Here is a 57,348-nt window from a genome sequence, read left to right as displayed (position 1 = left end):
ATCTCCTCGCCGTCGTCCGTGATCGCCCGGTAGACGACGTTGGGCGCGGTGGAGATCAGGTCGAGGTTGTACTCGCGTTCCAGCCGCTCCCGGATGATCTCCAGGTGGAGCAGGCCGAGGAAGCCGCAGCGGAAGCCGAAGCCGAGCGCGCCGGAGGTCTCCGGCTCGTAGTCCAGCGCGGCGTCGTTGAGCTTGAGTTTGTCCAACGCCTCGCGCAGGTTGGGGTAGTCGGACCCGTCGATCGGGTAGAGGCCGGAGTAGACCATCGGCTTCGGGTCCTTGTAGCCACCCAACGCCTCGGCCGCCGGTCGGCTGTTGATGGTCACCGTGTCACCGACCCGGGACTGCCGGACGTCCTTCACACCGGTGATCAGGTAGCCGACCTCGCCGACGCCGAGCGCCTCGGCCTTGACCATCTCGGGTGAGATGACACCGATTTCCAGCAACTCGTGCACCGCGCCGGTGGACATCATCTTGATCCGGTCGCGGGCGCTGATCCGGCCGTCGATGACCCGGACGTACGTGACGACGCCGCGGTAGACGTCGTACACCGAGTCGAAGATCATCGCCCGGGCGGGCGCCTCGGCGTCACCGACCGGTGGGATGAACTGCCGGACGATCTCGTCGAGCAGGTACGGAACGCCCTCGCCGGTCTTGCCGGAGACCCGGATGCAGTCGGCGGGGTCACCGCCGATCAGGTGGGCCAGCTCCTCGGCGTACTTCTCCGGCTGCGCGGCCGGCAGGTCGATCTTGTTGAGCACCGGGATGATGCGCAGGTCGTTCTCGAGAGCCAGGTAGAGGTTAGCCAGGGTCTGCGCCTCGATGCCCTGCGCGGCGTCGACCAGCAGCACGGCACCCTCGCAGGCGGCCAACGACCGGGACACCTCGTAGGTGAAGTCCACGTGCCCCGGGGTGTCGATCATGTTGAGCACCGCTTGCTCACCAGCCCGCTCACCCTCGCGGATGGTCCACGGCATGCGGACGGCCTGGCTCTTGATGGTGATGCCGCGTTCGCGCTCGATGTCCATCCGGTCCAGGTACTGCGCGCGCATCTGCCGCGGGTCGACCACGCCGGTGAGCTGCAACATCCGGTCGGCCAGGGTCGACTTCCCGTGGTCGATGTGGGCGATGATGCCGAAGTTCCGGATGCGACCGGGGTCGGTGGCACCAGGGGCGTTCGCGCCGGGATCGAGCTTCGGTGGCACAGCGGTCCGTTCTGGTCGGCTGACGTGAACAGGCCGGCGCGCCGCCGACCCCCTCTATGTTCCCACGCCGCCGGGGTGCGCCCACTGCGCGGGCGATGGAACGGCCCGAGGACCCCTCACTCCATCGGCGGCTCGACGAAGAGGGCGGCCAGCCGGGGCAGCCGGCGACGCGCCTCGTCCTCGTCGTCGAAGTCCCAGAAGTCGTTGAGATCCGGCGTCCGCACCGGGTCACGGTCGGCCGGCAGTTCGGTCGCGGTGGCCTTGCGGTACGCGTCCCACGGCACCGAGAGCATCTGCTCGGCGGAGAACTCCTCGCCGCTGAGCGAGGCCGCCCGCACCTGGGGCAGTTCGGCCAGCGAGTCCGGTTCGGCGACCGCGCGGGCGAAGACGGCCCGGCCCTGGGCCATCAGCCAGCCCCGGAAGTGTTCGAAGCCGTCGGCCGAGGCACCACCGTTGATCAGGTACGCCGCGCCCCACAGATCCGCCTTGTGCGAGGCGGCCAGCACCCGCGTCTGGTGTCGCGCGTACCCGATGATGTCCTCCGGGTCGCGCTCGGCGAGCAACGCCACGGCCCGCGCGGCGACCGGGCCGGGCTCACCACCGCCGCCGGCCCGCGCCTCGTCGATCAGCTGCCAGAAGTCCTCGGTCCTCATGGCTTGGCAGTCTGGCAGTGTCGCCGTGCGTCGCGCACGTACCCCGGGGCAGCATGGTGGGATGTCCCCTCCCCCGCTGCCGCCGGTGCCGTACCACGCGAGCGCCCTGCGTCCGTCGTGGCCGGCGTTGCCGGCGGCGCTGCGGGCCGCGGTCGCCGAACGGCTCGGCGCGCCGGTGGTCACCGCCCGGGTCGCCGGCGCGGGCTTCACCCGCGGGTTCGCCGCCGTGCTCGACACCGCCGACGGTGGTCGGGCCTTCGTCAAGGCCGCACCCGCCGCCGAGCAACCGCATCTGGTCGACTGGTACGCCCGAGAGGCCGCGATCCTCGACCGGCTGCCGGCCGACCTGCCGGCGCCCCGCCCCCGGTGGACCCTCTCCGCGGCCGACTGGTTCGTGTTGTGCACCGACGCGGTTGACGGGCACACCCCGCACCTGCCCTGGGTGCCCGCCGAGTTGGACGCCACGCTCGCCGGGTACGCGCAGGTCGCCGCCGCCCTGGCCGACCCGCCGGCCGAGTTGACAGCGCTCGGCCTGCCGCGCCTGGCCGACCTGGCCCGGTCGGACATCCTCTGGTGGGAGGAGGTCGCCGCCGGTCGGGAGCCGACCCCGCCACTGCCCGCGCCGCTGCTCGACCGGCTGCCCGAGCTGGTGGAGTTGGAATCCCTCCTCCCCCGGTACGCAGCCGGCGCGACCGGTCTGATCCACGGCGACCTGCGGGTCGACAACGTGCTGATCGGCCCGGACGGCCGAGCCTGGTTCTGCGACTGGACCTGGGTCTGCTCCGGGCCGGCCTGGTTCGACCTGGCCGGCCTGCTGCTCACCGCGTACGCCAGCGGGCTGGACGCGGACCGGCTCTTCGCCGCGCACCCGGCCACCGCCGACGCGCCCCCGGACGCGCTGGACGCGACCCTGGCCGCGTTGGCCGGCTACTACCTCACCGGAGCTGCGGCGGCACCGCCGACGGCCTCGCCGCACCTGCCCGCCCACCAGCGGTGGAGCGGCGAGCAGTCGCTCGACTGGCTGGCCCGCCGCCAGGGCTGGCGGTGACGCGGGCCGGCCTGGGGTGAGCTGACAGTGACGCGGGCTGGCCTGGGGTGAGCTGACGGTGACGCGGGCTGGGCTGGCGGTGCGGCGAACCGGCCTGCCGCCGGGCTGGCGGTGAGCCGCCGCCGTGTTCGAGGGCGTAACCTGGTCCCCGACGGGCCGGGTCCGTCCGCGCGAAGGCCGAGCCGTTTTGGCTCGTCCCCGGCGACCTGGTAACCTGGCTCTTCGCGCAGCGATGACGCACGTTCGTCATCACGCGCAATAAGCTGACCAACCCGAGCTATCAAGACGAGGCTGTCGCGTGGCGAACATCAAGTCCCAGATCAAGCGCAACCGGCAGAACGAGAAGGCCCGGCTGCGCAACAAGTCGGTCAAGTCGTCGCTGAAGACCGCCGTCCGGAAGTTCCACGAGGCTGCCGAGGCCGGTGACGTCGAGAAGGCGACCGCGCTCATGCTGGACGCCTCGCGCAAGCTGGACAAGGCCGTCAGCAAGGGCGTGATCCACTCCAACCAGGCCGCGAACCGCAAGTCCGCGATCGCGAAGCGCGTGGTGTCGCTCTCCGCCTGACGACTTCACCGTCAGACTGATTCGGAAAACCCCGGGCCCCAGGCCCGGGGTTTCCGTGTGTCCAGAGGCCGGCAGTGTTTGTCCGGGCCGGCCGTTCTGTGCGTTGTGCCGGCCGCGTTTCTCCGGCCGGCCAACCCTGTGCGATGGCCCCGAAGGGGTCGGCGCTCAGTCTGACGGGTTGGCCCGCCGGGGCGGTGGCACCGGGTCGGCGGTGATCACCACGCCGGGAACACTGTGCGAGACCCACTCCACCCGGGCTCGGCCGACCACCGGTTCCATCTCCCGGCGAAACCGATCCCGTTCCTGCTCGGGCACGAGCGCGGCGGAGCGGACCACGATCGCGGCCACCATGTCGTTGAGCTTCACCATGGCGGCCACCACGACCGGCAGCACCAGCACCGCCCACCAGCTGACCAACTCGGCGAGAGCGAGCAGCACCGCCAGGGCGATGGCACCCTCGAAGAAAAGGAAGCACAGCACGCCGCCGGGGTTGACGAACCGCAGGCCGAGGAGCCGGGCGTAGAGCGGTCGGTAACGCGCCTCGTCCACGGCAATGGTGGCCCACGCTGGGCGGTTCGCCCCCGTCACCTGGTGCTGCCCTGCCGGGCCGCCGCGACCGAGAAGACCGCACGCTCCAGGGCGTACGCCCTGTCGTCGGAGCCGCCCTTGACGGCCGCGTTGCACGCGGCGGCGACCTGCATGGCCCGGACCAGGCCCTCCGGCGTCCAGCCCCGACCCTGCCGCTGTGCCCGCTCGATCTTCCAGGCGGGCATTCCGAGGCTGCTGGCGAGCTGGTACGGGCTACCCCGCCCGGCCGACGCCACCCGGGCCACCGTGCGCACCCCGTCGGCCAGAGCGTCGGCGATGGGCACCGGATCGACCCCGACGTGCAGGGCCCAGCGCAGCGCCTCGAGCGCCGCCGGCACGTCGCCAACCATCGTGGCGTCCGCCACCGTGAAACCGGTCACCTCGACCCGGCCCCGGTAGTAACGGGAGACCGTCTCGGCGCTGATCCGCCCATCGGTGTCGGCGACCAGTTGAGAGCAGGCGGCGGCCAGCTCACGCAGGTCGTTGCCGACCGCCGCGATGAGCGCCTCGGCGGCGTCGTCGGTGCACTTTCCGCCGGCCCGGCGGATCTCGTCGCGGACGAAGGCCACCCGGTCGCGGTGCCCCTTGAGCTTGGCGGCCGGGACCACAGTCGCGCCGGCCGCCCGCAGACCGTCGGCGAACGCCTTGCCCTTGGCGCCGCCCAGGTGCAGCACCAGCAGTTGCACCTCCGGGTCGGGATTCTTCGCGTACGCCAACAGCGCGGCGACCAGGTCCTTGCGGGCGTCCTGGCCGGAACGCAGGATCAGCAGCCGCCGCCCGCCGAACAGCGAGGGGCTGAGCATCTCGGCGATCTCACCGACGGTCAGCGCACTGGCCTGGTACTCACGGACGTCCACCTCGGGGTCCACGCTGCGAACCTTCGCGACAGCTTCGGTGACCGCGCGCGTGGCGAGCAGTTCCTCGTCACCGAGGACGAGCAGAATGGGGGCGAGGCTGGCGGGGGTCACGCCGCCCATATTCGCACGGCCTGCGGCGGGATCGTGCCTGCTCATTCGCTGCTTGATCGGCGCAGCCCGCACACAGCGCAAATCCAGACATCCAACTCAATTCCTCGCTTAATCCGCAATTCGCCCGATTAATCAGAGGCCCGTTCTTGATCCACACGGGATCACGGAAACTGCGGTCTTGGACCGCCGCTGACACCCCGATGTCAGCGATCCCGAGTCGATCAGCGGCCGGACGGTCAGCGCGGGTCCGGCCGCCGGCCCGCGACGCAAGGCTGCCGGCCCGGGGTCAGGGCTGCCGGCCTGCGGGCACACCTCGCCCGGCTACCGCCAGACCGCCGCTCGTTCGGACCGCCGCCACGTCGCCGTCCGTGTCGGTACGCAGCACCCGCACGCCGCCCCGGCCCAGGTGGGCGAGCAGCCCCGGACTCGGGTGCCCGTAGGTGTTGCCGGTGCCCACCGGCACGAGCGCCACCGTCGGCCGCACCGCGTCGAGGAAGCCCTGGTCCTGGTACGCCGACCCGTGGTGCGCGACCTTCAACACGTCAGCCCGTAACTGGCCGGGGGCCACCCGCGCCACCATCGCGTGCTGCTCCTCGGTCTCCGCGTCGCCCGCCAGCAGGATCCGCACTCCGGCCACCGTGGCGCGCAGCACCAGCGAGTTGTTGTTCGGGTCGGACCTGGTCCCGGCCAGTGGGTACGGCGGGCCGAGCACCAGCAGGTCGACCCCGCCCACGGGGTGCCGAGCGCCGGCAACTGTGGTCAGCAGCGCGGCCCGCCCGCCGGTGGCCGCCGCCCGAACCAGGTCCCGTCCGCTCTCCGGGTCGGCGGACGACGGCGTCAGCACGGCACCCACCCGCCGCCCCCGGAACACCCCGGCCACTCCGCCCACGTGGTCCGCGTGGAAGTGGCTGATCACCAGCAGAGGCACCTCCCGTACGCCGAGCCGACGCAGGCAGCCGTCCACCGCACCCGGCTCCGGCCCGGCGTCCACCACCACGGCCCGGCCGGGGTCGACCGGGAGCACCAGGGCGTCGCCCTGCCCCACCGCGCAGGCCACCACCACCCACCCCGTGGGCGGCCAGCCGGCGGCCAGCAGTCGAACCGGCAGGGCACCCAGCACGGCGGCAACCCCAACCACCGCCACCAGCCGTCGTACGAGTGGCCGGCGCACCGCGATCAGCAGCGCGACGGTCAGCCCGGTCAGCAGCAGGGCACCGGGCACCCCGCCCGGCCACGGAAGGGTGCCACCTGGCAGTCGAGCACCCTGACGGGCGATGACCACCAGCCACCAGGCCGGCCAACTCGCCAGCCACGCGACGAACTCGGCGCCGGCCGGCCAGATCGGCGACACCATGGCCGCCAGCACGCCCAGCACTGTCGCCGGGGCGATGGCCGGCACCGCCAGCAGGTTCGCCGGCACCGCCACCAGGCTCACCGTGCCGGAGATCCCGGCGACGACCGGGCCGCAGGCAAGTTGGGCAGCCGCCGGCACGGCCAGCGCTTCGGCCAGCCCAGGCGGGACGCCTCGCCGGCGCAACCCGTCCCGCCAATGCGGCGCGAGCAGCAGCAGGCCACCGGTGGCTAGCACGGAGAGGGCGAACCCGGGGTCCCCGGCCAACTCGGGGTCGACGAGCACCAGCACGGTCACGGCGGCGGCCAGCGCGGGCAGCGCCGCCCGAGGTCGACCGGCGGCGAGCGCGGCGAGCCCGATCGCTCCCATCGTGGCTGCCCGTACGACGCTCGGCGACGGGCGGACCAGGATGACGAACCCCACCAGCGCCACCCCACACAGCGCGGCGGCGAGCCACGGGCCAGCTCGCGACCATCGGGCCAGCAACAACACCGCACCCACCACGATCGCGACGTTGGAGCCGGAGACCGCATTGAGGTGGGTCATCCCGGTGGCCTGGAAGTCCGCCTCGACGGCGGGTGGCAGCCGGCTGGTGTCGCCCACCACCAGCCCGGGCAGCAGCCCGCCGGGGTCGTCGGGCAGCGGCGCGCAGGCCCGTTGCAGGCCGGTACGCAGTGTCCCGGCGGCGCGCTGCGCCCAGGACGCCGCGCCGTGCCGTTCCGGTGGGTCGTTGGTGCTGAGCACCGCCGCGGTGAGATCGCCGCCGCGCGGAACGCCGAGTCGGCCGTCGACGGTGAGGCGCTGCCCGGGAAGCAGGCCCCGCCACGCCGGGTCGGTTGCCAGGACGAGCAGCCGCACCGACGCGTGGATCCGTCGACCATCCGGGCCGGTGAGCCGGACCAGCTCGGACGACACCAGCAGCATCCCCGGCCGCCCGGCGCCCCGGATCGGGCGCGGATCGTCCCGGACGACCAGGTCGGCGGTGACCGGAGCGCGTTGCTCGGCGAGGGCACGGATCAGCGGCGCGTCGCGAACGGCGAGCCGGGCGGCGGTGGCCGCACCGCCGCAGACCACTCCGAGGCCGACCGCCACGACCATCCACCCGTAACGCCGCGTGATGGCTCGAGGGCGGCCGGCACGGCCCAGCAGGTGCAGCGCGCCCATGGCCGTCAGGCCTGCCGCCGAACCAGCCACCAGCAGAGCGGTGCGACTGGCGAGGTGCAGGCCGGCGAGCGCGGTGAGCCAGGCCGCCACGGCGAGCCCAGCCAGTCGCAGATCCGGCGGCTCGGATCGGGCCCGACCAGCGAGCGGCTCCGACCGGGCCCGACCAGCCGAGGGCTTGGGCTGGGCCTGCTCGGCCGGGGGCCTGGGGTGGGCGACGCCGAGCGGCGGTGGACCAGCGGCGAACCTGCTCACACCGTCACCAGATCCTTGAGCTGCTCGTAGCGGGCATCGCCGATCCCGTCGACCTGGCGTAGGTCGCCAACGGACTTGAACCCGCCGTGCTGATCCCGGTGGGTGAGGATCCGTTGGGCGAGCACCGGCCCGACCCCGGGCAGCGCGTCGAGCTGCGCCAGCGTCGCGGTGTTGAGATTCAACGGCCCGGCGGCGGGTGCCGCACCGCCCGCCGCGGGCCCGGCCTCACCGCCCGGAGGTGGCGTCACGCCCACCACGATCAGCTCGCCGTCGGTGACCTTCCGGGCGGGGTTGAGCAGCGCCACGTCGACCCCGGGCAGCGCGCCGCCGGCCGCCTGCACCGCGTCGGCGAGACGGGACCCGGCCGGCAGGCGTACCAGACCAGGTTTTCGGACCTTGCCCGCCACCGCCACTACCAGCTCGCCGGAGCCGGACGCGCTGGGGTCGCCCGTCGGCGCGGCCGACACGGCCTCGGCGACCAGCGGGGCGACCGGTTCCGACTGCGGCCGAGATCGCCAAGCCCAACCGGCCGCGCCCAACACCACCACCACGGCGACCACCGCCAACGCCCGCGCACCCCGCCGCCCGGGGTCGAACGCCCCCGGCCCGGGCAGCCGCGACCCGGGTGCAAGCGCAGTTTTGCCCGGCGTCGGCTCCGAGACCGGCGCGGCGGGTCGAGCGGACAACACCTCCGCGCCGGCGGGAGACGACGGCACACCAAATAGGGGTACGCCTCCGAGCGGCCCCTCGGGCCGGGGCGGCGGTGCGACAGCAGTCTCCGTCAGCCGACGCAGGCGCTGGCGTACCTCTGTCTCCTCGTCGTGCGACACAGCGCGACGCTATGGCGGCGGCCGAGACGGTGGGGTGCGGTGGCACCGCCCTGTGGATAGCCAACCTCACTGTGGACAACTACCTGATCAAGCTTCGATTTGCTAAGGGGCCAGCATATTGATCCTGGTCGGTCTGGTCTGGTCTCGTCTGGTCAGGGCCGGCCCCGGCGCCGGCGCCGGAGGAACCAGGCCGTGGTTCAGGATTGGTGGCGGGCCTGGGCCGAGCCAGTCTTGGCAGCAGCGCGTCTAGCAGGTCGTCGCCAACTCAAGCCTGTCGTTCCGTCATCGTTGAGCAATGGCCGCCCGGCCAGCATGCAGAGCACGGCGAGAATGACGAGGACGCCCGGCACAAGGATCAGGATGCCCTCGCCGGTTTCCATCTCCTCGGGCAGGCGCGGGTCGACCAGACCCTGGGGATCCCGCACCACGGTGACGCGTTGTCCCACCGCGCCTTCCGGGTTGTTCGAGGCCCCGATGCTGCTCCCCGGCCATGTTCCCAGTTCACCGGGGATGCGTCGGTCGTGCTGGTCGGCGAGAGCGTAATAGAGGTGGCGGCCCTTCTCGTTGCCGTCTCGGACTTCGACGACAGTTGCCACGACCCGTTCACCGCGCTGGTCGAGCACTGTCGACCACAGTCCCCCGGCGGCCACGAACATGAGGATGGGACTGATCAGCCAAGCCATGGACAGCGTGAACATCCGGGGCGGCGGCGAGGCCACCAGCACCGCCACGATCAGGGCAGCGCCCCACACCAGGGTGCCCGCCACCGCCACGCTGTCGGCTCGGATCCAGGTCGTCCCCGCCAGGGCACCGATCGCCCCCGCGACGGCGAACACCGCCAGATACACCGCGCCGAGTGGATTGAGGAAACGACGACGACCGCGAGGCCTCATGGACAGCAGAGTAGGTCCGGCAGGCAAAGAGCTGCCGAGGATGTGGTGTCGGCCCCGCTGGAAGCGGAGCCGACACTCGTCGCCGACCGCTACAGGTACGGCCGGGTGATGATCTCGATGGCGTGGCCCGCCGGGTCAAAGAAGTAGAAGCCCCGCCCACCGTGCTCGGTGTTGGTCTCCCCCTCCCGCTTCAACTGCGGGTCGGCCCAGTACGTGATGCCTCGCCCCTCGACGAACGCCAGGCACCGCACGAACAGCTCGTCGTCGACGAGGAACGCGTAGTGCTGCATCTGGATGTCCACCGGCGGCTCGGCGAACTGGAGCAGCACACCCTCGTCCAGTTGGACGTTGGCGAACGGTCCCCACGAAGGCGCCTCCGGCAGCTCGAACAGCTCCCGGTAGAACGCGGCCGAGGCGCTCTTGTCCTTGCTGGCGATGATGGTGTGGTTGAACGTGACTGTCATCCGTACCGTCTTCTTCCCGGTCGATCCGAAGACCCGACCGGAGGCCCACAGCCTTCACCCAGCCACGCAGATGACAAAACCCCGAGGGCACCGACGCCCCGGATCCCGCACGAGAGACGCGTACATCGCATCGATCTCGGCGTGGTGGCTGAAGTAGCCAGAACCTCCGGGGGGTAGGCCCATCTGGGGCGCGCACGGAGGCTAACACAGCGGCGCGGAGCAGCAGCGCGACGAGAAGGGTCAGCGGGCCTCTGGGTCGAGGCCGAGTACGGCCCGTCCGCCGTCCACCGGCAGCGTCACGCCGTTGACGAAGCTCGCCGCGGGTGACAGCAGGTAGGCGACCGCCTCGGCCACCTCCTCGGCCCGCCCGATGCGACCCACCGGGTGCAGCCGGGTCAGCTCGGCGTCGATCCACTGGGCCTGGGTGGGCTCCTGCGTGGCGAGGAATTCGGCGTGCCGTTCGGTGGCGATCGAGCCGAGCGCTACCGCGTTGGCCCGGATGCCGTGCCGCCCGTACTCGACGGCCAATGCCCGGGTCAGCCCTTCCACGGCGGCCTTCGCGGTCGCGTACGGCAGGGCACCGGACACCGGCCGACGGGCCTGGTGCGACGAGACGTTGACGATCGCGCCGCCGGCGGCGCGGGCCAGGAAGCGGCGGACGGCGACCGCGGCACCGACCACGGCTGGGCGCAGGTTCAAGCCGATCAGGTCCAGCACCGTGTCAGCCGACGCGGAGTGCAGTGTGGCGTCGCGGAACACCGCCGCGTTGTTCACCCAGCCGGTCATCGGCGCGGCGCGGTCCGCCAGTTCGGCGGCGCGCTCGGCCACCTGTTCGTCGGCCGCGTCGCCGACCACCGCGACGAGCCGATCGGCGGCCGGATGGTCGGTCAACCAGTCGACCGCGTCGGCGTCGCGTTCCAGTACGACGATGGTGGCGCCGGTCGCCACCAGCCGTTCCACCACGGCCCGGCCGACACCGCGGCCGCCTCCGGTCACCACGCACGACGTGTGCACGGGTCAGCCTTCCGGTCGGCGGTGGACGACGACGCAGGCGAGGCCCGGTCCGGCGTGCGCGGCGACGACGGCACCCGCCTCGGAGACGTACGTGTCGTGCAGCCGGTCACCGAACCGCTCGGTCAGCGCGGCGCGCAGCGCCTCGGCTCGTTGCGGCGCGGCAAGGTGGTGCACCCCGAGATCCACGTCGTCGCCGTCGGCCGACTCGACGGCCAGGTCCACGAGACGGGCCACGCCCCGGCTGGCGGTGCGGACCTTCTCTCGCAGCACTATCGCCCCGTCCGGCATGTGCATGATCGGCTTGACGGACAGCGCGGTGCCGACCAACGCCTCGGCCGCGTTGATCCGGCCGCCCCGGCGAAGGAACTCCAGGGTGTCGACGTAGAACCAGACTGTGGTGCGGGCGATGGCGGCGAGCGCCGCGTCGCGTACCGCGGCAAGGTCGGCGCCACCCTCGGCGGCGGCGGTGGCGGCGGCGATGGCCGGAAAGCCCAGCCCCATGCCCGCCGAGCGGCTGTCCACGACCTCGACCCGGCCATCCAGGCCGGCGGCGGCGAGCCGGGCGGCCTCCACGGTGCCGGACAGCGCGGCGGAGATGTGCACCGAGACGATCCCGTCGGCGCCGGCGTCGAGCAGTCGACGGTACGTCCGGGCGAACTGCTCGGGTGCCGGGCGGGAGGTGGTCGCGGTGACCCGGCGGGCGCTCAGCGCCACTGTCGCGTCGGCCGGCTGGGTCTCCACCCCCTCCAGCCCTTCCGCGCCGTTGAGCACGACGGTCAACGGCACGACGGTCAGCCGGTGCGCCTGCACCAGCTCGGGCGGAAGGTAGGCGGTGGAGTCGATGACAACCGCGACGGGCATGCCCGGCACGCTAGCCGATCGAGGGCGCGAACGCCGAGGCGCGAGTGCTCAGACCGCGTCGACGGCGACCGGGGCGGTGATCAGGCCGACGTTGTGTGCCCGCAACTGCCAGCCGCTGACGTCCTGCGGACGCCCGATGTCCGGTGCACGGTCGTCGTGCCGTAGCTCACTCCAGTGGCAGTTGGCCAACGAGCCGATGGAGCGCAGGACACCGGCGTCCCAACCGAGCAGGTGACCGATGCCCTGCCGGGAGCCGCCGCCGTGCGTGGCGATCACCACGGTGCCGCCGGCTGCCGCCTCGGCCGCCTCCAGCAGCGCCGCGCCGACGCGCACGCCGAGGTCGTGCAGGGGCTCCAGATCCGCGCCCGGGTCCGGGTCGCCGGCCCGCCAGCGCGCGTACTCGTCGGGAAATCGCTCGGCGACCTCGGTGAGGTGCAGACCCTGCCACTTGCCGAAGTGTCGCTCGCGCAGCCGGGCGTCGGTGCGGACCGGCAGGCCCGTCAGCGCGGCGAGCGCGGCAGCGGTCTCCGCGGCGCGGCTCAGGTCGCTGGCCACGATGGCGTCGGGCCGCAGCGCCGCGAGCAGCGGCGCGGCGGCGCGGGCCTGGTCGCGCCCCAGCTCATTGAGGGGTACGTCGGTCTGCCCCTGGACACGGTTGGCGGCGTTCCAGTCGGTGTTGCCGTGCCGCCAGACGATCAGTCGGGTCATTCGGCGGCGGCGGACCCGCTGGCGTCGGCCTCGACCAGGTCGCGATCGACGAACGGGATGGTGGGGCAGTCCTTCCAGAGGCGGTCGAGCCCGTAGAACTCGCGCTCCTCGGTGTGCTGGACGTGCACCACGACGTCGACGTAGTCGAGCAGCACCCAACGGCCACCACGCTCGCCCTCGCGCCGCACCGGCTTCGCCTTCTCCGGCAGCTCCAGCAGGCTCTCCTCGATGGCGTCGACGATGGCCAGCACCTGACGCTCGTTGGGGGCGGCGGCGAGCACGAACGCGTCGGTGATGGCGAGCTGGTCGCCGACGTCGATGATCGTGATGTCCTGCGCCTTCTTGTCGGCGGCGGCCTGGGCGGCCGCGATAGCCAGCTCGTGAGCGCGTTCGGAAACTGTCACCGTTCTCCTTCGATCAGGCGTGCGATCCTCCAAGCGTCTCATACCCGCCGGCACTCCGATCGTCCAGTTCTGGTCGGTTAACGCCACGAACCTGGGCATAACGGGTGCACTCAGCGCTGATAGAGGCTCCGCTTGGCGATGTACTGCACCACACCGTCCGGCACCAGGTACCAGACCGGCTCGCCTCGGGCGACCCGAGCGCGACAATCGGTCGACGAGATGGACATCGCGGGCACCTGAATCAGGCTGACGGTGTCCGCCGGGAGGTGCTTGTCGCTCAGCGGGAAACCGGGCCGGGTCACGCCGATGAAATGGGCCAACTCGAAGATCTCGTCCAGGTCCTTCCAGGACAGGATGCGCTGCAGGGCGTCCGCGCCGGTGATGAAGAACAACTGCACCTTCGGGCCGTACTCGGCCTGAAGGTCACGCAGCGTGTCGACGGTGTAGGTCGGCCCACTACGGTCGATGTCGACCCGGCTGACCTGGAAGCGAGGGTTGGAGGCGGTGGCGATCACGGTCATCAGGTACCGGTCCTCGGCCGGGCTGACCGGCTCGTCAGCCTTCTGCCACGGCTGACCGGTGGGGACGAAGACCACCTCGTCCAGGCCGAACCGGTCCGCCACCTCGCTGGCCGCGACGAGGTGCCCGTGGTGGATCGGGTCGAAGGTGCCACCCATGATCCCGATCCGCCGGATATCTTCCTCCACCCAGTGATCGTAGGCCGAGCGTCGTGGCCGACCGTCCCGGCCCGGCACCGCCGTCCGTCACCCCACTCCGGCCCGACTGTCCAGCGAGCCGCGACCACCCCAACGCCCCACCGTGGTCGGCTCGCAGCGGCACGGCGATCAACTCGACTGCCAGGCCGCGATCAACTCGACTTCCTGAAAGTCGGCCCATCCGGGACACCCGGACACCGCGAGTTCATGAAACCCGAGTCGATCAAGCGAGGGGCACCGCACGCAGGGCACCGCACGCAGGGCACCGCACGCAGGGCACCCCACGCGGGGGTCGCCACATTCCGCACGTCGGCGTATATTCGTCGACGAGTAACCGTTGACGAGCGAGGGGGGTCATCGTGCCGAAGCGGCGCAAGGTCGGCAACCTGCTGGCGCTGGCCGTGCTGTCCGCCCTGGTCCAGCGGCCGATGCACCCGTACGAGATCGCCACCGCACTGCGCGCCTGGGGCAAGGACCAGGACATGGAGTTCAAGTGGGGGTCCTTCTACACGGTGATCGGCAACCTGGACAAACACCACCTCATCGAGGCAGTGGAGAACGTGCGCGAGGGCCGACGCCCGGAACGCACCGTCTACCGGATCACCGACGCGGGGCGGGCGGAGCTGGTCGACTGGGCCCGCGAGCTGGTCTCCACCCCGATGGCGGAGCATCCCCGTTTCCGGGCCGGGTTGTCGGTGCTCGCCGCGCTGCACCCCGACGAGGCCACCGGCCTGCTGCGGCAACGACTCCACCTGCTGGAGACAGCGATCCGCCAGGACCGCGAGACGCTCGACGCGCACCTGCGGGAGATCCCCCGGCTGTTCCTGGTGGAGTCGGAGTACGACCTCGCCATCCGGGACGCGGAGGCCGCCTGGCTGCGGGCACTGCTCGCGGAGCTGACCTCGGGGAGCTACCCCGGGCTGGACACCTGGCGGGCCTTCCACGAGACCGGCGAGATGCCTGCCGAACTGACCGAGTTGGCCGCGAGAGGCAGCACCCCGAAGGCCAGCTCCGACACCCCGACCACCGACAGCCCGGAGGCCCACCCCGACAGCGCCGAACGCCCCGACAGCTTCAGCCGGAGAGCCGACACCACCGGCTGACGAGCGGCCCCGGCGAGGTGCGCCAACACCTCACCGGGGCCCTGACCCCGAACTGACGCCTGGGAAGGCACCCGGCCCGAAGCGGCAACCACGAGGATAACCGGGCTCCCTCCCAGGTCCGCGCGCCCGCGCACGGACGACCACACCAGGGAGAGAGCATGACCACGGTACGAACGGCCATCGTCATCGGCGGTGGCATCGCCGGGCCGGTGACAGCGCTCGCGCTGCGCCGCGCCGGCATCACCGCAACCGTCTACGAGGCGTACCCGACCACGGCCAGCGGCATCGGCGGAACCCTCGCCCTCGCGCCCAACGGCATGGCGGCTCTGCGTACGGTCGGCGCGCACGAGGCGGTGACGGCGATCGCCACACCGATCGGCAGCAGCGCTCTGGCCGTCGGCCGGCGCCGCATCGCCATGCCCACGCTGACCGGGGTGCCGCCGCTGCACGTGGTGCACCGGGCCGAGCTGTACCAGGTGCTGCACGACCAGGCATTCGCCGAGGGCGTGCCGTTCGCGTACGGCAAGCGGCTGGTCGACGCCGAGCAGACCGGCGACGGCGTGATCGCACGCTTCGAGGACGGCAGCACCGCGACCGCCGACATCCTCGTCGGCGCGGACGGGATCCGCTCCACGGTCCGGGGTCTCATCGACCCGGCCGCGCCCGGTCCCCGGTTCACCGGGCTGCTCGGCTTCGAGGCGGTCGCCCGGCACGAGGTGGACGCCGAACCGGGCACCATGACGTTCGCGTTCGGCCGACGCGGCTACTACCTGTACTGGCCGGAGCCCGGCGGCGGCACCCGATGGGGGGCCAACCTGCCGCAGCAGCGGCCGATGAGCCTCGTCGAGGCCCGGGCGGTGCCGTCGGAGCAGTGGCTGGACACGCTGCGCGCCACCTACGGCGACGACGATCCGGGCCGGGAGTTGGTGGCGACCAGCAACGCCGACGACCTCCAGGTGGTCGGGTCGTTGCAGATCATGCCGCCGGTGCCGCACTGGCATCGGGGCCGGATGGTGCTGGTCGGCGACGCGGCACACGCGCCGTCGAACAGTTCGGGGCAGGGCGCGTCGTTGGCCATCGAGAGCGGCGTGCAACTCGCCCGCTGCCTGCGCGACCTGCCGGACGTCGAGGGGGCGTTCGCCGCGTACGTGCGGCTGCGTCGTAGCCGGGTGGAGAAGGTCGCCGCCCGCGCGGCCCGGATCAACCACGCGAAGGCCCCCGGTGCTGTCGCGCGGACGCTGATGCCGTTGCTGATGCCGCTGATGGTGCGCACGGTGCTGGACCCGGAGAAGACCGTTGCCGACGAGCAGCGCTACGTCATCGACTGGGACGCGCCGGTCACGGCGGAGCCCGCCCTGCGCTGAGCGGTGGCTGCGGGGTGGCCGGCCGGCCACCCCGCAGCGGCCAGCCACCCCGCGTCGGCAGGCCGCGCCGCTCAGAGCTCAGGCCGAGGCGGCGGCCACCGCCGTCCGGGCGACCAACGCGCGACGCAGGTCGTCGTCGGCGTCGGTCACCACCCGACGTAGGCCGGGGGTCAGGTCGTCGCGGGCCAGCAACGCCGCGGCCGCCTCCCGGGTGGGCTGCGCCACGGCGTAGCGGGGGAACGCCAGGGCGGCCACCCGCTCGGCCGTCCAGGGGGTACGCCGGTGCGCGGCGGCCGGCATCTCCGCGAAGTACCGATCGACGTACGCGGCGGTCAGGTCGGCCTGCTCGGGTTGCCAGAACCCCTCGGTGATCGCCTCCAGCAGCCGACCGGACAGCTCGGTGCCCCGCACGATGATCTCCCAGGTCGCCTGCTTCGTCGCCGGGTCGGGCACTGCCGCCCGGCAGTAGGCGGCCTGTTCAGCGCCCGTGGAGCTGTTGTCGGCGTCGGCCTCGATGGCGATCTCCGCCTCGCCGGCGGCGCCCAGTACCACCAGGCGACGCAGCACCGCCCAGCGCAGCTCCGCGTCGACAGTCAGACCGGCCGGCACGTCCCGGCCGGCGAGCCAACCGACGAGCAGATCCGCGTCGGTGGTCGCGGCGATCCAACCCCGTGCGGCGGCGAGCTGCAACGACTCCCCGGCCGGTGCGCCGTCGAGCAGCCGCTGGCACGTCCCCGCGACCCTGGCCAGCGCCGTGGAGCGGGTCAGGGGGTCGAGGTAGCGGTCGACCAGGGACCGGCTGAGCGTCAGCACATCCTCCGCGATGATCACCTCGGTCTCGGCGGGCAGCGCGGCGGCCATCAGGTCGACAAGGCCGGTGACTGGCCGCTCGCCGTCGGTCGTCGCGTCCAGTGCCTCGCGCCAGAGCACCGCCCGGGCCAGCGGGTCGGTCAGAGCAGGCAGCACCTGCGGGACGGCGTCCGCCGACGCCGGGTCGAGGCGCACCTTCGCGAAGGTGAGGTCACCGTCGTTGAGCAGCAACAACCGGGCCGCCGGCTCGCCGGTCAACGCACCGAGAACGGTGCGACCTCCGTCGGCGTTCGGATCGATGTCCGCCTCGTCGCGCCGCCCGGTGCCGTCCAGCGAGTAGCGGCCCACGCCGATCCGGTGTGGGCGCAGCACCGGGTGCGACTCGGGCGCGGTCTGCACCACTGCGACCTCGCTGTAGCGACCGTCCGCGTCCACTGCGACCTCGGCACGCAGCGTGTTGACCTGCGGGCGGCGCAACCACAGCTCGGCCCAGTCGGACAGGTCCCTCCCGCTGCTGGCGGAGAGGCTGCCCAGCAGGTCGGCGAGGGTGGCGTTGCCGAAGCGGTGTGCGGCGAAGTGCGCGTTCAGGCCGGCGAGGAATGCCTCGTCGCCGAGCCACGCGACAAGCTGCCGCAGCACACTGGCGCCCTTGGCGTACGAGATGCCGTCGAAGTTGAGCAGGCCCGCCTCGGCGTCGACGACCTCCTGCGGGGCGATCGGGTGGGTGGAGGGCCGCTGATCGGCGGCGTAGCCCCAGGCCTTGCGCCGCATGGCGAAGGTGGTCCAGGCCTGATCGAAGCGGGTCGCCTCGGCGGTGACCCGGGTGCCGAGGTACTCGGCGAAGGACTCGTTCAACCACAGGTCGTCCCACCAGCGCATGGTGACCAGGTCACCGAACCACATGTGGGCCATCTCGTGGGCGATGGTGCCGGCCCGCTGCCCGCGCTGGGTGTCGGTGACCGCCGAACGGAACACGTAGTCGTCGCGGAAGGTGACAAGGCCCGGGTTCTCCATCGCGCCGCTGTTGAACTCGGGCACGAACGCCTGGTCGTACTTGCCGAACGGGTAGCGTTCGGTGAAGAGCTGGTGGAACCGGTCCAGGCACTGCCGGGTGATGGTGAAGATCTCGTCGGCGTCGGCGTCCAGGTGCTCGGCGAGCGACCGGCGGCAGTAGATGCCCAGCGGTATGCCGTCGTGCTCGGCCCGCCGGACGTGGTACGGCCCGGCGATCAGCGAGAAGAAGTACGTGGCCAGGGGCTCGCTCGGGGCGAACTCCCAGCGCCCGGGGGCCGGGTTGGCGGCCAGCTCGGCGTTGCCGGCGACGATCCACTGCGGCGGCGCGGTGACCGAGAGGGTGATCGGGGCCTTGAGGTCGGGCTGGTCGAAGGCGGCGAAGATGCGCGGCGCGTTGTCGAGGAAGGACTCGGCGTAGAGGTACGTCTCGCCGTCGGCCGGGTCGACGAAGCGGTGCATCCCCTCCCCCGTCTTGGAGTAGGCCATCTCGGCCTCGACGATGAGCGTGTTCTCCTCGGCCAGGTCGTCGAGCGGCAGCCGGTTGTCGATGAGCAGACCGGGGTCCAGGTCGCTGTCGTTGAGGCGTACACCGCGCAGTTTGGCGGGCTTGACCTCGGCGAAGGTGGCGGCGCCGGCGGTGGCCCGGAATCGGATCTCGACGCGGGAGCGGAACACGTCGCCGTCACCGGTCAGGTCGAGGTCCACCTGATAGGACTCGACAGTAATCGCCGCGCCACGCGCGGTCGCCTCTACACGGGTCAGGCTCGGCATCCGCTTATCCTGCCCGATGGGGATCGGCACCCGGTCACCACACGACCCTCGGCACTGGAGGAAAGAACCATGGCGCAGCACCCCAAGGGCGACTTCGACCTCTCTCGGGCGGTCTGGCAGCGGGCCGAGGGGGACACCTCCGACAGCGCCGTCGAGGTCGCCTTCGTCGACGACCTGATCGGGATGCGCAACTCGGCCGAGCCGAACGGGCCGGTGCTGGTCTTCACCCAGGCCGAGTGGGACGCCTTCGTGGCCGGCGCGCAGGACGGCGAATTCGACCTGGACTGACAGTGCCCGCCGACCCGTCGGTGGTGGATCGCCGTGCCGGTGCCCGAGGTCGGGACACCGGCACCGCCACGCCGACGGGTTGGCCTGCGCACTCCCGGATCGGCCAACCGGGGCCGGTCGTCAACCATCGCCGTCGCCCCAGCCGAGGCCACCCGGGCCCGGGGCGTGGTGGAAACCCGGATGGTCGGCCACGTCGACGCAGCGTTCGCCGTCCGGGCCGACCGCGCCGCAGAACAGTCGCTCGGCCCGCTGCCAGGCGTCCGCCGGTGACAGGGCCGCCGCACCGAGTGCCACCTCCGAGCGGAGCAGGCTCAGCGCCTCCGCGTACGCCACGGCCAGCTCGCGCGCCTCGGCCGGGCCGGGCGCGGTAAAGCCCAGGTGCACTGTGAAGAACCGGTGCGGACGAGTGGGCCGCCGCGGCGGCCCGATCAGTGACCGCCCGTCGCGGCCTGCGCCCAGTGCCCCGGCCGCTCGCCGCTGCCGCCAGTGCGGCGATCTGTTGTCGCGCATTCGCCCTCCCCGTGCTCGTCCCACTCGGGCGTGTTTCGGAAGTGTCGGTCGAGCCGAGCCGGAGTCCAGGCCGACCAGCACTTCCGAAACACGCCCTAGCAGCAAACCAGGTTCCGCCGCCCCTGGGAGGGGCCAGCCGGGCGGGGTTCAGCGGCGAGGACGGGGGTAAGCGCAGCGGCAAACAGCCACCAGCCGCACCTGCGCGTGAGGAGACCCGATGGCGACAATGCCGGCGGACCGCAGCCCGGACAGCACCTTCGCGCTGCTCCGCGCGGGTTACCGGTTCATCGGCGAGCGCTGCGAGCGGTACGGCAGCGACGTCTTCAAGACCCGGATCCTGCTCGCCCCGACCATCTGCCTGCGCGGCCGGCCGGCGGCGGAGCTGTTCTACGACAACGACCGCTTCCAACGCGCCACAGCGATGCCGCTGCGTGTGCAGCGAACCCTGACCGGGCGGGGCGGGGTGCAGGGGCTGGACGGGCCCGAGCACTCCGACCGCAAGGCCATGTTCATGTCGATCATGACACCGTCGGCGATCCAGCGACTGGGTCAGCTCTTCGACGACGAGTGGCGGACCCGGGTTGCCGCCTGGGAGAGCGCCGGCCCGGTGTCGCTCTACGACGAGCTGGGCCGAATGCTGACCCGGGTGGTCTTCGCCTGGGCCGGGGTGCCGCTGCCCGCGTCGCAGGTAGAGCGCCGCGCCGTCGAGCTGCACGCCATGATCGAGGCGCCGGCCGTGCTGGGCCCCCGGCACTGGCGGGGACGGCTGGCCCGGTACCGCGCCGAACGCTGGCTCGCCGACCTCATCGAACGGACCCGGGTCGGTTTCGCCCCGGCGCCGACCGGTAGCGCCCTGGCGGTGATCGCCGAACACCGGGACGGGCGCGGCAACCTTCTCCCCCGGCGGATCGCGGCGGTGGAACTGCTCAACGTGCTACGCCCGGTGGTCGCCGTCGACCAGTACATGACCTTCGCCGCGGTCGCCCTGCACGACCATCCGGCCTGGCGGGACCGGGTCCGTGACGACGACCAGGCCACCGAGCAGTTCGTCCAGGAAGTACGCCGCTACTATCCGTTCTTTCCGATCGCGGCAGCCCGGGTCCGGCGGTCCTTCGACTGGCAGGGCCACCACTTTCCGCGCGGCCGGCGGGTGCTGCTCGACCTCTACGGCACCAACCACCACCCGAGGCTATGGCCGCAACCGGAGCTGTTTCGCCCGGAGCGGTTCGCCGGCCGCCAAGTCGACTCGTTCGCGCTGATCCCGCAGGGCGGCGGCGACCACTGGGCCGGGCACCGCTGCGCCGGTGAGTGGATCACCATCGACCTGGTGAAGCGGGCGGTCACCAACCTCGTCACCACCATGCGCTACGACGTTCCCGTCCAGAACCTGGCCCTGGATCTGCACCGGATGCCCGCGCTGCCGCCTCTCGGGCTGACCCTCACCAACGTCCGCCACACCGCCTGAGCGGCGATGATCGTGCGTGGTCGAGGTGACGAAGCGACACGGTCGGTCGAAGCCCCGCCGACGCGCCTACCGATGACGTACGTGCTGCCGCTGCGCTGGCACACCGACACCGGCCTGGCCGAGCTGACCGACTACCTGCGCTGGCTCGGTCACCGGGTAGAGGTGCTCGTGGTCGACGGCTCCCCTCTGCCCCTGTTCGCCCGGCACGCCGAGGCGTGGCGAGGGCTGGTCCGGCACCTTTCACCGAATCCGGGCGAGCGTGGGCTCAACGGCAAGGTGTTGGGCGTACACACCGGCGTCCGCGCGGCCGGCCACGAGGACGTGGTGATCGCCGACGACGACGTCCGGTACGACGAGTCCGCCCTGCGCGCGGTACACCGGCTGCTGGACCGGGCCGACCTGGTAAGGCCGCAGAACTACTTCGACCCGCTGCCCTGGCACGCCTGGTGGGACACCGGCCGCACGCTGCTCAACCGGGCGCTCGGGGCGGACTACCCGGGCACCCTCGCCGTGCGGCGCAGCACCTTCCTCGCGATGGGCGGGTACGACCCGGACGTGCTCTTCGAGAACCTGGAGCTGATCCGCACGGTGCGCGGGTACGGCGGCACCGAGGCCGCCCCGCCCTGGCTGTACGTCCGCCGGCTGCCTCCGGACGCCGCGCACTTCCGCGGTCAACGGGTCCGTCAGGCGTACGACGATCTGGCTCAACCGGCCCGCCTGCTGGCCGTGCTCGCGGTGTTGCCGGCACTGGCGGCGGCCGTCGCGTCGCGCCGGCCCAGGCTGGTGCTCGGCGCGGTGGCCGGGGTCGTCGCCCTGGCCGAGGCGGGTCGCCGCCGCGCCGGTGGCACCCGGGTGTTCCCGCCGGCCACGGCGCTGGCGGCCCCACTCTGGCTGCTGGAACGCGGTGTGTGCGGCTGGCTGGCGATCAGCCAGCGTCTCCTGCTGGGCGGTGTCCGCTACGGCGACACCCGAATCCGCCGAGCCGCCAACCCCGCCCCGCGCAACCCACGGCTCCCCGCGATCTTGCACTTCCGGTTGGGACAAAACCGTCGGTAGACCCACGAAACTCCGGCCGAAACCGCAAGATCGGCGCTGACCTCAACGCGACAGCTCGCGGACACCCCGGAGGGTGACCGCGAGCTGTCGTGCTGTTGGGGTGGGTCAGGGGGTTGCGTGGTCCTTGACGTGGTGGGCGGCGGACTTCGTGTCGTCCTTGACCGCGTGCACGGCGTCCTGAGCGGTGGACTTCACCGACTCGGCGGCCTGCTGGGCCGGCTCGCGCAGCTCGCTGGCCACCTCGCCCAGCTTCTCCTTCACGGCCCCGCTGTGCTCGCTGACCTTGGCCTTCACCTGGCTGGCGGCCTGCTGCTCGCGGCGGGAGGCCGGGATCAGCGACGAGGCCAGCCAGCCGACCCCGAACGCGATCAGGCCGGCGGCGAGAGGGTTGCCCTGGGACTTCTGCCGGATCACCCGCGGCGCGCTGTGCGCGGCGTCGCTGACAGTGGCCGCCGCCGAGTGCGCGGCGTCGCTGACGCTGGAGGCCGCCGACGAGGCGCGGTCACCCACCGAGTGGGCGGCCTGGCCGGTGCCGTGGCCGAGGTCAGACGCGGTTCCCATGACCTTGTCCCTCACATTCTGCAGAGCGGAGCGGGCCCGCTGCTTGCGGTCGTCGACGATGCGGCTGGGGCTGACCTTGTACGCCAGCGCATCCACATCGGAGCTGAGGCTGTTACGGGTGGCTTCGATCTCGCGGCGGATCTGATCGGGATCGGTGCTCATCGGGTGACTCCCTCCGGGTGCGGCTTGAGCGCGTCGGGGATCCGCTGCACGCTGTCGTTGGTCTGCTTGAGCCCGCGTACGTGCTGGGCGTTCTTCTTGGCCATCGAGTAGAGGACCGCGGCGACCACGGCCCAGATCACGGCCACGATCAGCGCGGCCAGGCCGGAGTCCATGACGTTGTCCAGGAACTGCCAGACGGCGATGGACACGAAGAGGGCCACCATGTAGCCGCCGAAGCCGGCACCGCCGAAGAGGCCCGCGGCCTTGCCGGCCTTCTTGCCCTCCTGCCGGATCTCGGCCTTGGCCAGCTCGACCTCCTGACGCATCAGCGTCGACAGGTCGGTGGTGACCTGACGCATCAGGTCACCCAGCGAGCTGCTCCTCACCTCCGACGCGGTGTGCGGGGCACCCGCGTCGGGGTGGTAACCGGAGTCCAGTCCGGACCCCTGCGTCGGCATGCTCATGCCGTCGCCTCCCTTCGGATGACTCGGCGGCTCACGGGCGAGGGCTGCCGCTGGACGGCACGCCCGGCAGCGGGTCGGTCTGGGTCACCGGCGGCAGCGGCTGGCCGGTGCCGGAGTGCTCCGGGTAGTCGCCCCGGCCGGGCTCGACGGAGCCGCCGGGCGCCGGGTCGGCGTAGGTACCGGGCGCCGGGTCGGCGTAGGTACCGGGCGCCGGGTCGGCGTAGCCACCGGACGTCGGCGGGGTGTGCGTGCCGGGGGTCGGGTCGAGGTAGCCGCCCGGCGGGACGGCGTCCGGCACCGCGCGGGGCGCCGGCGGCGGCGTCGGGATCACGGCGGTCTGCTCCGGGTCGTACGCCCCCGCGCCCCGGAAGGTCGAGGAACCGTTGCCGGAGTCGTCGCCAGCGGCCGAGATGCCACGGGTCAGCCGGCCGGCCAGCACACCGAGCACCGCAGCGCCGACCAGGAAGGTGCCCGGGTTACGCCGCGCATAGTCGCGTACCTCGGTGACCAGGTCGCCGGGCTCACGCTGCTCAAGCCAGCCGGCGACACCCTGCACCCGGTCGGCTGCCTGGCGGGCCAGCTCGGTCACCGGGCCGGCCTGGCCACCCTGCTCGGCCATCGAGCGCATCTCGTCGGCCAGCGAACGCAGCCCACCGGCGGCTCGGCGCTGCTGCTCACCGGTCTGGCTGGCGAGCTGGCTGCGGGCCTCGCCGTACAGGTTGCGGGCCTGCCGGGCCGCCTCACGGCCGACCTCGGTGCCCTGCTCCTTGGCGGTCTGGGCGACCGCGCCACCGGCCTGCGCGGCCTCCGACCCGACCTGGCGCGCCTGGTCGCGGACGCCACCGCCGTTGGTCGACTGCTGCCCGTACGTGGAAGACGTAGGTGAAAGATCGTAAGTCATGATTTCCCTTCCGCTCAGAAAGTCGTAGCGGTTGTGCTGGGGGGATGCGGCGCGTTGCCGCGGCCGCTGACCATTCACCTACCCTGCGTTCTGGCTTCCATACCTCTTCGTGCATTTATCTGCGCGGCCCACCGGTTGGTCTTCAAAATGGAGGATCGTCGGGCTGCGTCACGTCGCCGCTGCGGACAGTGAGGTTCGCGAGGCCGGCAGATCCACGGAGGGGGCAGCGATGGCACGAGGCGCACGAGGCGCACGAGGCGGCCGAGCGGCCGGTCCCCGACCCCGGGTCCAGCTGGCCGCGCTGGTCGTGGCCGGGGTCTTCCTGCTGATCGGCGTCCTCGGCTTCATCCCCGGCATCACCACCGACTACGGCGAGCTGCGCTTCGCCGGGCACCACTCGGATGCCCGCCTGCTCGGGCTGTTCCAGGTGTCGATCCTGCACAACGCGGTGCACCTGCTCTTCGGGCTGGCCGGCCTGGTGCTGGCCCGCAGCGTCGCCGGCGCCCGCGTCTTCCTGGCCGCCGGTGGCGCGGTCTACCTCGCTCTGTGGCTGTACGGCCTGGGGATCGAGGCGGTCAACCCGGAGGGCGGGGCGAACATCCTGCCGGTCAACGACGCCGACAACTGGCTGCACCTCGCGCTCGGCTTCGGGATGCTCGCGCTCGGGCTGCTGCTGTCGAACCAGGCCGGCACCGGCGGACGCCTGGACGACCCCGCCAACCGGCACTGACCTGGGTTTCGTGGTCGCGCCCGCAGGGGTAATCGATCCGCGAAGGAGGTGTGATCATGCCTCGTTGGCTGCGTGACAACGCCCTGGCCATCGCCATGCTGGGGGCGTTCCTGGTCTTCCTGGTGTTGCAGAGCGTCTTCGGTTGGCAGGCCCACAATGAGGAGCTGACCGAGTTCGGGGCCGCGCCGCTGAGCTGGCCGGCGTACCTGACCACTGGTCACTTCGCCGAGGCGGTCTTCGAGAACTGGGAGTCGGAGTTCCTCCAGATGGGCGGGTACGTGCTGCTCACCGCGTACCTGGTGCAGCGGGGCTCGGCCGAGTCGAAGCCGGTGGACCAGACCGACCGGCCGGAGGACGACGAGCGCCGGGCGACCGCGCAGTCACCCTTGCCGGTGCGCGTCGGGGGCCTGCCGCTGGTGATCTACCGCAACAGCCTCTCCCTCGCGCTGCTGCTGATCTTCGCCGGTTCGTTCGTCGGTCACCTGCTCGGCGGCACCGCCGCGTACAACCAGGAGCAGGCGCTGCAGAGCGGCGCGCCGCCGATCGGGGCGTGGGAGTTCCTCCGCACCAGCGACTTCTGGTTCCAGTCGATGCAGAACTGGCAGAGCGAGTTCCTCGCGGTCGGCGCGCTGATCCTGCTGAGCATCGTGCTGCGCCAGCACGCCTCGCCGGAGTCGAAGCCGGTGACCGTCGCGCACGCCAGCACCGGCGCCTGAGACGGGGGCGCGACGCCGCCGACCGTCAGGCCGCGACCGGCAACCGCTTGGCGAAACAGACGCTGTACGGGTTGCCCACGTACTCGCCGTAGACCGGGACCTGCTGGTAGCCGCACGAGGTGTACAGCGCGATCGCGGCCGGCAGGTAGGTGCCCGTCTCCAGACACACCACCGAGTGCCCCTGCCGGAACGCGCACTCCTCCAGCGCGGCGAGCAACTGACGAGCGATCCCCCGCCCCCGGTACGCGGGCCGGACGTACATCCGCTTGACCTCGCCGGTCTCGGTATCGATCGCCTGGAGCCCACCACACGCGACCGCCCGGCCGTTCACCACCACCGCCAGGTAGCGGACGTCGTCATGGGGAACGAAGACCTGCCCGTCCAACCCACCATCGGCCTCGCGCAGCTCACGCTGCTGCGCGATGACCATGGCGGCGATCTCCGGGTCGGTGCCGGGCCGGGACTCGATCAGCATCACCCCACGCTAGGACGCGTGGATTTCGGGAAGGTTTCCGGAAATCAACCCCACCACGGAGCGCAACGGACTACTCGGCGTCGTCCTCGTCGTCGATGTCGTCGTCGGACGCGTCCGCGCCCAGATCGTCGGCCGAACGCACCCGGCGAGCCTTCCGGGCGGCGAGCCGATCCGCGGCGGAGGCCCGGTTCGACTTCTCCTCCAGGCGGACATCGGTGCCCCGGTTGCCGGGTACGAAGTCCACACCGGCGAAGAGGGTCGGCTGCCAGTCGAACTCGCGCACGCCGATCCGGACCAGGTCACCGGGCTGCGCGCCGGCCTTGGCCAGCTTGTCCTCCACCCCGAGCCGGGCCAGCCGGTCAGCCAGGTAGCCGACCGCCTCGTCGTTGTCGAAGTTGGTCTGCTTGACCCAGCGCTCCGGCCGCACACCGCGCACCGTGAACGAGCCGTCCGCCTCGGCAGTGATGGTGAAACCGTCGTCGTCCACGGCGATCGGGCGGATGACGATCCGGGTCGGCTCGGCGGGCGGGGCGGCCTTACGCTCCGCGTCGACAAGCTCGGCCATCGCGTAGGTCAGCTCCTTGAGCCCTTCCCGGGTGGCCGCGGAGACCTCGAACACCTGGTAACCGCGCTCCTCCAGGTCGGGGCGCACGATCTCGGCGAGGTCCCGGCCGTCCGGCACGTCTACCTTGTTGACGGCGACCAGCCGTGGGCGGTCGGCCAGACCGCCGTACTGGCTCAGCTCGGCCTCGATGGCGTCGATGTCGGCCACCGGGTCACGGCCGGGCTCCAGGGTCGCCGAGTCGATGACGTGCACCAGCACCGCGCAGCGCTCGATGTGCCGCAGGAACTCCAGGCCCAGACCCTTGCCGGTGGCCGCGCCGGGGATCAGGCCCGGCACGTCCGCCACGGTGAAGGTGTGGTTGTCCATCCGGACCACGCCGAGGTTGGGCACCAGGGTGGTGAACGGGTAGTCGGCGATCTTCGGCTTCGCGGCGGAGATCACCGAGATCAGCGACGACTTGCCGGCGGACGGGAAGCCCACCAGGCCCACATCGGCGACGCTCTTCAGCTCCAGCACGATGTCCAGTTGGTCGCCGGGCTCCCCCAGCTCGGCAAAGCCGGGCGCCTTGCGCTTGGCGTTGGCCAGCGAGGCGTTGCCCCGCCCGCCGCGCCCACCGCGGGCGACCTCGAAGGTGGTGCCGGCGCCGACCATGTCGGCCAGCACTGTGCCATCGGAGGTCTGCACCACCGTGCCGTTGGGCACCTTGAGCACCAGGTTGCGGCCGTTGGCCCCGTCCCGGTTCGAGCCAGCGCCGCCCTTGCCGTTGTCGGCCTTGACGTGCGGGTGGAAGTGGAAGTCGAGCAGCGTGGTCACCTGCGGGTCGACCACCAGGGACACGCTGCCCCCGTGCCCACCGTTGCCGCCGTCCGGTCCACCGAAGGGCTTGAACTTCTCGCGGTGGATCGAGACACAACCGTGCCCGCCATCGCCGGCCTGCAGATGCAGAACGACCCGGTCAACGAACGTTGCCACGGCGTCAATCCTTCCAGCGAGGTCCAACCTCGCACTTCGCGAAAAAGGCTAAGCGGGCCGGGACCCGGAGGTCCACGGCCCGCTTAGCCCGAGAACTACTGCTGCGGAACGATGCTGACGGTCTTGCGACCGCGCTTGGTGCCGAACAGGACCGCACCGGCGGACAGCGCGAACAGCGTGTCGTCGCCGCCACGGCCGACCAGGTCACCGGGGTGGAACTTGGTGCCACGCTGCCGGATGATGATCTCACCGGCGCTGACGACCTGACCACCGAAGCGCTTCACGCCGAGTCGCTGGGCCGCGGAGTCACGACCGTTACGCGAGCTGGACGCACCCTTTTTGTGAGCCATTGGAGGACGACCTACTTCCCGCTGGAGATGCCGGTCACCTTGACCTGGGTCAACGGCTGGCGGTGACCCTGGCGCTTGTGGTAGCCAGTCTTGTTCTTGAACTTGTGGATCCGGATCTTCGGGCCCTTGGTGTGCGCGGCGATTTCGCCGGACACCGCGACCTCGGCAAGCTTCGCCGCGTCGGTCACCAGGTCGTCACCGTCGACGAGGAGCACCGCGGTGAGCTTCACCGCGTCACCGGGAGCACCGGTGAGCTTCTCGACCTCGATCACGTCGCCCTCGGCGACCTTGTACTGCTTGCCGCCGGTCTTGACGATCGCGTACATCGGAGGCGGACTCCCTGTCGTTGAGGCTGCTGGCGGTCGTTCCCGCAGCGGCTCGCCGGGTAGCAGTGCACGGCGGCGCGGGCACACGGGAACTCGGCACACCAAAGGTGGGCCGCAGGCAAGAGTACGCCATCGCCGGCCCGGACCCCAAACCGGCCCGCCCTGGTCAGCGCGCGCAGAGCTGGTCGAGGCGCTGCTGGAGCCGGTCGAGTTCGGTCTCGTCGATCGACTCGACGTCGGCACCGAGCGCGGAAACCTCGGTGCCGAGGTCGGTGAGCAGCGTCTTGAGCTGCGGATCGCCGGTCCGCTCCGACTGCTCCCGCAGTACGGCCCGCCAGCCCGCCAGCGCCGCCTCGGCCCGTCCCCGGGCGGCCTCGGCCGTGCGGCTGTCCCCGGCGCCCACCGCCGCGAGCATCTGACCCAGCTCAGCCACGTACGTCCGAACGGCAGTGGTGCTGGCCTCCTGCGCGGCGGCGCAGACCTGGGTGGCGTCGCCGCCCGCCACACCGCCGCTGGCCGGCATGCCGGTCGGGCCAGCAGGGGTGCCGGCGGCCGCCGAGCCAGCGCCCTCGCCGGTCCCACCGGTGGAGCAGCCCGCCGCGACGGAGAGCATGGCGAGCAGCGCGGTGACCGCGAGCAGACGGCGCATCTTCTTCTCCTGACCTGGGACAGCCGATCGAGGACCGGGTGGCCACAACGGCGAGGTCCCTCCCCCGTCACTTTGCCGGGAGAGGGACCTCGTCAAACACGTGGCCGGTCAGGCGCTCAGGGGCGGGTCCGCCGACGGGTGCCACCACGACGCGACCGGCGACGACCGCCACCGCCCTCGGTGGTTTCCTCGTCGCCCTCACCGTCAGCGAGCGCGTCCGGGTCGTCCGCCGCGGCCAGCCGAGCCGACTCACCCTGCTGAGCATCGGAGATCGCCGGCGCGGCGGCGGTGTCCGACTCGTAGCGGGACAGGTCGTAGCCCATGGTGTCCTGGTAGTCGGCGCCCGGCTCGGCAGTGGTGTCGGTGTCGACGACCTCGACCGCGGTCCGCTCGGCCGCGGCCGGAGCGTTCTTGCGCGCCCGGCGGCGGGACGAGGTGGCGCCCTGCTCGGCCGCCGGAGCGGGAGTCACCGCTGAGGCGACCGCCTTGACCTTCTCCCCCGCACCGGCGGGACGCGGCTTCTCCGGCACCGGCTCGGTGTGGATGATGACGCCCCGGCCCTTGCAGCACTCGCAGGTCTCGCTGAACGCCTCCAGCAGGCCCGCGCCGATCCGCTTACGGGTCATCTGCACCAGGCCGAGCGACGTGATCTCGGTGACCTGGTGCTTGGTGCGGTCCCGGCCCAGGCACTCAGTGAGTCGGCGCAGCACCAGCTCACGGTTCGACTCCAGCACCATGTCGATGAAGTCGATCACCACGATGCCGCCGATGTCCCGCAGCCGGAGCTGACGGACGATCTCCTCCGCCGCCTCCAGGTTGTTGCGGGTGACGGTCTCCTCCAGGTTGCCCCCGGAGCCGGTGTACTTGCCGGTGTTGACGTCGACGACAGTCATCGCCTCGGTGCGGTCGATCACCAGCGAGCCGCCGGAGGGCAGGAAGACCTTCCGGTCCAGGCCCTTGATGATCTGCTCGTCGATCCGGTACTCGGCGAAGACGTCGCTCGTGCCGACGTGCCGGCGCACCCGGTCGACCAGGTCCGGGGAGACGTGCGACAGGTACGACTCGACCATGTCGTACGACTGCTCGCCCTCGATCACCAGCTCGCGGAAGTCCTCGTTGAACAGGTCCCGGACCACCCGGATGACCAGGTCGGGCTCCCCGTAGAGCAGCACCGGAGCGCCACCCTCGGCGGCCTTGGCCTGGATGTCCTCCCACTGCGCCTGGAGCCGCTTGACGTCGCGGGCCAACTCGTCCTCGGTGGCGCCCTCGGCGGCCGTCCGGACGATCACGCCCGCGCCGTCCGGGACCAGCTTCTTGAGCACGTCGCGCAGCCGCTTGCGCTCGTTGTCCGGCAGCTTGCGGCTGATCCCGGAGGCGTTGCCGTTGGGCACGTAGACCAGGTGCCGACCCGAGAGCGCGATGTGGCTGGTCAGCCGTGCGCCCTTGTGCCCGATCGGGTCCTTGGTGACCTGGACCAGCACCGAGTCGCCGGAGCGCAGCGCCTGCTCGATCGAGCGGGCCCGCCCCTCCAGCCCGGAGGTGTCCCAGTTGACCTCACCGGCGTACAGCACGGCATTACGGCCCCGACCGACGTCGACGAACGCGGCCTCCATGCTCGGCAGCACGTTCTGCACCTTGCCGAGGTACACGTTGCCGGCCATCGTCCCGGAGGAGTTGCGGGTCACGTAGTGCTCGACCAGCACGCCGTCCTCCAGGACGGCGATCTGGGTGCGGTCACCGCGCTGGCGGACCGCCATCACCCGGTCGACGGCCTCCCGGCGCGCCAGGAACTCCGACTCGCTGAGGATCGGCGGGCGGGTACGGCGCTGCTCCCGACCGTCCCGGCGACGCTGGCGCTTGGCCTCCAGCCGGGTCGAGCCGGACACACCCTGCACCTCGTCGACGGTCCGGCGCGGCTCGCGGATCTTCACCACTGTCGGCACGCCGTCGTCCGCCGCGCCCTCGGTGTCACCGGCGCCACGACGGCGACGGCGGCGACGACGACGGGTCAGGCCGTCCCCGCCCTCGGACTCCTCGTCCTCGTCGCCCTCGGCCTCGGCCTCGGCGGTCTCTTCCTCGTCGGCCTGCGCCGCCTCCTCGGACTCCTCGTCCTCGGCGTCGTCGGCCCCGCCCTTGCCCCGGCCCCGGCCCCGGCGACCACGTCGGCGGCGGCGGCGCGCGGCGGCGCTGTCCTCGTCGTCCTCATCCGCCTCGGCGGCCTCGTCGGCCTCCTCGGTCGGCTCCTCTTCGGCCTCGATGGCCTCGATCGGCTCCACCGGCTCGACCTCGCGGCGACCACGCCGACGGCGTCGGGACGGCTCGGCGGCTTCCTCGACGGCCGGCTCCTCGGTCGCCGCGGCGGGCTCCACCGGTCGGGTCACCGGCACGGCGTCCGGCTGGGGTGCCATGAACAGCACTGTGGGCGCGGAGAGAGCAGCGCGCCGACGACGGGTACGCGGCTGCTCCGGCTCGATCTCGGCCGGCTCGTTCGGCTCATCCGTCACACCGGAGACGGCCACACCAGGTGGCACCTCGCCGGAGCGCTCCTGCGCACCGCTACTCCAGGCCAGCTCGGCGGCGGACGTGCTCGGGAGGGCCGGGGAGTCGTTCAACTCGGCCTCGGCCTCGCGCAGGTCGGACTCCGCCGGCGCCTCGGCGACGTCCGGCTCCTCGACGACCGGCTCCTCGACCGCTGGCGACTCGTCGACGGCGGTCGGCTGTTCGGTGGCGGGCGGCTCCTCGACGGCAGCCGGTGTGGCCTTCTTGCGCCGGGTACGGGTCACCTTGACCGGCGGCACCACCTCGGCCGAGGCCGCCTCCGCAGAGGCGGCGACCAGCGGCTCCTCGGCGGTCGTCTCGACGGGGGTGGCCTTGCGGCGGCGCCGGGGAGTCTTCGGTGCGACGTCCAGGTCGCCGGAGACCGGGGCGAAGACCTCCGCCTGCGGCGACTCGACGTTGCCGGCGCCACCGGTGGGCGCCTCGATCGGGGCGTCGGTCTGCTCCGGCTGGTTGAGCGGGGCGGCCCGACGACGGGTCGCCCGGGTGCGCCGCGCTGGCGCGGCCGGTTCGGCGGCCTCAGCGGGAGCGCTCTCCGCGTCGGCCGGTTCCACCGAGGCCGAACCGACGGCCGTGGTGGAGGTCTCGACGGCGGCACCGTCGGCCGTGGTGCTCTGGTCGGCGGTTGCACCGGCCGGCTGTGAACCGGTCCGTTCGCCGCCCTCGGGCTCGTTCTCGAGCATGGACGTTCTCCAGTTCTGGCTAGCCCGGGCGCGGGTGAGCGCTGCCACGCAGGGTCGCCGCAAAAGTGTTTCCGCCGGGCGCGCGTGGTGCGCGACCGCCGAAGTCTGCCTGCCAGAACACCGACCGTCGGTCAGTGCCCAACGATGGCTGCCCCGTCGCGGTCCGCATCCAACGGATCCACGATCGCACCCTGCGCGGTCAACGTGCCCTGAGCCAGCCGTGTCACCCTCGGCGAAACCGGCGGCTCCAGGTCGGCCACCACGCGGAGGCCGGAAAGGACGTCATCGGGCCGTACGGACGGGGTGACCTGCCGCACGACCAGTTCGAGTATCGCACACGGTACGGCCGGCGCCCCGGAAGGCGTCGGCGTAGGCAGTTGGACATCGATCGATATCACGGCGGCTCGGGCGTCGAAAGTGCGTCGACCCTGCTTGGTCATCCGCTCGACCAGCACCTCCTCGGCCGCCACGAAGGCGTCCACCGCAGCGCGCAGCACCGCCGTGTCGACCTCAGGCAACTCGATGTGCCAGTGCGACGCCTCGATCCGGTCCGGCAGGTTGCCCCCTTCGGCGATCACGGCGTCTAGGACGTCCAGCCCCGGCGAGAGCGCGGCGTCCAACGCGGCGCGCAAGGCCGCCGGGTCGACGGCCGCCTGAAGGGCGATTTCCAGGTACTCCGCCTCGCTCGCCACCCCGGTGGGCGCGGCGCTGGCGTAGGAGATCTTCGGGTGCGGGTGGAAACCCTGGGAGAAGGCGACCGGCACGGCGGCCCGGCGTAGCGCGCGCTCGAACGCCCGGGCGAAGTCCCGGTGCGAGGTGAATCGCAGCGGTCCACGCTTGGCGTACCGGATGCGGACGCGCTGGACGACCGGTGCCTGGCCGCCCTCGGGTTGAGGCTTTCTGGCGATCGTGGGCTCCTCGGGTGTACCTGCGTGTCCGCCCATCCTGGCGCAGGGCTCGTGACGGTACGCAGCCGGGGCGGGGCGATTGGCCCGACAGACGGGTGCAAAATGGTCGTACGGGTCGTGACCACCGGCCGGAGAAGCCCGATGGCCGGCTGGTGACCCGCAAGAGTCACCAGCCGGCCACCACGATCAGGACCGGTTACCGCTCCTGCGGCGGGGCGGGCGGCGGGCCGCCCGGCGGGCCGTAACCGGGAGGCGGTGCGTAACCGGGAGGCGGGCCGTAGCCGGAGGGCGGGCCCTGGCCGGGGGGCGGAGCGGCATACCCGGCGGATGGGGCGTACCCGGGGGCTGGCGGGTAGCCGGACGTCGGGGCGTAACCCGCGCCCGGCGACGGGTAGGCACCAGAGAGCGCCTGGTCCAACGCCTCGTCCGGGATGTCGGCGGCCCGGGCCGCCTCCCGCCGGTACCGCCGGCGGTTCCAGATGAGGAACACCGCCAGCCCCAACAGCAACACCAGCACCACGGCGATCCCGATGCCCACCACCATGACCTGCTGGTCGGTCGGGCCACCGCGATCGCCGTGCTGGGTGACGTCGAACTCCTCGTCCGGACCCGCGGCACGGGCAGTCGAGCCCGGGTCGACCGGCGCCGCGGCCGGGTCGAGCAGCGGGTTGGCGGTGACCGCCGGCACGTTCGCGGTCAGCGCCTTCATCGGGTCGATCACTCCGAAGCCGTACTGCGGATCGCGGCCGGACGGGCCCGCGTCCCGCACGGTCCGGATGATCCGGTTGATCACGCTCGGAGCATTGAGATCCGGATACTTCGACCGGATCAGCGCGGCCAGACCGGAGACGATCGCACCGGAGTCGGAGGTGCCGTCACCCCAGCCGTAGCCACCCTCGTTCGTGACGTTGTAGACGCTGTCGCCGGGAGCGGCGACCACCGCCTCCGGCCCCTGGACGGAGCCGGACCAGAACGCTCCGCCCCTTGTCGTCCCGGTCACCGCGACGACACCGGGGGTGTTGGCTGGGGTTCCGACCGCGACGTGGCCCTTGGCGGTGTTACCGGCGGAGGCGACCACCACGACGTCACGGTCCAACGCGTACTTGATCGCGTCCCGCTCCACCGGCTTGGCGAGGCCCGGGCCACTAATGGAAATGTTGATCACCTTGGCGCCGCCGTCGACGGCCATCCGGATGCCCCGGGCGATCCCCTCGCCCTTGTAGACCCCGTCGTCCTTGCGCATCTTGATGGGCAGGATCTTCACACCGGGGGCGATGCCGACCACCCCGTCGCCGCTGGATTTCGCCGCGATGATGCCGGCTATGTGCGTGCCGTGTCCGTCGTCGTCGGACCGGCCGTCGCCGGAGGTGCCGTAGCTACGACCACCGGCAAGCACCTGACCGCGCAGGTCCGGATGGCTGGCCTCGACGCCACTGTCGAGCACGGCCACGACCACGCCCCGCCCGGTCGAGATCTTGTGCACCTGGTCGATCCGGAACTCGTCCAGATACCACTGCTCGGCCCGCCGGGGCGCGGCTGCCGCCGGTTGAGCGGCCCCCACCACCAGGAGCCCCGCCAGCAGGCAGGCGGTCACAGACCGGAGGCTTCCGACGTTCACCCTCATCCGTCCATCCTCATCGAAGGACACCCGGAGACGCCCCGTCACCAGGACCCCACGGATCGTCATCCTCAGTCAACCACGACGAGTGCTCGGAGCCGGTACCACCGCCGTGCCCGGCGCCGCCCGCGCCGCCCATCATGCCGCCGCCCATCATTCCGGCGCCGCCGACGCCCGCACCACGCGCGCCGCCCGCCATCCCGGCGCCGCCGGCGGCCTGGGCGGTGCGCAAGGCGTTCGCCGCGCTCGTCATCGGCGGCAGCTTTCCGTTGCCGCCACCCACCATGCCGGGGATACCGCCCACGCCGATCCCGGCACCGCCGCCCAGGCCACCGCCGGCACCGATCCCACCGGCCGAGCCGACGCCGGCACCGCCTCCGAACCCACCGCCGGCGCCACCGAGACCGGCGCTGCCGACCCCGCCGCCGCCGATGCCACCACCCAAGCCACCGACGCCACCCGGGGTGGCGCCAGCCAGACCGCTGCTGTAGCCGGCATCGCCGTCCGGGTAACCCGGGTAGCTGGAGCCCGTCGACGGCGGTGTGAGCTGACCGGTGCCGCCGGTGGGCGAGCCATCGCCGATCCCACCGGGCTTGGTCGGGGAGAACGGGTCCACCGTGGACGTCGGACCGCCAGTGTCGCCGATGCCGGGCGGCCTGCTGCCGATCGTGGGGCCGCCACCACCGATGTCGGGCTTCCCGCCGAAGTCGCCACCACCGGTGTCGGGTCGCCCCGTTGGCGGAACCCGGGTGTCACGGGTGATGTCGTTGACCTCGGTTCCGGCATCCGGGCCGTTGACGGTGAGCTTGGGGCGCTCCGTGTAGACCGCCTGGGGCAGCGGGGCCATCGCGCTGTTCGCCGCGTTCTGATTGTCCCGGTACCAGTTGTCCAGGTGGGCTCCGGTGTCCCACCAGCCGCCCCGCTTCTGGTCACCGGCCTGGCCGTCGACCTTCATCGTCGCTTCCAGGTCGTCGGCCTTGTCACGGAACGCGCCGTCGGCGTACGAGCCGGGGTTGCTCTGGTAGTCCTTGCGCAGCGCGGCGAGGAACCCCGACGAACTCTCGCCGTCGCGGGCATCGTCGAGCTCGGTGCCGTTGGGCAGGCTCCACTCGTTGAACCCGAAGTCGTCCATCAGTGGGATCGGGATCGTGGAGACCGACTTGCGGATGTCGCCCTCGATCCGCGTCAACGCGCCACTGACGTTCGTCGCGTCGGTGATCAGATCCTCGATCTGCTTGCCGATCTTGCCCAGGTGCTCGCGGTAAGCGTCACCACCGCTGCCCTTCCAACCGGCGAGCATCCCGGGCAGACCGCCGACGTGCGGGCGTTCCTGGCCCGTCGCGATCGGGCCGACGAACGAGCGCCCGACGAGCGCGTCGCGCAGTTGTTGCAGGCCGCTGGAGAGGTTGCTCCAGCCCGCTCCGACCGATCCGACCGTTTCCGGGTCCGCGGAGAGCGTCACCTCGCGGACGCACCGCTCCCAGGTTCCTCCAGCCATGACGTCCCCCTCAGGCCGTGTACGGGTAGGTGGGTGCGCCGCTGGCGGTGGGCGGCGGCGCCGCCGACTCCAGCAGCCGCTCGATCTCCTTGCCGTTGGCGCCGTTGCGCGCCTCGGTGTCGCGGAACGCCTTGGCGATATCCTCGGTGCCCTCCTTCAGCGCGGCGAGCTTCTGGGAGAGCGTCGTGAGGTGCGCTTCCATGTTCGCCGTGGAGGTTTCCAGGGCCCGCCACTGCATGCGGGCGTCCTCGTACGCGCCGAACGGGGTGCCGTTAGGGACGGTCTGGGCGTTGTTGCTGTCGCCCTTCATCCGCTCCTTGATGCGTTCCATCTCGTACTTGATGGTGTCGTCGATGTACTGCCTGAGCCGCTCGACGTACGTGGCGGCGGCGTCAAGGTCCTCGACGCTGACTTGCAGATCGCCGATACTCGGCGGCGGGATGCTCCCCATGCGATTCCTCCCCCGTCCCCGACCCGCCGGGTCGGTCCATGTCAGACGCAGCGTATCGAGTCTGACCTAGTCGGGGCAGCCCCAGCCACCAGCACGTGGTACAGATGACGGCCGATATCACGGAAGGTCCGGTGTCCGGCCGCAGCGCGGCCGGGCACCCGGACAACGCCAACGGGCCCGCGAGACGCGGACCCGTTGGGTGACATGTCGGATGTGGAGGGTGGTGGGTCACCGCCAGCCGGCGCTGCCCGCGGGCAACCCGGTCAGGGGTGCGAGTGCGAGTGGCCCGACGGGACCTTCATGCCGTTGCCGCCCAGCGGGGTGAGCGGCAGCAGCTTCTTGCCGGTGGGGCCGATCTGGATCTCGGTGTCCATCGATGGGCAGACGCCGCAGTCGAAGCAGGGCGTCCACCGGCAGTCGTCCTGCTCGAACTCGCTGAACGAATCCTGCCAGTCCTGCCAGAGCCAGTCCTTGTCCAGGCCCGAGTCGAGGTGGTCCCAGGGCAGGACCTCCAGCTCGTCGCGCTGACGGGTGGTGTACCAGTCGAGGTCCACCCCGAAGGCGGGCAGCGTCTCGGCCGCCGCGTCCACCCAGCGCTGGTACGAGAAGTGCTCGCTCCACCCGTCGAACCGGCCGCCGTTCTCCCAGACCTTGCGGATGACCGAACCGACACGGCGGTCACCCCTGGAGAGCAGGCCTTCGATGAGCGACGGCTCGCCGTCGTGGTACCGGTAGCCGATGGCCCGACCCAGCGAGCGGTCCGCGTTGATGGCCTGCTTGAGGATCTTGAGCCGGTGGTCGATGACCTCCGGACGGTCCATCGCGGCCCACTGGAACGGGGTGTGCGGCTTCGGCACGAACCCGCCGATGGAGACCGTGCACCGGATGTCCTTGGAGCCGGTCGCGGCCCGGCCGGCCCGGATCACCTCGTGGGCCATCTCGGCGATCTCGAGGACGTCCTCGTCGGTCTCGGTGGGCAGGCCACACATGAAGTAGAGCTTCACCTGCCGCCAGCCGTTGGTGTACGCGGTGACGACGGTACGGATCAGGTCTTCCTTCGACACCATCTTGTTGATGACCTTGCGGATCCGCTCCGAACCGCCCTCCGGGGCGAAGGTCAGACCGGTGCGCCGCCCGTTGCGGGACAGCTCCTGCGCGAGGTCGATGTTGAAGGCGTCCACCCGGGTCGAGGGCAGCGACAGCGAGACGTTGGTGCCCTCGTACTGCTGGGCGAGGCCCGAGCACATGTCGCCGATCTCGGAGTGGTCCGCCGAGGAGAGCGACAGCAGGCCGACCTCGGAGAAGCCGGAGAACTCCAGGCCCTCGCGGACCATCTGCGCGACGGTGGTGATCGACCGTTCCCGCACCGGACGGGTGATCATCCCGGCCTGGCAGAACCGGCAACCCCGGGTGCAGCCCCGGAAGATCTCCACCGCGTACCGCTCGTGCACCGTCTCGGCCAGCGGAACGAGGGGCTTCTTCGGGTACGGCCAGGCGTCCAGGTCCATCGTCGTGCGCTTGTGCACCCGGAACGGCACGTCCGCCCGGTTCGGTACGACCCGCTGGATCCGGCCGTCCGGCAGGTAGTCGACGTCGTAGAAGCGCGGCACGTAGACGCTCTCGGTGCGGGCCAGCCGCAGCAGCAGCTCGTCGCGGCCGCCCGGGGAGCCCTCGGCCTTCCACTCCCGGACGATCGCGGTGATCTCCAGGACCGCCTCCTCGCCGTCGCCGAGCACAGCGGCGTCGATGAAGTCGGCGATCGGCTCCGGGTTGAACGCGGCGTGCCCACCGGCCACGATCACCGGGTCGGCGTCGGTGCGGTCGGCGGCCAGCATCGGAATGCCGGCCAGGTCGATCGCGGTGAGCATGTTCGTGTAACCCAGCTCGGTGGAGAAGGAGATGCCGAACACGTCGAACCCGCGCACCGCCCGGTGCGCGTCGACGGTGAACTGCGGCACGCCGTGCGTGCGCATCAGCGTCTCCAGGTCCGGCCAGACCGCGTACGTCCGCTCGGCGAGGGTGTCGGGCAGCTCGTTGAGCACCTCGTAGAGGATCTGCACGCCCTGGTTGGGCAGGCCCACCTCGTAGGCGTCGGGATACATCAGCGCCCAGCGCACGGTCGCCGCGTCCCACTCCTTCGTGACCGCACCCAACTCGCCGCCGACGTACTGGATGGGCTTGGAGATCTGGGGTAGCAGCGGCTCGAGCTGGGGCCAGACCGACGGCTCCAGGTCGCGGCGCGGCGTCTGACGGGCCGAGCTGGAGTCGTCGCGAGAGTTGGTCGCGGCCGCGCGCGGCGTCGTGGACGGGGCACTCATGATGCCCAAGGGTACGCGTTCGTCCGGCGGGGATCGCGCGCACGCCCGATCGGCGATGGTGGCGGCGCGGTATTAACCTCGGTTCGGCGCGAGAGGAGATTGCCGCGATGCCGGAGCCCCAGCCGGGAGCACGGCCGGCCGACGGGAGCAACCCGGGCGCTGAGCCGGAGCGGGACCCGGCGGTCGCCGACGAGCCGACCTCCCCACCCGTACCCTCGGACCAGCCGGAACCCCCGGACCAGCCAGAATCCCCGGACCAGCCGGAACCCTCGGACCAGCCGGAACCCCCGGACCAGCCGGAACCCCCGGACCAGCCGGAGCCTGCCGCGACCGCGGAGGTCCCGGCGCCCAGGTGGAGCGGTTCGGCCCCGGTGCCACCGCCGCTGCCTCGCCGACCCGCCTGGGGCGAGTCGGCCGAGCCAACCCCTCCCCCGCCGGTGGCCGTCGGGCCGCCGGAGCACCAGACTCCGGTCGACCCGTGGGCCGGCGTGGACACCGGCGGCTGGGATCTGCCCTCCGCCGAACTGCCCCCGCTGCCCCCCACGATGTCGTATCCGTCGCCGCCGGACACCAGGCAGTGGTCCGGGCCCCCCGCTGCCCCGGCCGGGCCGCACCCGGTGCCACCGCCGGCCGCCCCGAGCGCACCCCGGGCCATCGGACCCGTGGTGCCGGCCCGGCCGATGTCGCCACCCGCGCCGCCGAAGGTGCCGAAGCAGCGCCGGGGCCGGCGATCCACCGCGCCACCGCCAGCGCCGCCGCCCGGGTGGCAGGCCCCCAAGGGGTACGTGCCGGTACCGGTCCGCCGACGACGCCGCTGGCCGTGGCTGCTGCTGCTCAGCCTGGCCTGCTGTTGTGGCTGCCCCGCCTACTACGGGTTCCCGATCTCGGCCCAGTACCCGGCACGCGCGGCCCTGCCCGTCCAGGTGGACGACCTCAGCCTGCGGCAGGACAGCCGCAGCACCGAGGCCGCGCAGAAGTTGGAGAACGAGGTACGCAAGGAGCACTGGCTGGCCGAGGACACGTTCGCGGGCGTCTACGCCACGACGAGCGGCAAACGGGTGACCGTCTTCGGCGGCACCGGCTTCCGGCTGAGCCCGGAGTCGGACGCGGAGGCCGAGATCAGCCGGCTCACCAAGCGGTACGCGTTGGATGCCCCGGAGAGCGTGGACACCGGTGTGCGGGGCCGGCACGAACGGTGCGCGGTGGGTAGCGCCGACGGCAGTGCCGTTGTCGTCTGCACGTCGGTCGACCACGGCAGCATCGCCACCGGCGTGTTCACCCGACTCTCCGTCGCCGACAGTGCCGACCTGCTGGGCACCCTGCGCGCCCAGATCGTCCAGCCCGAGCGGGGCTGAAGCCGCACCTCGGCCAGGCCGGGGTGCGGTGATCCGCATTCGGGCGTTCGGGCCGCGCGGCCGGGCAGGGTGCGCCCGGCGGGGTCAGGCGTCGCGGGTCGGGTCCGGGTGGGCGCGCGGCGGGGCGTAGCGGGGCACGTACTCCTGGCCGGTGAGCTTCTGGATCTCACTCATCATCTCGTCGGTCATCTGCCGCAGCGAGGTGCGGTCGTCCGGTCGGCCGGTGAAGTCCAGCGGCTTGCCGAATCGAACCGTGATCTTGGCAGTGCCCGGCCGGGGCACCCGGGCACCGATCGGCTGCGCCTTGTCCGTGCCGATCATGCCGACCGGGATGATCGGCACACCGGCCGAGATCGCCAGCCGAGCCGCGCCGGTCCGCCCCCGGTAGAGCTTGCCGTCCGGCGAGCGGGTGCCCTCCGGGTAGACCACCACCAGGTCACCACCCTTGAGCGCCGGGATCGCCGCGTCGAACGCGGACAGCGCCGCCCGGCCACCGGCCCGCTCGACCGGGATCGCGCCCAGGCCGGTGAGGACGAACTTGGAGATCGCACCCTTCACGCCGGCGCCCTTGAAATATTCCGACTTGGCCCAGAACGCCAGGTGCCGGGGCACGACAGTGCCGAGGAACAACTCGTCGGCCACCGAGAGGTGGTTGCCGGCGAAGATCGCACCGCCGGTCTCCGGCACGTGTTCCAGCCCCTCCACGGTCGGGCGGAACGCCAACCGCAGCGTGGGCGCCACGGTGAGCTTGCCGATGGTGTAGAGCAGGGGCACTGGTCCTCCGGCAGATCAGGTGCGAACAGGCGGTGTCACGGTAGCGGACGCCTCCACACCTCCCGGACGGAGGTGGTGAGGCGCCCGCACCCTGGCGATGGTCCGTTATACCCGGCGGACGACCACCGTTACCCGCTCACCATCGCCGACCTCGCCAGCGAAGCCCTCCAGGCCCTCGACGGCAGAGCCGTCCGGACCCTCGACGGCGGAGCCGTCCGGACCCTCGACGAAGTCGACCGAGTCGGCCAGCACCTCCGCGGAGACGAAGTCGACGTACGCGGACACCGCCGCGCGTACCTCGTCGGACGCCGACACCGACACCACGATCCGGTCCGAGACGTCCAGGTCGGCCTCCCGACGGGCCTGCTGCACCACCCGCACGACGTCGCGGGCCAGCCCCTCGGCGGCCAGCTCCGCTGTGACGTCGGTGTCGAGCACCACCACGCCCTCGCCGCCGGGCAGCGGCGCGGAGTGCTCGGCGTCGGCGGCGACCAGGCGCAACTCGTACTCACCCTCGGCGAGGGTGACGCCGGCGGCCACCGGGGCGCCGCCGACCAGCTCCCACTCGCCCGCCTTGACCGCCTTGATCACCTGCTGCACCTGCTTGCCGACCCGCGGGCCGAGCGCCCGGGGCACCACCGTCAACACCTGCTCGCAGTACGCGGACAGCTCCGCGCTGAACTCCACGGCCTTCACGTTGACCTCGTCGGCGACCAGGTCGGCGAACGGCCGCAGCTGCTCCGCGGCCGGCGAGGCCACAGTCAGCTTCGACAGCGGCAGTCGCACGCGCAGCCCCTTGGCCTTGCGCAGCGACAGCGCCGCCGAGGCGACCGCTCGCACGTTGTCCATCGCGGCGACCAGGTCGTGGTCGGCCGGGAACTCGCTCGCCTCCGGCCAGTCGGTCAGGTGCACCGAACGCTCCCCGGTCAGGCCACGCCAGATCTCCTCCGCGGTCAGCGGCGCGAGCGGCGCCACCACCCGGCAGAGGGTCTCCAGCACCGTCGACAGGGTGTCGAAGGCGTTGGCGTCACCCGACCAGAACCGGTCCCGGGACCGGCGCACGTACCAGTTGGTCAACGCGTCCAGGTAGGACCGGACTGTGGCGCAGGCACCGGAGATGTCGTACGCGTCCATCTGCGCGCCGACGGTGGACACCAGCTCGTTCGTCTTCGCCAGCACGTACCGGTCGAGCAGGTGGGTGGAGTCGGTACGCCGCCGGGCCTGGTACCCGTCGGCGTTGGCGTAGAGCGTGAAGAAGTACCACACGTTCCACAGCGGCAGCAGCACCTGCCGGACGGCGTCGCGGATGCCCGCTTCGGTGACCGCCATGTCCCCACCGCGCAGCACCGGCGAGGACATCAGCATCCAGCGCATCGCGTCCGAGCCGTACGCGTCGAAGACGTGGTAGACGTCCGGGTAGTTGCGCAGGCTCTTGGACATCTTGCGCCCGTCCGAGCCGAGCAGGATGCCGTGGCTCAGGCAGTTGCGGAACGCCGGCCTGTCGAACAGCGCGGTGGCCAGCACGTGCATGGTGTAGAACCAGCCGCGGGTCTGCCCGATGTACTCGACGATGAAGTCACCCGGGTAGTGGTGCTCGAACCAGTCGGCGTTCTCGAACGGGTAGTGCACCTGGGCGAACGGCATCGATCCGGACTCGAACCAGCAGTCCAGCACCTCCGGCACCCGACGCATCATCGACTGCCCGGTCGGGTCGTCCGGGTTGGGGCGGACCAGGTCGTCCACCGCCGGCCGGTGCAGGTCGGTCAGGTGTACGCCGAAGTCCCGCTCGATGTCGGCGAGCGAACCGTAGACGTCCAGGCGGGGGTAGTTCGGATCGTCGGACTTCCACGCCGGGATCGGCGAGCCCCAGAACCGGTTCCGGCTGATCGACCAGTCCCGGGCGTTGGCCAGCCACTTGCCGAACGAGCCGTCCTTGATGTGGCCGGGCGTCCAGTTGATCTCCTGATTCAGCTCGACCATCCGGTCCCGGAACTGCGTCACCGCGACGAACCACGACGACACCGCCTTGTAGACCAGCGGGGTGTCGCAACGCCAGCAGTGCGGGTACGAGTGGGTGTAGGTGTCCTGCTTGAGCACCACCCCCCGGTCCTTCAGCTCCCGGATCACCGGCTTGTTGACGTCGAAGACCTGCTCACCCTGGTACGGCGGGACCAGCGCGGTGAACCGGGTGTGGTCGTCCACAGTGACGATGGTGGGGATGCCGGCGGCGTTGCAGACGTTCTGGTCGTCCTCACCGAAGGCCGGGGCCAGGTGCACGATCCCGGTGCCGTCCTCGGTGGTGACGAACTCCGCGCCGAGCACCTGGTAGGCGTTCTCCCCGGCCTGCTCGACGAGGAAGTCGAACAGCGGCGTGTAGCGACGTCCGACCAGGTCCCGGCCGTACACCGTGCCGACCTGCTCGTAGCCCTCCAGCTCCTTGGCGTACGCGGCCAGCCGCGCCGCCCCCACCAGGTAGCGGTCGCCGTCGCGTTCGAGCACCGCGTACTCGATGTCGGGCCCGACGGCGAGCGCCAGGTTCGACGGCAGGGTCCACGGCGTGGTGGTCCAGACGCCCAGCTTGACCGGCCCGCGCACCAGCTCCGGCGCGGACTCGTCGGCGGTCAGCTCGAACCACACCGACAGGGTGGGGTCGTGCCGGTCCCGGTAGACGTCGTCCATCCGGGTCTCGGTGTTCGACAGCGGCGTCTCACAGCGCCAGCAGTACGCCAGCACCCGGAAGCCCTCGTAGATCAGACCCTTGTCGTGCAGGGTCTTGAAGGCCCACATGACGCTTTCCATGTAGTCCAGGTCGAGGGTCTTGTAGTCGTTCGTGAAGTCGACCCAGCGGGCCTGCCGGTTGATGTACCGCTCCCAGTCCTGGGTGAACTCCAGCACCGAGGTACGGCAGGCCTCGTTGAACCGGTCCACGCCCAGGTCGATGATCTCCGCCTTGCTGGTGATGCCGAGCTGCTTCTCGGCCACCACCTCGGCGGGCAGGCCGTGGCAGTCCCAGCCGAAGCGCCGCTCGACGTGCCGACCGCGCATGGTCTGGTAGCGCGGCACCACGTCCTTGACGTAGCCGGTGAAGAGGTGACCGTAGTGCGGCAGGCCGTTGGCGAACGGCGGGCCGTCGTAGAAGACGTACTCGTTCTTGCCGTCCGTGCCGGCGGGGCGGGCCTCGATGCTGGCCTCGAAGGTCTTGTCGGCCGTCCAGTGCTCCAGCACCCGGCGCTCGACCGCGGGCAGGTCCGGGCTCGCCGGTACACCGGCGGCGGTCGGGTCGTGCAACGGATAGGCCATCGGGGGTCGCTCTCCTCGTGCAGCTCACTCAACGTGGGACTGCGAGGACGAACCTTCCGGGGTACGCCAGGAACGGCGCTCCCGGGTGGCCCGCGGTACCACCCCGCTTGGCGGTCAGGATCGACCGCCCGCTCATTGTCGGCTGTGACGGGCCGCACCCGTCCGGTTCTACTGGGCCGGTCACCCGGCTGTTCTTCCGGAGGCTCACCGGTGATGGCCGGGTCATCGCCTTACGGGGTCCAACGATACTCGACGCGCCGACCGCCGCGCCTTCGAGTGATGACCCACGCCGGCACACCCTAGGCTGGCCGGGTGATCCGGATCGAGTTGGACGAACCGACGCTGTCCCGCACCCGGATCGCCACCAGCCCCCTGTGGGAGGTGCTGACCAGCCTGTTCGTGCTGCACCGCCATCCGGTGGAGGCACCCTGGCCGTACACGGCCTGGGCGCGGCACGCACGGCGGGTGCTCGACGAGGTGCCGGCGGCCGCGCCGGCCCGGCTGCTGACCATCGGCCTACCCGCACCGGACTTCCTCAGCCCGATCCCCACGTCGGCCGCGCCGACCCTTGCCGAACAGCTCGCCGAACTGCGCGCGACGCCGGCCGAAGTGATCGCCGAGCAGATCCCCCACTACTACCACCCGGACGACCTGCCGGAGTGGCTCGGCCCATTCGTCACGGACCGGCGGGCCGCCCTGGACCGGCTCGCCGACGGCATCGAGGCGTACTGGGACGCGGCCATCGCGCCGTGGTGGTCGGCGATGCAGGCGGCGCTGGACGAGGAGGTGCTGCACCGGGCGCGGGCTCTCGCCGCGTACGGTCCGGACGCGCTGCTGACCGACCTGCACGAACGGGTGCGCTGGAAGAAGCCGGTGCTGACGCTGGTGAAGCCGTCGGAGCAGCAGTTCACCGCGGTGAACCAGCGGCTGTTGCTGCTTCCCCTGATCTTCTCGCAGGGAGCGCTCATCTGCGCCACCGACCATCCGGAGATCATCGCCGTCTCCTACCAGGCGCGCGGGGCGGTGGTGCTGGCCGAGGGTGGGCCCGCCTCGGCGCCCCGGACGACACCGGCCACGGATCGCCTGGCGGTGCTTGTCGGCCGTGGTCGTGCCCAGGTGCTGCGGGCGCTGGCGAGGCCGGCCACCACCGCTGGCCTCGCGGCGACCTTGGGGCTCGCCCCGAGCACCGTGTCGGAGCAGCTCTCCGCGCTGCTGGCCGCCGGCGTGGTGCACCGCCGCCGGGTGGGCCGGCGGGTGTTGTACGGCCTGGAACCGGCCGGCCTGGCTCTGGTACAGCTCGTTGGTGACGAGCCGACGAGCGCCTCGGCGTGAGCATTCGGCTCGATCCGAATCCGTTTCCCACCCGTTCCCGGCACTCCTAGCCTGCGGATCTCGATCGAACACGCGATCGAGGCGGTCGGGGTGAGCCGCAGGTGCCGCAGCCGCCCCGGGATGGTCACGACCCCAGCGCCGTGAGGTCCGGGCAGTCCGCGGCGTCGACCTGACGGTCGGTAACGGGGAGCTGTTCGGCCTGCCCGGCCCAACCGGCGCTGGCAACACCAACCCCCCTCGGTTGACCGTGAAGTTCTCGCCTCGCTCGACGGCGTGGCGTGGCCACAACTCCATGATCAACCGAGAGGGAGCCGAGGTGGGATCAGGGAGCGGGGAGGGTGGTGCTCCAGAGGGAGGCGCCGTCGCGGTCACGGAGGTGCACAGTCAGGGCCTCCGACTCGCCGTCGATGGACACCTGACCGAAGTGCTGGAAACCCTCCGCCGGCGAGGTGTTGGCCACCGGAGGGGCGTGCACGAAGGCGGCCCGCGGTCCGAACGTGCCGTCCAGCGCGTTCGGGCCGAACGCCCCGGCGTGCGCCGGGCCGGAGACGAACTCCCAGAACGGGGTGAAGTCGCCGACCGCAGCCCGGGACGGGTCGTAGTGGTGCGCGGCCGAGTAGTGCACGTCGGCGGTGAGGAAGACCATGCCGGTCACCCCGGCGCGGTGGGTGGCCCGCAGCACCTCGGCGAACTCCAGCTCACGCCCGGCCGGTGCGCCCGGGTCACCCTGCGCGACACCCTCCTGCGCGGTCGGACCGTCCGGCACCACCACCCCGATCGGCAGGTCGTTGGCGATCACCTTCCAGGTCGCCGTGGACCGCTTCAGCTCCCGGATCAGCCACTCGCGCTGCTCACGGCCGAGTAGACCGCGCTTCGGGTCGGCGTACGTGTTGCCGTCGTTCGGATCCTTGTGGGTCCGCATGTCCAGCACGAACACGTCCAGCAGCGGCCCGTGCGAGATCCGCCGGTACAGCGGCCCGTTGTCCGGCACCGGCAGCCACTCGCCGAACGCCTGGCGGGCCCTGGCGGCGAGCACGTCCACCCGCCGCTCGGTGTAGCGCGGGTCGTCCAGAATCTCACCGGGGTACCAGTTGTTGAGGACCTCGTGGTCGTCCCACTGGTTGATCTGCGGGACCGCCGCGTTGAACGCCCGCAGATGCTCGTCGATCAGGTTGTACGCGTACTGCCCCCGGTACTCGGTGAGCGTCTCGGCGACCTTGCTCTTCTCCGGCGTCACCACGTTGCGCCAGATCCGCCCGTCGGGCAGGGTCACCGACTCGACAAGCGGGCCGTCGGCGTACACCGTGTCACCGCTGCACAGATAGAAGTCGGGCCGGGCCTCCCGCATCGCCCGGAAGATCGACATCCCACCGAAGCTCGGGTCGATCCCCCAGCCCTGCCCGACGATGTCGCCGGTCCAGACGAACGTCACGTCGCCGCGCCGGTGCCGGCCCGGCGCCGTGGTCAACGTCCCGGTCAGCGGCTCGCTGACCACTCCGTGCCGCTCCAGGCTCTCCACCCGGACCCGGTAGTGCAGACGCTCGGCGTCCGGCAGCCCCCGCAGCCGGACCTTGCCGGTGAAGTCGCCGTTGGGGGTGAGCACCGGGCCGCGCAGCTCGCGCGCCCCCCGGAAGTCCGGCCGGCGGCTCACCTCGACCAGCATCCGGCCCGGCCGGTCGGCCCGCGTCCAGACCAGCGCGGAGTCCGCTGTCACGTCACCGCTCTGCACGCCGTGGGTGAGCACCGGGCGCGCGGCCGGGCGCCAGGCCGGGGCGGCGTTCGCGCCAGCGCCGCCCAGCAGGGTGCCGCCGGCGACTCCGGCGCCGACCACCAGGCCGGCCCGCAGCAGGGTACGTCGATCAAGCTCGGTCATTGTTCCTCCCGGTCATGGGTTGACCCCGTCGGTCTACCGGGCGGAGATGACCGCGATCGGCGGCCCGGATGACCGGCGCCCGAACGCCTGTTGTCCGGCCGGAACGCCGGCGGCCGGCCCACCACGCGTGACCGGGGTCACCACGACGGTTGTCACGGCCGGCCCCGGTCGGACCGTCGTAGCGGTGTCGGATCGAACAGGGAGTTGGTCATGCAACGAATGAGGCTCTTCGAGGTCGCGCCGCAGGGATACCAGGCCGTGTCGGGCCTGGAGAAGTACGTCCAGGCGAACGTCGACCACACAGTGCTGGAGCTGGTCAAGCTGCGGGCGTCGATGCTGAACGGCTGCGCGTACTGCGTCGACATGCACAGCCGCGACGCCCTCGCCGCCGGCGAGTCGAGCCGGCGGCTGTTCGCGGTGGCCGCCTGGCGGGAGGCGCTGTCGTTCTTCGACGAGCGGGAACAAACCGCGCTGGCGCTCACCGACGCGGTCACCCGGCTCGGCGAGCACGGAGTGTCGGACGAGGTGTGGGACGCCGCCGCGAAGGTCTGGTCGGAGAAGGAACTGGCCGATCTGGTCCTCGCGATCGCCACAATCAACGTGTGGAATCGTATCGCCGTGACGACGCACACGGAGCCCCCGGCGCAGGTGTGACGACCGAGGCAGCAGAGGCGGCCGATGCGCTCCAGGCGCATCGGCCGATGCTGCTTGGGCTCGCCTACCGCCTGCTCGGCAGCCGACACGACGCGGAGGACGTGCTCCAGGAGGCGTACCTGCGCTGGCTCGGCGTGGACCGGTCGGCGGTGGAGGAACCACGCCGGTACCTGTCCCGGGTGGTCACCCGGCTGGCGATGGACCGGCTGCGAGCCCGGCAGGCGGCCCGCGAGACGTACGTCGGCACCTGGCTGCCCGAGCCGGTCCCGACCGCGCCATCGCCGTTCGGGCCGTTGGACCGCGCGGAGTTGCGCGACTCGCTCTCCACCGCGTTGCTGCACGTCCTGGAGCGGCTCACCCCGCCGGAACGGGCGGTGTACGTCCTGCACACGGCCTTCGACCTGCCGTACACCGAGATCGCCGAGATCCTGGACCGGTCCGTCGCCGACTGTCGGCAGCTGCACCACCGGGCGACCGCGCGGGTACGGCAGGAGCAGCGTCGGTTCACCGCCAGCCGCCCGGAGCGGGAGCGGCTGCTTGACGCGTTCCTCGCCGCCGCCCGCGACGGTGACCTGGCGAGGCTCACCGACCTGGTGGCCGCCGACGTCACAGCGTGGAACGACGGCGGCGGTCGGGTGCGGGCCGCCCTCAACCCGGTCACCGGCGCGGACCGGATCGCCCGGTTCTACGCCGGGGTCTACGGCCCGCGTCACCGGGTCGCGATGGATCCGGTCGAGCTCAACGGGGAGCCGGCGATGCTGATCACCCGCGCGGACGGCAGTCGGTACACGCTGACCATCGCCGCGGCCGACGGACGGATCACCGGGATCTACGTGGTCGGCAACCCGGCGAAGGTGCCGGCGGTCGGCTGAACCCGGGCGTCGTCGTCGACCCCGGGCCGGTGGACGTCAGCCCAGCTCGGGGAACCAGAGCGCGATCTCGCGCTTGGCGCTGTCCGTCGAGTCGGAGGCGTGCACCAGGTTCTCCCGGTTGGACAGCGACAGGTCACCCCGGATGGTGCCGGCGACGGCCTTGCGTCCGTCGGTGGCGCCGACCAGCCCGCGGACCACGTCGATGACCTGGTCGCCGGAGAGCACCAGAGCGACCAGCGGACCGCCGGTCATGAAGTCCTTCAGCGGCGGGTAGAACGCCTTGTCGACGTGCTCGGCGTAGTGCTCGTCGGCGAGCGCGGCATCCATCGTCCGGTGCGCCATCGCGTCGATCCGCAGCCCCTTGCGCTCGAAGCGGGAGAGGACCTCGCCGACCAGGCCGCGGCGGACCGCGTCGGGCTTGATCAGAACGAGGCTGCGCTCATCCGGGCTGTTGCTGGACACGCTGGGTTCCTCCTGTACGCGCTGAACGCTCGGGATCGGTACGGTCAGCCTAGCGACCCGGTCCCGGCGCCGGCGCGGCGGCCGGTCTTTCCCCCGGTGGCCGATTCGGCCTAGCCTGGTCCTGACCCCGGGAGGTCCACTGTGGCGAATGGCGGGAACCGACCCATCGCGCCGGTACGCAAGCTGATCGGCGCGGTGCTGGGCACCGTGGCCACGTTCGTCGTCCTGTTCGGCCTCGGCATGACGAGTTGGGCCATCGTGGCTCTCGGGGTCGCCCTGCTGGTGCTGGCGATCGCGCTGGCGACCGTACGCGGCGGCGGTCGCACGTGGGTCGTCGGCGTGGGGCACGTGCACAGCGCCTCCGAACCACCCACCCAGTACGCGTTCGGCCGCTGCGAACTGCAACTGGTGATTGACGCCCCTGGTCTGCCGCCGCGGTCCAAGAAGATCATTGAGCCGAGGGTGCCGGTCTCCAAGTGGCCGTCGCTGGGCCAGACCCTGCCGATCCGGGTCGCACTGGACGACCAGCGGCACGTCAAGGTCCTCTGGGACGAGGTGCTCACCCATGCCGAGACCGCCGCTGCCGTCGCCGATCTTCCGCCGGAGTTCGCCGACGCGGAGGCGATGGACGAGCTGTTGATCCAGCAGGACGCGCCGCCGTGGGCCGACCGCGCACCCGACGACGACCTCCGCGACGACTTCCGCGACCCGGTTGGTGACCCCTTCCGGGACCCGGTCGGTGACCCGTTCCGCGACCCGGTCGGTGACCCGCTGCGCACCGACCCTTCGCGCATCGACGTCCGGCGCGACGACCCGAGCGTCGCGCCCGAGGAGCGCGAGCCCGTGGTGATGCACCAGAGCCCGGGCGGCCCGGTGGTGTTGGAGGGTGTCGTCGTCGAGCCGCAGGCCGGTGGGCTGCCCCGACGGGCGACCACTCCGGCGCCGCGCCCGCCTGCCGAGGAGCGCTTCGACGAGCCCGCCGCCGACCGGTTCGACGCTTCGGAGGAGGGCGGCAGCACCACCCCACCCGCCGAGGACCCCGTCGACCCTCCCAGCGCCCAGCGCTTCGAGCAGCCCGACGCGCAGCGCTTCGACCCACCGCCCGCGCAGCGGTCCGGCCCGGGCGCGACCGACCCGCTGGACCCACTCGATCTTCCGCTGGACGATCCCGCCCCGGCCGTGGCGGCACGCACGACAGTGACCGACGAGGAACTGGACCAGGCGATCTTCGGGTTCGACGCCGGCGCGGCCGCGGATCCGGCCGCGCCGATCAGCGGAGTGGGCCTCACCCTGCTGGTCACCGACCTGCCCCGGTCGCTCGGTTTCTACCGCGACGTGCTCGGCTTCAGCGAGGTCGACCAGGGTGCCCACAACGCCGTCCTGGCCTCCGGGTCGACCCGGATCGTCCTGCGCGAGGTGACCGGGGCCGCCCCCATCAGCCGCCGACTCGTGCACGTCAACCTTGAGGTGAGCGACATCGAGGCGGCGTACGAACGGTTGCGCGAGTCGGGCGTCCGTTTCACGTACGCGCCCCGGGTGGTCAACAGGGGCACCAAGCTGGAAGGGTGGGCGGCTGCCTTCCGCGACCCGGATGGCCACGGCGTCGCGCTCACCCAGTGGCGCGAACGCGCCGACGCCTGACCCGGCCCACCTTCGGACGGCTCCGGCCGGGTCCGGCGTCAGCCGAGAATGACGCGGCGAACGTGCAGCGCGTACGCCCAGACCAGGGCGAAGATGATGCCCAACCCGAGCAGCGACCAGTGCAGCAGGCCGCCCAGCAACAGCAGGCCCTGGAGCACGGTGCCGGCGTTCCAGGCCCAGGGCCGACGCATCATGCCGGCGAGCACCACGGCAGCCACCGCCAGTGCCACCACCGCACCGATCGCGGCGCCGCCGAGGCCACCGCCGACGACCCGGATCGGCTGGATCGCCAGCAACAGCACCAGCGCCTCCAGGCTGAGCGTGCCAGCACCGAGACCGCGTACCGCCCGCTCCGGGTTGCGCAACCCGGAGCGTCGCGGCTGCCCTGCCGTGGGCTCCTCCCCCGCCGGCTGCTCGACCGGCGGGGCGGTCGGGTCCTCTGTGGGGTGCGGGTCCCGCTCCGGGCTGGTCATCGCTTCAGCAGCCGGCGCGCGTCGGCGACCGTCACCACGGACCCCGTGATCAGCACCCCGACCCCGCTCAGCTCACCGGGAACGTCCTCCTCGGCCAACGCCACAGCCAACTCGATGGCATCCGGCATCTCCTCGGCCGAGTCCACCCGCTCATCGCCGAAGATCTCGGCGGCCAGCGCGGCGAGTTCCTCCGTCGGCATCGCCCGTGGCGAGCTGTTGCGGGTGACCACCACCTGGTCGACCACCGGCTCCAGCAGCTCCAGCAGCGCTTCCGCGTCCTTGTCGGCCAGTACGCCGATCACGGCCACCAGCTTGCTGAAGGCGAACTCCTCCTGGAGGGCGGTGACTGTGGCCTTCATACCGTGCGGGTTGTGCGCGCCGTCCAGCAGGATGGTCGGCGCGTTACGGACCCGCTCCAGCCGACCCGGGGAACTGGTCGAGGCGAAGCCCTCCCGGACCGCCTCGATGTCCAGTTGACGTCGAGCCCCAGCGCCCAGGAACGCCTCCACGGCGGCGAGCGCCATTGCCGCGTTCTGCGCCTGGTGGGCACCGTGCAGCGGAATGAACACGTCGTCGTACACGCCGCCCAGCCCCTGGAGGGTGAGCACCTGGCCGCCGACAGCGACCGCCCGACCCAGCACGCCGAATTCGCCGCCCTCCCGGGCGATGGTGGCCCCGACCTCGGCGCAGCGTTCGAGGAGGGGGCCGGCGGCCTCCTCCTCCTGGGCCGCCGAGATCACCGTGGCCCCCGGGTGGATGATGCCGGCCTTGGCCAGCGCGATGTCCTGGAGCGTGTCACCGAGCCACTCGGTGTGGTCCAGCCCGATCGGGGTGATCACACAGACCCCGGCCTGGAGGACGTTGGTGGCGTCCTCGGCACCGCCGAGGCCCACCTCGACGACAGCGATGTCGACCGGCGCGTCGGCGAAGGTGGCGAACGCCAGCGCGGTGGTCATGTCGAAGTACGTCAACGGCTCGTCCGACCGCGCGTCGACCAGCTCGGCCAACGGTTTGATCTCCCGGTACACCGACGCGAACCGTTCCTCGCTGACCGGCTCCCCGTCCAGACTGATCCGCTCCCGGACGGTCTCCAGGTGCGGGCTGGTGTACCGCCCGGTGTGCAGCCCGTGCGCCCGCAACAGCGAGTCGATCATCCGCGCGGTGGAGGTCTTGCCGTTGGTGCCGGTCAGGTGGATCGCCGGGTACGCCCGCTGCGGGCTGCCGAGCAGGTCGAGCAGCGACTCGATCCGGTCCAGCTCGAAGACCATGCGGGTGAAGCCGCGGGCGTTCAGCTCGGCCTCGACGGCGGCGAATTCGGTACGGTCGGTCACGAGGGCAGTATCTCCAGAGCAGCGTCGATCCGGACCAGGTCGGCCTCGGCGGTGGCGAGCCGGTCGCGGATCTTCGCGACCACCGGCTCGGGGGCCTTGCCGATGAAGGCAGGGTTGTCGAGCTTCGCCCGGGCCTGCGCGACCTCCTTCTCGGCTGCCGCGCGGTCCTTCGTCAGCCGGGCCCGCTCGGCGGCCACGTCGATCGACCCCCGGGTGTCCAACGCGACACCGACGGCGCCGGGCATGGCCAACGTGGCACTGGCCTGGAAGTCGTCACCGGCCGGATCCAACCGGACCAGCGAGCGGATCAGCGGCTCGTGCGCAGCGATACCCGCGCCGGACAGCCCGTCCAGGCGGGCAGCCACCCGCTGCGTGGGCCGCAGCCCCTGGTCGGAACGGAACCGGCGGATCTCGGTGACCACCCGCTGCACGCCGACCAGCTCGGCCTCGGCGGCGTCGTCGATCAGCGACCGGTCGGCCACCGGCCAGGCGGCGGCCTGCACCGTCTCGCCGCCGGTCAACGCGAGCCACAGCTCCTCGGTGACGAACGGGATGACCGGGTGCAGCAGCCGCAGCAGCTGGTCGAGCACGTGCCCGAGCACCCGACGGCTGGCCTCCGCGCGCTCACCGCCCTCGGCGAGCACCGGCTTACTCAGCTCGACGTACCAGTCACAGACGTCGTCCCAGGCGAAGTGGTACAGCAGGTCGCACACCTTGGCGAACTCGTACGCCTCGAACTGCTCATCGACCTCGGCGGTGACGTGCGCCAACCGGGACAGGATCCACCTGTCGACGGTGGAGAGCTGCTCGACCGGCGGCAGGTCGCCAGTGGTGTGCGCGCCGTTCATCAGCGCGAACCGGGTGGCGTTCCAGAGCTTGTTGCAGAAGTTGCGGGAGCCCTGGCACCACTCCTCGCTGACCGGGACGTCCTGGCCGGGGTTCGCGCCCCGCGCCAGGGTGAACCGGGTGGCGTCAGCGCCGTACCTGTCGATCCAGTCCAACGGGTCGACCACGTTGCCGAACGACTTCGACATCTTCTTGCCGAACTGGTCACGGACCATGCCGTGCAGCGCGACCACGTCGAAGGGCGGCCGGCCGTCCATCGCGTAGAGGCCGAACATCATCATCCGGGCGACCCAGAAGAACAGGATGTCGTACCCGGTGACCAGCACGCTGGTCGGGTAGAACTTCGCCAGGTCCGGGGTCTGCTCGGGCCAGCCCAGGGTGGAGAACGGCCACAGGCCGCTGGAGAACCAGGTGTCCAGGACGTCCTCGTCCTGGTGCCAGCCCTCGCCGGTCGGCGGCGCCTCGTCGGGGCCGACGCAGACGATCTCGCCCGCCGGGCCGTACCAGACCGGGATGCGGTGCCCCCACCACAGCTGGCGGGAGATGCACCAGTCGTGCATGTTGTCGACCCAGGCGAAGTAGCGCTTCGCCAGCTCGGCCGGCTCGATGCGCACCCGGCCGTCGCGCACCGCGTCACCCGCGGCCTGGGCCAGCGGGGCGGTGTTGACGAACCACTGCAGCGACAGCCGCGGCTCGACTGTGGTCTTGCACCGCGAGCAGTGCCCGACCGCGTGCACGTACGGGCGCTTCTCGGCGACGATAAGGCCCTGCTCCCGCAGCGCCGCCACGATCGCCGGCCGCGCCTCGAACCGGTCCAACCCCTCGAACGGGCCGGGCACGGTGATCACGCCGCGCTCGTCCATCACTGTCAGCGCGGGCAGGTCGTGCCGCTGGCCGATCTCGAAGTCGTTCGGGTCGTGCGCCGGCGTCACCTTGACCATGCCGGTGCCGAAGGACGGGTCGACGTGCGCGTCGGCGACGATCGGGATCCGGCGGCCGGTCAACGGCAGCTCGACCTCGGTGCCGATCAGGTGCTGGTAGCGCTCGTCGTCGGGGTGCACCGCCACTGCGGTGTCGCCGAGCATCGTCTCGGCCCGGGTGGTGGCCACCACGACCTCGTCGCTGTAGCGGATCGAGATCAGCTCGCCGTCGTCGTCGGTGTGCTCGACCTCGATGTCGGAGAGCGCGGTGAGGCAGCGCGGACACCAGTTGATGATCCGGTTGGCCCGGTAGATCAGGCCGTCGTCGAACAGCTTCTTGAAGATCGTCTGGACGGCGCGGGTCAACCCCTCGTCCATGGTGAAGCGCTCGCGGTCCCAGTCGACGGAGTCGCCGAGGCGGCGCATCTGGCCGAGGATGGCGCCTCCGGACTCGGCCTTCCACTGCCAGACCCGCTCGACGAACTTCTCCCGGCCGAGATCGTGCCGGGACAGCCCTTCGGCGGCGAGCTGACGCTCGACCAGGTTCTGGGTGGCGATGCCGGCGTGGTCCATGCCCGGCAGCCACAGCGCCTCGAAGCCCTGCATCCGCTTACGCCGGGTCAACGCGTCCATCAGCGTGTGCTCGAACGCGTGGCCCATGTGCAGCGAGCCGGTGACGTTCGGCGGCGGGATGACGATGGTGAAGGGGGGCTTGTCGCTGTCGGCGGAGGCCCGGAAGTGCCCGCCGGCTACCCACTGCTCGTACCGTCGCTGCTCTACCTCACCGGGCTGGTACTGGCCGGCAAGGGTCGGGGCGTCGGGGCGTCGGGCATCCAGTCTCTCGGTCACCGGACAAGTCTACGGAGGGCTTCCGCAGACCTGACGTGCGCCACCTGCCGTTCGCGTACGGTGTCGGCTATGTCCGACGCACATCTCACCGAGCGGTCGCGCGATGGCGGCCGCGAGCCGGTCGAGCTGACCGAAGAGCCGATCCAGCTGAGCACGCGGGACTCTGGAGGCGACCCCGACGAGCGGTCCAGCGGCTGGTCACGCCGCCGCAAGATCGGTTGGACGGTCGCTCTGGTGGTAGGTCTCGCCGGAGCCGGCGTGCTGGGTGTCGCTGGGTGGCGGGTGGCGCAGCAGAAGGACACCCAACTGGCGTCACCCGATCGGGTGGCTGGTCTGACCCGCGACGACAGCGAGCGGGCGAAGAGCACCGCCGACTATCTACGCAGCGGTCTGGCGGCGAACATCGAACTGGACCGCAGTTTCGGCACTGTCTACCGCGACCCGGCCGACGACAAGCGCTCCGTGCTCATCTTCGGGGGCACCACACTGCTCTGGCAGCCGGAACGGGACCTGGACAGCCTCTTCCGCCTGATGTCTGACGAGACCGGTGCGGTGAACGGTCTGCGGGAGCTGCCCGCAGGTGACCTCGGCGGGGTGCTGAAGTGTGGCAGCACCAGCGGCGAGGGCGGGGACTTCGCGGTGTGCGGCTGGGCCGACCACGGCAGCGTGGTGATGGCAATGTTCCCGGGCCGGTCGGTCGGCGACGCCGGTGGCCTGCTGCGCACCCTCCGCGACGGTATGCAGACCCGAGACTGACCGGTCACCGCGGCTCCCCCGCACTGGACCACCGACCCGCGGGTCGGCTGCCTGGGTGGCCGCAAGATCGCGCAACATCCTGGTTGTAGTGGCCTCACGAGGCGCGGACACCACTACAACCAGGATCCAGCGTGACCTTGACGTCGGGCCCCCTGTTCCCGGCCTCGCCGGCCGTCCCGCCGGGATGTCAGAGGAACGGGGGCGCTCATGCAAGGAAAAAGGGAAATGCAGAATGGGCCACCCCCTGTCGGGGGTGGCCCATTCTGAAAGATTGTCCGGCGGCGTCCTACTCTCCCACACCCTCACGAGTGCAGTACCATCGGCGCTGGAGGGCTTAGCTTCCGGGTTCGGAATGTAACCGGGCGTTTCCCCTCCGCCATGACCGCCGTAACTCTATGAACATATCAAACAACCCCGGCACCACTACACGGGTGTTCGCTTGTTCAGAGTTGCACAGTGGACGCGTAGCAGCTTAGTAGTCAAGTCCTCGGCCTATTAGTACCGGTCAACTGAACCCGTTACCGGGCTTACATTTCCGGCCTATCAACCCAGTCGTCTAGCTGGGGGCCTTACCCCACAAAGTGGGTGGGATACCTCATCTTGAAGCAGGCTTCCCGCTTAGATGCTTTCAGCGGTTATCCCTTCCGAACGTAGCTAACCAGCCGTGCCCTTGGCAGGACAACTGGCACACCAGAGGTTCGTCCGTCCCGGTCCTCTCGTACTAGGGACAGCCCTTCTCAAGTATCCTACGCGCACGGCGGATAGGGACCGAACTGTCTCACGACGTTCTAAACCCAGCTCGCGTACCGCTTTAATGGGCGAACAGCCCAACCCTTGGGACCTGCTACAGCCCCAGGATGCGACGAGCCGACATCGAGGTGCCAAACCATCCCGTCGATATGGACTCTTGGGGAAGATCAGCCTGTTATCCCCGGGGTACCT

51 protein-coding genes and 2 rRNA genes (1 of these 53 only partly in view) are annotated in these 57,348 nt (G+C 71.5%); 15 read left to right on the top strand and 38 right to left on the bottom strand.

Annotation, left to right across the window (positions count from 1 at the left end; genetic code table 11):
* Together lepA and AB0B98_RS09420 are read right to left on the bottom strand one after the other, a co-directional pair.
* Nucleotides 1–1,205: the 5' portion of a translation elongation factor 4 gene (gene lepA / locus AB0B98_RS09425; RefSeq protein WP_357361716.1), read on the bottom strand. The gene continues 673 nt to the left of window position 1, outside the view; only the first 1,205 of its 1,878 coding nucleotides appear in the window; the start codon lies at nt 1,203–1,205; its stop codon lies off the left edge, out of view.
* A 116-nt stretch (nt 1,206–1,321) separates the two neighbouring features.
* Nucleotides 1,322–1,858, bottom strand: a complete 537-nt coding sequence (locus AB0B98_RS09420; RefSeq protein WP_238670909.1) for a DUF4240 domain-containing protein — start codon at nt 1,856–1,858, stop codon at nt 1,322–1,324.
* 61 nt (nt 1,859–1,919) lie between these two features.
* Between AB0B98_RS09420 and AB0B98_RS09415 the strand changes: the two genes are divergently transcribed.
* Nucleotides 1,920–2,906 (top strand): phosphotransferase, encoded by a 987-nt coding sequence (locus tag AB0B98_RS09415; protein ID WP_357361715.1) that lies wholly within the window; start codon nt 1,920–1,922, stop codon nt 2,904–2,906.
* 298 nt (nt 2,907–3,204) lie between these two features.
* Nucleotides 3,205–3,471 (top strand): 30S ribosomal protein S20, encoded by a 267-nt coding sequence (rpsT, locus tag AB0B98_RS09410; protein ID WP_030491765.1) that lies wholly within the window; start codon nt 3,205–3,207, stop codon nt 3,469–3,471.
* 165 nt (nt 3,472–3,636) lie between these two features.
* Here the strand turns inward: rpsT and AB0B98_RS09405 are convergent, their stop codons facing one another.
* From AB0B98_RS09405 to nadD, 11 genes are all read right to left on the bottom strand, one after another.
* A complete protein-coding gene (locus AB0B98_RS09405; RefSeq protein ID WP_357361714.1) occupies nt 3,637–4,059 on the bottom strand; it encodes a hypothetical protein in 423 nt (140 codons plus the stop codon).
* Nucleotides 4,056–5,036, bottom strand: coding sequence for a DNA polymerase III subunit delta (holA, locus tag AB0B98_RS09400; protein ID WP_238670906.1), 981 nt, complete (start codon nt 5,034–5,036; stop codon nt 4,056–4,058). The genes AB0B98_RS09405 and holA overlap by 4 nt, the downstream gene beginning before the upstream one ends.
* A gap of 277 nt (nt 5,037–5,313) precedes the next feature.
* Nucleotides 5,314–7,653, bottom strand: a complete 2,340-nt coding sequence (locus tag AB0B98_RS09395) for a ComEC/Rec2 family competence protein (RefSeq protein WP_357362011.1) — start codon at nt 7,651–7,653, stop codon at nt 5,314–5,316.
* A gap of 137 nt (nt 7,654–7,790) precedes the next feature.
* Nucleotides 7,791–8,624: a ComEA family DNA-binding protein gene (locus AB0B98_RS09390; RefSeq protein ID WP_357361713.1), complete on the bottom strand. Its 834-nt coding sequence runs from the start codon at nt 8,622–8,624 to the stop codon at nt 7,791–7,793.
* 197 nt (nt 8,625–8,821) lie between these two features.
* Nucleotides 8,822–9,472 (bottom strand): DUF3592 domain-containing protein, encoded by a 651-nt coding sequence (locus AB0B98_RS09385; RefSeq protein ID WP_357361712.1) that lies wholly within the window; start codon nt 9,470–9,472, stop codon nt 8,822–8,824.
* 134 nt (nt 9,473–9,606) lie between these two features.
* Nucleotides 9,607–9,981: a VOC family protein gene (locus AB0B98_RS09380; RefSeq protein ID WP_112604312.1), complete on the bottom strand. Its 375-nt coding sequence runs from the start codon at nt 9,979–9,981 to the stop codon at nt 9,607–9,609.
* Between the two features lie 240 nt (nt 9,982–10,221).
* A complete protein-coding gene (locus AB0B98_RS09375; protein WP_238670902.1) occupies nt 10,222–10,995 on the bottom strand; it encodes an SDR family oxidoreductase in 774 nt (257 codons plus the stop codon).
* A gap of 3 nt (nt 10,996–10,998) precedes the next feature.
* A complete protein-coding gene (locus tag AB0B98_RS09370; RefSeq protein ID WP_357361711.1) occupies nt 10,999–11,856 on the bottom strand; it encodes a DegV family protein in 858 nt (285 codons plus the stop codon).
* Between the two features lie 48 nt (nt 11,857–11,904).
* Complete coding sequence (locus AB0B98_RS09365) at nt 11,905–12,564, bottom strand: histidine phosphatase family protein (protein WP_357280399.1); 660 nt, start codon at nt 12,562–12,564, stop codon at nt 11,905–11,907.
* Nucleotides 12,561–12,968 carry a ribosome silencing factor gene (gene rsfS, locus AB0B98_RS09360; protein ID WP_238670899.1) on the bottom strand — a complete coding sequence of 136 codons (408 nt, stop codon included), beginning with the start codon at nt 12,966–12,968 and terminating at the stop codon, nt 12,561–12,563. The genes AB0B98_RS09365 and rsfS overlap by 4 nt, the downstream gene beginning before the upstream one ends.
* A gap of 110 nt (nt 12,969–13,078) precedes the next feature.
* The gene (nadD, locus tag AB0B98_RS09355) at nt 13,079–13,675 is read right to left on the bottom strand and encodes a nicotinate-nucleotide adenylyltransferase (protein WP_030336528.1); all 597 of its coding nucleotides are present in this window, start codon (nt 13,673–13,675) and stop codon (nt 13,079–13,081) included.
* Between the two features lie 368 nt (nt 13,676–14,043).
* Between nadD and AB0B98_RS09350 the strand changes: the two genes are divergently transcribed.
* Entirely contained in the window at nt 14,044–14,787 is a 744-nt protein-coding gene (locus tag AB0B98_RS09350; protein WP_357361710.1) for a PadR family transcriptional regulator, read from the top strand.
* 158 nt (nt 14,788–14,945) lie between these two features.
* Nucleotides 14,946–16,151 carry an FAD-dependent monooxygenase gene (locus AB0B98_RS09345; protein ID WP_357361709.1) on the top strand — a complete coding sequence of 402 codons (1,206 nt, stop codon included), beginning with the start codon at nt 14,946–14,948 and terminating at the stop codon, nt 16,149–16,151.
* Between the two features lie 78 nt (nt 16,152–16,229).
* Here the strand turns inward: AB0B98_RS09345 and pepN are convergent, their stop codons facing one another.
* A complete protein-coding gene (gene pepN / locus AB0B98_RS09340) occupies nt 16,230–18,746 on the bottom strand; it encodes an aminopeptidase N (RefSeq protein WP_357361708.1) in 2,517 nt (838 codons plus the stop codon).
* Between the two features lie 69 nt (nt 18,747–18,815).
* On the opposite strand from pepN, the gene AB0B98_RS09335 reads away from it, so the two are divergent.
* Nucleotides 18,816–19,034, top strand: a complete 219-nt coding sequence (locus AB0B98_RS09335) for a DUF397 domain-containing protein (RefSeq protein ID WP_124817462.1) — start codon at nt 18,816–18,818, stop codon at nt 19,032–19,034.
* A 120-nt stretch (nt 19,035–19,154) separates the two neighbouring features.
* Here the strand turns inward: AB0B98_RS09335 and AB0B98_RS09330 are convergent, their stop codons facing one another.
* A complete protein-coding gene (locus tag AB0B98_RS09330; protein ID WP_357361707.1) occupies nt 19,155–19,544 on the bottom strand; it encodes a hypothetical protein in 390 nt (129 codons plus the stop codon).
* A 217-nt stretch (nt 19,545–19,761) separates the two neighbouring features.
* On the opposite strand from AB0B98_RS09330, the gene AB0B98_RS09325 reads away from it, so the two are divergent.
* Complete coding sequence (locus AB0B98_RS09325) at nt 19,762–21,009, top strand: cytochrome P450 (RefSeq protein ID WP_357361706.1); 1,248 nt, start codon at nt 19,762–19,764, stop codon at nt 21,007–21,009.
* A gap of 72 nt (nt 21,010–21,081) precedes the next feature.
* Nucleotides 21,082–22,065: a glycosyltransferase gene (locus AB0B98_RS09320; RefSeq protein ID WP_357361705.1), complete on the top strand. Its 984-nt coding sequence runs from the start codon at nt 21,082–21,084 to the stop codon at nt 22,063–22,065.
* A 105-nt stretch (nt 22,066–22,170) separates the two neighbouring features.
* Here AB0B98_RS09320 and AB0B98_RS09315 read toward each other — a convergent pair whose 3' ends face one another.
* The 3 genes from AB0B98_RS09315 to AB0B98_RS09305 are packed head-to-tail and all read right to left on the bottom strand — an operon-like array spanning nt 22,171 to nt 24,153.
* On the bottom strand, nt 22,171–22,788 hold the full coding sequence (locus AB0B98_RS09315) for a DUF3618 domain-containing protein (protein ID WP_357361704.1): 618 nt from the start codon (nt 22,786–22,788) through the stop codon (nt 22,171–22,173).
* Nucleotides 22,785–23,252: a phage holin family protein gene (locus AB0B98_RS09310; RefSeq protein WP_357361703.1), complete on the bottom strand. Its 468-nt coding sequence runs from the start codon at nt 23,250–23,252 to the stop codon at nt 22,785–22,787. The genes AB0B98_RS09315 and AB0B98_RS09310 overlap by 4 nt, the downstream gene beginning before the upstream one ends.
* Nucleotides 23,253–23,283: 31 nt before the next feature.
* Nucleotides 23,284–24,153 carry a hypothetical protein gene (locus AB0B98_RS09305; protein WP_357361702.1) on the bottom strand — a complete coding sequence of 290 codons (870 nt, stop codon included), beginning with the start codon at nt 24,151–24,153 and terminating at the stop codon, nt 23,284–23,286.
* A 229-nt stretch (nt 24,154–24,382) separates the two neighbouring features.
* On the opposite strand from AB0B98_RS09305, the gene AB0B98_RS09300 reads away from it, so the two are divergent.
* Nucleotides 24,383–24,883, top strand: a complete 501-nt coding sequence (locus AB0B98_RS09300; RefSeq protein WP_357361701.1) for a DUF4383 domain-containing protein — start codon at nt 24,383–24,385, stop codon at nt 24,881–24,883.
* Nucleotides 24,884–24,939: 56 nt separating this feature from the next.
* The gene (locus AB0B98_RS09295) at nt 24,940–25,599 is read left to right on the top strand and encodes a DUF6766 family protein (RefSeq protein WP_357361700.1); all 660 of its coding nucleotides are present in this window, start codon (nt 24,940–24,942) and stop codon (nt 25,597–25,599) included.
* A 25-nt stretch (nt 25,600–25,624) separates the two neighbouring features.
* Here the strand turns inward: AB0B98_RS09295 and AB0B98_RS09290 are convergent, their stop codons facing one another.
* The 11 genes from AB0B98_RS09290 to AB0B98_RS09240 all read right to left on the bottom strand — a co-directional run bounded on the left by AB0B98_RS09290 (nt 25,625) and on the right by AB0B98_RS09240 (nt 38,968).
* Nucleotides 25,625–26,074, bottom strand: coding sequence for a GNAT family N-acetyltransferase (locus tag AB0B98_RS09290; RefSeq protein ID WP_357361699.1), 450 nt, complete (start codon nt 26,072–26,074; stop codon nt 25,625–25,627).
* A gap of 70 nt (nt 26,075–26,144) precedes the next feature.
* Nucleotides 26,145–27,611, bottom strand: coding sequence for a GTPase ObgE (obgE, locus tag AB0B98_RS09285; protein ID WP_357280345.1), 1,467 nt, complete (start codon nt 27,609–27,611; stop codon nt 26,145–26,147).
* A 95-nt stretch (nt 27,612–27,706) separates the two neighbouring features.
* Entirely contained in the window at nt 27,707–27,961 is a 255-nt protein-coding gene (gene rpmA, locus AB0B98_RS09280) for a 50S ribosomal protein L27 (RefSeq protein ID WP_007464062.1), read from the bottom strand.
* 11 nt (nt 27,962–27,972) lie between these two features.
* Complete coding sequence (rplU, locus tag AB0B98_RS09275; protein WP_007464063.1) at nt 27,973–28,287, bottom strand: 50S ribosomal protein L21; 315 nt, start codon at nt 28,285–28,287, stop codon at nt 27,973–27,975.
* Between the two features lie 166 nt (nt 28,288–28,453).
* The gene (locus tag AB0B98_RS09270; RefSeq protein WP_357361698.1) at nt 28,454–28,936 is read right to left on the bottom strand and encodes a hypothetical protein; all 483 of its coding nucleotides are present in this window, start codon (nt 28,934–28,936) and stop codon (nt 28,454–28,456) included.
* A 116-nt stretch (nt 28,937–29,052) separates the two neighbouring features.
* Nucleotides 29,053–32,175, bottom strand: coding sequence for an Rne/Rng family ribonuclease (locus AB0B98_RS09265; RefSeq protein WP_357361697.1), 3,123 nt, complete (start codon nt 32,173–32,175; stop codon nt 29,053–29,055).
* 131 nt (nt 32,176–32,306) lie between these two features.
* Nucleotides 32,307–33,119 carry a TIGR03936 family radical SAM-associated protein gene (locus AB0B98_RS09260; protein WP_274526189.1) on the bottom strand — a complete coding sequence of 271 codons (813 nt, stop codon included), beginning with the start codon at nt 33,117–33,119 and terminating at the stop codon, nt 32,307–32,309.
* A 160-nt stretch (nt 33,120–33,279) separates the two neighbouring features.
* Nucleotides 33,280–34,707, bottom strand: a complete 1,428-nt coding sequence (gene mycP / locus AB0B98_RS09255; RefSeq protein ID WP_357361696.1) for a type VII secretion-associated serine protease mycosin — start codon at nt 34,705–34,707, stop codon at nt 33,280–33,282.
* 10 nt (nt 34,708–34,717) lie between these two features.
* Entirely contained in the window at nt 34,718–36,199 is a 1,482-nt protein-coding gene (locus AB0B98_RS09250) for a hypothetical protein (protein ID WP_357361695.1), read from the bottom strand.
* A gap of 10 nt (nt 36,200–36,209) precedes the next feature.
* Nucleotides 36,210–36,650 (bottom strand): hypothetical protein, encoded by a 441-nt coding sequence (locus AB0B98_RS09245; protein WP_238670879.1) that lies wholly within the window; start codon nt 36,648–36,650, stop codon nt 36,210–36,212.
* A gap of 263 nt (nt 36,651–36,913) precedes the next feature.
* Nucleotides 36,914–38,968, bottom strand: a complete 2,055-nt coding sequence (locus tag AB0B98_RS09240) for a TIGR03960 family B12-binding radical SAM protein (RefSeq protein ID WP_357280317.1) — start codon at nt 38,966–38,968, stop codon at nt 36,914–36,916.
* 107 nt (nt 38,969–39,075) lie between these two features.
* Between AB0B98_RS09240 and AB0B98_RS09235 the strand changes: the two genes are divergently transcribed.
* Nucleotides 39,076–40,323 (top strand): hypothetical protein, encoded by a 1,248-nt coding sequence (locus AB0B98_RS09235; protein ID WP_357361694.1) that lies wholly within the window; start codon nt 39,076–39,078, stop codon nt 40,321–40,323.
* An 84-nt stretch (nt 40,324–40,407) separates the two neighbouring features.
* Here the strand turns inward: AB0B98_RS09235 and AB0B98_RS09230 are convergent, their stop codons facing one another.
* Complete coding sequence (locus tag AB0B98_RS09230; protein ID WP_357361693.1) at nt 40,408–41,097, bottom strand: lysophospholipid acyltransferase family protein; 690 nt, start codon at nt 41,095–41,097, stop codon at nt 40,408–40,410.
* Between the two features lie 105 nt (nt 41,098–41,202).
* Nucleotides 41,203–44,397 carry an isoleucine--tRNA ligase gene (ileS, locus tag AB0B98_RS09225; RefSeq protein ID WP_357361692.1) on the bottom strand — a complete coding sequence of 1,065 codons (3,195 nt, stop codon included), beginning with the start codon at nt 44,395–44,397 and terminating at the stop codon, nt 41,203–41,205.
* A 312-nt stretch (nt 44,398–44,709) separates the two neighbouring features.
* Between ileS and AB0B98_RS09220 the strand changes: the two genes are divergently transcribed.
* Entirely contained in the window at nt 44,710–45,729 is a 1,020-nt protein-coding gene (locus AB0B98_RS09220) for an ArsR family transcriptional regulator (protein WP_238670874.1), read from the top strand.
* Nucleotides 45,730–46,051: 322 nt separating this feature from the next.
* On the opposite strand, the gene AB0B98_RS09215 is transcribed toward AB0B98_RS09220, so the two are convergent.
* Nucleotides 46,052–47,602, bottom strand: a complete 1,551-nt coding sequence (locus tag AB0B98_RS09215) for an alkaline phosphatase D family protein (RefSeq protein WP_357361691.1) — start codon at nt 47,600–47,602, stop codon at nt 46,052–46,054.
* Between the two features lie 210 nt (nt 47,603–47,812).
* On the opposite strand from AB0B98_RS09215, the gene AB0B98_RS09210 reads away from it, so the two are divergent.
* Nucleotides 47,813–48,256, top strand: coding sequence for a carboxymuconolactone decarboxylase family protein (locus AB0B98_RS09210; protein ID WP_238670872.1), 444 nt, complete (start codon nt 47,813–47,815; stop codon nt 48,254–48,256).
* Nucleotides 48,205–49,128, top strand: a complete 924-nt coding sequence (gene sigJ / locus AB0B98_RS09205; protein ID WP_357361690.1) for an RNA polymerase sigma factor SigJ — start codon at nt 48,205–48,207, stop codon at nt 49,126–49,128. The genes AB0B98_RS09210 and sigJ overlap by 52 nt, the downstream gene beginning before the upstream one ends.
* 36 nt (nt 49,129–49,164) lie before the next feature.
* On the opposite strand, the gene ndk is transcribed toward sigJ, so the two are convergent.
* Nucleotides 49,165–49,590, bottom strand: a complete 426-nt coding sequence (gene ndk, locus AB0B98_RS09200; RefSeq protein ID WP_141910817.1) for a nucleoside-diphosphate kinase — start codon at nt 49,588–49,590, stop codon at nt 49,165–49,167.
* Between the two features lie 141 nt (nt 49,591–49,731).
* On the opposite strand from ndk, the gene AB0B98_RS09195 reads away from it, so the two are divergent.
* Nucleotides 49,732–51,231: a VOC family protein gene (locus AB0B98_RS09195; protein ID WP_357361689.1), complete on the top strand. Its 1,500-nt coding sequence runs from the start codon at nt 49,732–49,734 to the stop codon at nt 51,229–51,231.
* 38 nt (nt 51,232–51,269) lie between these two features.
* On the opposite strand, the gene AB0B98_RS09190 is transcribed toward AB0B98_RS09195, so the two are convergent.
* From AB0B98_RS09190 to AB0B98_RS09180, 3 genes are read right to left on the bottom strand one after another with little or no spacing between them, the layout of a single operon-like run.
* Entirely contained in the window at nt 51,270–51,704 is a 435-nt protein-coding gene (locus AB0B98_RS09190) for a DUF4233 domain-containing protein (protein WP_357361688.1), read from the bottom strand.
* Nucleotides 51,701–53,035, bottom strand: coding sequence for a folylpolyglutamate synthase/dihydrofolate synthase family protein (locus AB0B98_RS09185; protein ID WP_238670868.1), 1,335 nt, complete (start codon nt 53,033–53,035; stop codon nt 51,701–51,703). The genes AB0B98_RS09190 and AB0B98_RS09185 overlap by 4 nt, the downstream gene beginning before the upstream one ends.
* Nucleotides 53,032–55,650, bottom strand: a complete 2,619-nt coding sequence (locus AB0B98_RS09180) for a valine--tRNA ligase (protein ID WP_357361687.1) — start codon at nt 55,648–55,650, stop codon at nt 53,032–53,034. The genes AB0B98_RS09185 and AB0B98_RS09180 overlap by 4 nt, the downstream gene beginning before the upstream one ends.
* Before the next feature lie 69 nt (nt 55,651–55,719).
* On the opposite strand from AB0B98_RS09180, the gene AB0B98_RS09175 reads away from it, so the two are divergent.
* A complete protein-coding gene (locus AB0B98_RS09175) occupies nt 55,720–56,406 on the top strand; it encodes a hypothetical protein (RefSeq protein ID WP_357361686.1) in 687 nt (228 codons plus the stop codon).
* A 273-nt stretch (nt 56,407–56,679) separates the two neighbouring features.
* Here the strand turns inward: AB0B98_RS09175 and rrf are convergent.
* Both rrf and AB0B98_RS09165 read right to left on the bottom strand, forming a co-directional pair.
* Nucleotides 56,680–56,796: ribosomal RNA gene (rrf, locus tag AB0B98_RS09170) — 5S ribosomal RNA — on the bottom strand.
* An 85-nt stretch (nt 56,797–56,881) separates the two neighbouring features.
* Nucleotides 56,882–57,348, bottom strand: a 23S ribosomal RNA gene (locus AB0B98_RS09165); the annotation flags it as partial.

Origin of the sequence: Micromonospora sp. NPDC048947 (genome assembly GCF_040649495.1) — a bacterium.
Classification (GTDB): Bacteria; Actinomycetota; Actinomycetes; order Mycobacteriales; family Micromonosporaceae; genus Micromonospora; species Micromonospora alfalfae.
This window is presented reverse-complemented; position numbering and strand designations above follow the sequence as displayed.

Bases quoted from the DNA above. Each gene is read 5' to 3' on its own strand.
- AB0B98_RS09330 (WP_357361707.1), bottom strand. From the start codon at position 19,544: ATGCGCGACAACAGATCGCCGCACTGGCGGCAGCGGCGAGCGGCCGGG.
- AB0B98_RS09415 (WP_357361715.1), top strand. From the start codon at position 1,920: ATGTCCCCTCCCCCGCTGCCGCCGGTGCCGTACCACGCGAGCGCCCTG.
- AB0B98_RS09215 (WP_357361691.1), bottom strand. From the start codon at position 47,602: ATGACCGAGCTTGATCGACGTACCCTGCTGCGGGCCGGCCTGGTGGTC.
- AB0B98_RS09270 (WP_357361698.1), bottom strand. From the start codon at position 28,936: ATGCGCCGTCTGCTCGCGGTCACCGCGCTGCTCGCCATGCTCTCCGTC.
- AB0B98_RS09365 (WP_357280399.1), bottom strand. From the start codon at position 12,564: ATGACCCGACTGATCGTCTGGCGGCACGGCAACACCGACTGGAACGCC.
- AB0B98_RS09240 (WP_357280317.1), bottom strand. From the start codon at position 38,968: ATGAGTGCCCCGTCCACGACGCCGCGCGCGGCCGCGACCAACTCTCGC.
- pepN (WP_357361708.1), bottom strand. From the start codon at position 18,746: ATGCCGAGCCTGACCCGTGTAGAGGCGACCGCGCGTGGCGCGGCGATT.
- AB0B98_RS09345 (WP_357361709.1), top strand. From the start codon at position 14,946: ATGACCACGGTACGAACGGCCATCGTCATCGGCGGTGGCATCGCCGGG.
- AB0B98_RS09265 (WP_357361697.1), bottom strand. From the start codon at position 32,175: ATGCTCGAGAACGAGCCCGAGGGCGGCGAACGGACCGGTTCACAGCCG.
- rplU (WP_007464063.1), bottom strand. From the start codon at position 28,287: ATGTACGCGATCGTCAAGACCGGCGGCAAGCAGTACAAGGTCGCCGAG.
- AB0B98_RS09300 (WP_357361701.1), top strand. From the start codon at position 24,383: ATGGCACGAGGCGCACGAGGCGCACGAGGCGGCCGAGCGGCCGGTCCC.
- AB0B98_RS09295 (WP_357361700.1), top strand. From the start codon at position 24,940: ATGCCTCGTTGGCTGCGTGACAACGCCCTGGCCATCGCCATGCTGGGG.
- AB0B98_RS09250 (WP_357361695.1), bottom strand. From the start codon at position 36,199: ATGGCTGGAGGAACCTGGGAGCGGTGCGTCCGCGAGGTGACGCTCTCC.
- AB0B98_RS09335 (WP_124817462.1), top strand. From the start codon at position 18,816: ATGGCGCAGCACCCCAAGGGCGACTTCGACCTCTCTCGGGCGGTCTGG.
- AB0B98_RS09380 (WP_112604312.1), bottom strand. From the start codon at position 9,981: ATGACAGTCACGTTCAACCACACCATCATCGCCAGCAAGGACAAGAGC.
- AB0B98_RS09190 (WP_357361688.1), bottom strand. From the start codon at position 51,704: ATGACCAGCCCGGAGCGGGACCCGCACCCCACAGAGGACCCGACCGCC.
- AB0B98_RS09315 (WP_357361704.1), bottom strand. From the start codon at position 22,788: ATGAGCACCGATCCCGATCAGATCCGCCGCGAGATCGAAGCCACCCGT.
- AB0B98_RS09260 (WP_274526189.1), bottom strand. From the start codon at position 33,119: ATGGGCGGACACGCAGGTACACCCGAGGAGCCCACGATCGCCAGAAAG.
- mycP (WP_357361696.1), bottom strand. From the start codon at position 34,707: ATGAGGGTGAACGTCGGAAGCCTCCGGTCTGTGACCGCCTGCCTGCTG.
- AB0B98_RS09305 (WP_357361702.1), bottom strand. From the start codon at position 24,153: ATGACTTACGATCTTTCACCTACGTCTTCCACGTACGGGCAGCAGTCG.
- AB0B98_RS09325 (WP_357361706.1), top strand. From the start codon at position 19,762: ATGGCGACAATGCCGGCGGACCGCAGCCCGGACAGCACCTTCGCGCTG.
- AB0B98_RS09370 (WP_357361711.1), bottom strand. From the start codon at position 11,856: ATGCCCGTCGCGGTTGTCATCGACTCCACCGCCTACCTTCCGCCCGAG.
- AB0B98_RS09320 (WP_357361705.1), top strand. From the start codon at position 21,082: ATGACGTACGTGCTGCCGCTGCGCTGGCACACCGACACCGGCCTGGCC.
- holA (WP_238670906.1), bottom strand. From the start codon at position 5,036: ATGGGCGGCGTGACCCCCGCCAGCCTCGCCCCCATTCTGCTCGTCCTC.
- AB0B98_RS09310 (WP_357361703.1), bottom strand. From the start codon at position 23,252: ATGAGCATGCCGACGCAGGGGTCCGGACTGGACTCCGGTTACCACCCC.
- ileS (WP_357361692.1), bottom strand. From the start codon at position 44,397: ATGGCCTATCCGTTGCACGACCCGACCGCCGCCGGTGTACCGGCGAGC.
- AB0B98_RS09245 (WP_238670879.1), bottom strand. From the start codon at position 36,650: ATGGGGAGCATCCCGCCGCCGAGTATCGGCGATCTGCAAGTCAGCGTC.
- AB0B98_RS09235 (WP_357361694.1), top strand. From the start codon at position 39,076: ATGCCGGAGCCCCAGCCGGGAGCACGGCCGGCCGACGGGAGCAACCCG.
- rpmA (WP_007464062.1), bottom strand. From the start codon at position 27,961: ATGGCTCACAAAAAGGGTGCGTCCAGCTCGCGTAACGGTCGTGACTCC.
- AB0B98_RS09290 (WP_357361699.1), bottom strand. From the start codon at position 26,074: ATGCTGATCGAGTCCCGGCCCGGCACCGACCCGGAGATCGCCGCCATG.
- AB0B98_RS09420 (WP_238670909.1), bottom strand. From the start codon at position 1,858: ATGAGGACCGAGGACTTCTGGCAGCTGATCGACGAGGCGCGGGCCGGC.
- AB0B98_RS09210 (WP_238670872.1), top strand. From the start codon at position 47,813: ATGCAACGAATGAGGCTCTTCGAGGTCGCGCCGCAGGGATACCAGGCC.
- AB0B98_RS09175 (WP_357361686.1), top strand. From the start codon at position 55,720: ATGTCCGACGCACATCTCACCGAGCGGTCGCGCGATGGCGGCCGCGAG.